The organism is Actinokineospora pegani (assembly GCF_009745975.1).
Classification (GTDB): Bacteria; Actinomycetota; Actinomycetes; order Mycobacteriales; family Pseudonocardiaceae; genus Actinokineospora; species Actinokineospora pegani.
In genome coordinates this window covers 2501-60171 of the sequence record NZ_WHOL01000045.1, presented here as the reverse complement: position 1 = coordinate 60171, position 57671 = coordinate 2501, and the positions used below count along the sequence as shown (strand labels likewise).

The window sequence follows — 57671 nt, the reverse complement described above, 5'->3', positions numbered from 1 at the left end:
GGCGGGCGGCCGGTGCGGCCGCCGGGGGTGGGGCAGCCGCCGCTGCCGCGCAGCGTCAACGTGCAGCTCAAGGTGGAGCGCGACGGCAGCCTGACCGTGCGCGAGCAGGTCATCGTCCAGGCCGACCGGACGATGACGCGGATAGCGCCGTTGCGCATCGGGGACCGCGTCTTCGCTGTGCGCGACCCGAGGGTGGAGGGCAACGGGTCCGTCGCCGTCGAGAACGACGCGCTGGTGATCAAGCTGTCCGAGGGTGCCTCGACCGTGGTGTACACGGTGGACGGCGCTGTCGAGGACATGGGCGACCACCAGCGGTTCCGCTGGCAGGTCGCGAGCGGGTGGGACACCAAGCTGGTGCTGCTGCGCGGCTCCCTGCTGACCCCGGAGCGCGGGTCCAACTTCGTCTGCCTCGCAGGCGCCGCGGGCACCGAGGACAGGTGCGAGTCGGCGCTGACCGACGGGGGCAGCGTCCTGCGCGTCGTCCAGTCCAACTTGGACGCCGGAGCCAGGGTCGACCTCGCCGCCGACCTGCCCCCGGGCACCGTTCCCGCCTCCGCGCGGTTCGAGCGGGGCGCCCCGCCGTCACCGTTCGCGATCGGCCTGTCCGGCGGGATCGCGCTGGGCGCGGCGCTGTTGTTCCTGCTCGCCGGGTTCGCCGTGCTGTGGCGGGCGCGGGCGCGCGACGCCGAGGCGCTGGCCGCCGAGCCGGAGCCGGTGCCGGTGCTGGACACCAGCGGCGGCCGCACCGCCTTCGCCTCGCCGGACGGGGTGCTCCCCGGGCAGGTGGGAACGGTCGTCGACGGCGCTGTGGACGCCCGCGACCTCAGCGCGACCGTGCTCGACCTCGCGGTGCGCAACTACGTCTGGATCACCGAGACCGACGGTGACTGGCAGCTCGTGCGCCGCAACCCCGCCGACGACGCCCTCAATGACTACGAGCGGGCTGTTTTAGAGCTCCTGCTTCCTCGGGACACCGACTTGGTGACCCTCTCCGCACTGCACGCGGAACCCCGGGGCGTGGGCAAGGCGCGAGACGCGGTCTACCGAGACATCGTGTCGCACAAGTGGTTCTCCCGACGCCCCAACGCTCTCGGCGCGCTCACAATCGTGGGCATCGCGTTGCTGCTACTCGGTCTCGGGCTGACTGTCGTGCTGGCGCTAGTCGGTGGAGCGGCTCTTATCGGCGTGGCGGTGGCCATCGCCGGACTGGGTCTGGCGATCGGTGGGCGATTGACGCCGTTGCGCAGCAAGCGGGGAAGTGCTCTCGCGCAGCAGGTGAATGGTGTGCGCGCGTTCCTCAACACCGTCAACCCCGAATCCATCCCGGTGGCGGACCGCGAGGTCGTCTTCTCGCGTTCGCTGCCCTATGCGGTCGCTCTAGGCGACGGGCAACAGTGGTTGGCCCGGTTCGCGGACCTGGACTCCTCAGCCGACGGCACTGCCGGGATGTACTGGTACGCCACTCAGGACGGCGCCGTGGCGGCTGACCACGCGCGGTTCACTGAGCAGTTCCAGGCCTTCGTCGCCAGGCTGGACAGGGTGTTCGAGAAGGCGTGAGTATCGCGCGAGATCTGGATGGCGTTACCCCTTGCGGGGAACGGAAATCGTTAGCCTCCTGAGCCTTTCGCCGGGACTGGGCACGCGGGTAGCTTTCCGCCCACCCGAGATCTCTGGAGGCCCGGTGCGCTCGTTGACCCGTCTCGCCCTCGTCGCGGCGGTTGCCCTCACCTCGTCCGCGGCGGCGGGGACGGCCGCGGCCGACGACTGGGACATCCCCGAGAGCGTTCCCGCGCCGAGCCTGGTCACCCAGGTCGTGAGCACCTGCGACGGCCCCAGATCAGGGGTCAGGGTCATCCTCGAGGGCGGCGAGCACCACATGGTGACCCTGGACGGCTCCGGGCTGCCCGCCACGCGGACCAGGACCGACAGGGACCACGACGTCGAGACGGTGACCTTCAGGTCGGTCCCCGTCGGCTCCTACACCGTGCTGGTCGAGGGCGCGGGCCTGCTGTCCGACGGCGTGCCCGTCACCGTCCGGCCGTGCGCCGAGCGGGACAAGGCGCTGGGCGAGCTCAGCGTCGACGTCTCCTGCGTCGGCGGCTGGGGCCAGGTGGGCTTCGAGGTGGCCAACCCGGCCACCAAGGGCAAACGCGTGTTCGACCTGGCCGTGCACGGCTCGCCCGCGTACCAGGCGATCGAGCTGGGCAAGGGGGTCTTCCAGCGGTTCGACGAGAACTACTGGGACGACGGCACCTACCTGGCGGTGCTGACCGGCGACGGCCTCACCGCGCCCCTCGTGCGCGAGTTCACCGTCTCCTGCTCCACCGGCAACCGCCCCGGTCTGGGCACCTACGCGCAGTGCGATGACAAGGACGACGTCAGCACCGACCCGCTGCTGTGGGTCGAGATCGACAACGTGAACCGCCAGGAGGTCGTCTACACCGTGACGACCGGGTCGGCCACCCACGCCGTGGCGATCCCCGGCGCGAGCCACGGGACCGCCGCGATGGGGGCCGTCGGCGGCGGCGACCACGACATCACCGTCACCGGCTCCGACGGCTCGGAGTGGGGAACCAGCGTCTCGGTCGACTTCTGCGCCGACGTCGTGGTGGACGACGACGGCCTGCAGGTGTCGACCCGCTGCGTCGACGGGACCTCTTCGGTGACCGCCCGGTTCTTCGCCGTGGGCCCGTACCCGAGCGAGCGGGAGTTCAGCGTGGACGGCACGGACGCGTTCACCGAGACCGTCCGGTTCGACGGCGAGGGCGTCTACCAGTGGACGCGGCACTCGGGGACCTTCGGGAACGGGACCTACACCGCGCGGCTGACCGGGGCCGGGCTCGACACGGTCGAGCGGTTCAGCGTCGGCTGCTGACCCCGGCCGCCGGGCCGGGCCACCAGCCCGGCCCGGCAGTTATCCACAGGGCGAACACGCTCCGCTGCCAAGGTTCGGCCCCCTCCCGTAGGCTCGCCCCCGTGACCGTTTCCGAGCTGCACAGGTACACCCTGGCCAACGGCCTGCGCGTGGTGCTCGCCCCGGACACGACCTCCCCGGTCGTCGGCGTGAGCGTCCACTACGACGTGGGCTTCCGCTCCGAGCCCGAGGGTCGGACCGGCTTCGCCCACCTCTTCGAGCACCTGATGTTCCAGGGCAGCGAGAGCCTGGAGAAGCTGGCGCACTTCCGGCACGTGCAGTCCTCCGGCGGGACGTTCAACGGGTCGACGCACCCGGACTACACCGACTACTTCGAGGTGCTGCCCTCGGCGGCGCTGGAGCGGGCGCTGTTCCTCGAGGCCGACCGGATGCGGGCGCCGAAGATCACCGAGGAGAACCTCAAGAACCAGATCGACGTGGTGAAGGAGGAGATCCGCCTCAACGTGCTCAACCGGCCCTACGGCGGGTTCCCCTGGATCACCCTGCCGCCGGTCCTCTACAAGACCTTCCCCAACGCCCACAACGGCTATGGCGGGTTCGAGGACCTGGAGCAGGCGTCGGTCGCCGACTGCGCGGCGTTCTTCGACACCTACTACTCCCCGGCCAACGCGGTGCTGACCGTCGCGGGCGACTTCACCGTCGACAGCGCGCGCGAGCTGGTGGACAAGCACTTCGGCGACGTCCCCGAGCGGCCCCGGCCGCAGCGGCCCTCGTTCGCCGAGCCCGCCCCGGACTCGGAGATCCGCGCCGACATCCAGGACAAGCTGGCCCCGGTGCCCGCGGTGGCGATCGGCTACCGCATCCCGGACCCGGTCGACGACATGGACGGCTACATCACCTTCCTGGTGCTGGCGGGCGTCCTCGCCGACGGTGACGGCTCACGGTTGCAGCAGCGCATGGTCTACCGCGACCAGCTCGTCACCGACGTCAGCGCCGGCTGCGGCATGTTCGGCCCGTTCGAGGCGCGCGACCCGGACACCTTCACCGTGACCGCGATGTACTCCCCCGAGGTCTCGGTCGACACCGTGCTCGCCACCCTCGACTCCGAGCTCGAGGTGCTGGCCGCGACCCCGCCCTCGGCGCAGGAGCTGGCGAAGGTGACCGCCCGCTGGGCCGCGAGCCTCCACAAGGAACACGACCGGCTGGTCAGCCGCACCCTGGCGCTCGGCTCGTTCGAGCTGCTGTTCGGCGACCCCGGCCTGGTCTACGAGCTGCCCGCCAGGATCTCCGCGGTCACCCCGGAGGCGGTCTCCGCCGCGGCCAAGGCGCTGCGCCCGGACTCGCGCGCCGTGCTGACCGTGACCCCCGCCGGGGGCGCCGAGTGAACCGCGACCGTAACGACGTTGGAGGACGCAAGTGAGCCGCACCGCCGAGGAGATCGGCCGCACCGAGCTGGGACCCCGGCCGCTGCCGCCGCTCGGGGAGCACCGGGCGGCCACCGACCTGTCCTACGTGGACACCGTGCTGGACAACGGCCTGCGCGTGGTCGTGGTCAAGCAGTCGACCGTGCCGATGGTCGAGGTGCGGCTGCGCGTCCCCTTCGCGGGCGACGCGCCGCTGCACGCCGCGACCGCCGAGGTGCTGGCGGCGACGGTGCTGACCGGAACCGCCAAGCGCGACCGGGTCGGCGTGGACACCGAGCTGGCCCTCGTCGGCGGTGAGCTGGCCGCCTCGGTCGACCCCGAGGTGCTGGCGGTCGGCGGCAACGCCCTGGCCAGCGGGCTGGACACGCTGCTGGAGGTGCTCGCCGACGCCCTGACCGGCGCGGTGCACAGCGACGACGAGGTGGCGGGCGAGCGCGCCCGGCTCATCGAGCGGATCACCATTGCCGAGTCGCAGCCCGCCATGATCGCCCGCAAGGCGCTGCAGAAGCACCGCTACGGCGACCACCCGATCACCCGTGAGATGCCCGAGGCCGAGGACGTGGCCCAGGTCCAGGCCGAGGACGTCCGGGCCCTGCACCGAGCGGCCGTGCTGCCGCGCGGCTCGGTGCTGGTGCTGGTCGGCGACGTCGAGCCCGCGACCGCGGTTGCCGCGGCAACCGCCGCGCTGGCCGGGTGGAGCTCGGACAAGGCCGCCGTCGCGCTGCCGCCGCTGCCGGACCTGACCCCGGGCGAGCTCAAGCTGGTCGACCGGCCGGGCGCGGTGCAGTCGCAGTTCCGGCTCTCGGCGCAGTCGATCGTGCGCACCGACCCGCGCTACCCGGCGCTGCAGCTCGCGAACCTGGCCTTCGGCGGCTTCTTCTCCTCCCGGCTGGTGGAGAACATCCGCGAGGACAAGGGCTACACCTACCACGCGCGCTCGTACTTCGAGTTCACCCCGGACGGCGCGACTCTGATGGTCGAGACCGACACCGCCTCCGACGTCACCGCAGGCGCGCTGCTGGAGATCCGCTACGAGCTGGGCAAGCTCGGGGTCACCCCGCCGACCGAGACCGAGGTCGAGACCGTGCGGGAGTACGCGATCGGCTCGCTGCTGATCGCCACCTCCTCGCAGGGCGGGCTGGCCTCGCAGATCGCGGCGCTGGCGATGCTGGGCCTGGGCGTGGACTACCTGCTCGGCCAGCCCGATCGGCTCAAGGCGGTCACGGCGGAGCAGGTGGCCGAGGTGGCGCGCGAGTTCTTCGCGCCCAGCCGGTTCACCGGCGTCATCGTGGGCGACGCCGCCACGCTCGGACCGGTGCGGGCGTTGGGCGGGGTCACCTTCCCGTGACCGGTTTCCAACTCCCGGCACTGCCCGCGCTGTCCCGGGCGACGGCGCTGCGGGACGAGGCGCTGCGCAAGGACGAGGGCAAGCTCGACGAGTCCTGGGCGACCGGGCAGGTCGTCCTGGTCGACGAACTCGGCCGCACGCCGGTGCGCGACGGGGCCAGCAAGCTCTCGCCGCGCCCGGCGTTGTCGGTGGCGCCGAGCCGGCCGGCCGACGCCCGGCTGCTCGGCGTCGTCCACGAGACCGCCTACTGGTCGGTGCTCGGCGAGGAGCCGATGCGTGCGGGCACGGTGGCGCCGCCCAACTCGTGGGGCCCGTGGACCGGCCAGGTGTCCGAGGCGGGCGAGCAGTGGCACGACCTGCGTGCCATCGGCGCGCTGCTCGACGACACCGAGGCCGGGTTGTTCACCACGGCCGTGGGCCTGGCGAACTGGCACGCCCGCTCGAGGTTCTGCGCCAAGTGCGGCAGCCCGGTCGCCCCGGTGGCGGCCGGGTGGGCCATGCACTGCACCGGGTGCGGTCGCGAGGAGTACCCGCGCACCGATCCCGCGGTGATCTGCCTGGTGCACGACGGCGTCGGCGAGAACGGGGAGAACGTGCTGCTGGCCAGGCAGCCGATCTGGCCGGAGGGCCGGTTCTCGGTGCTGGCCGGGTTCGTCGAGACCGGGGAGTCGCTGGAGGCCTGCGTCGAGCGGGAGATCGGCGAGGAGGTCGGGGTCCTCGTCAGCGACATCCGCTACCTGGGCAGTCAGCCGTGGCCGTTCCCCCGGTCGATCATGATCGGGTTCGTCGCCACGGCCGACCCGAGCGCGCCGCTGGTGCCCGCCGACGGCGAGATCGAGCAGGCCCGCTGGGTCCCGCGCTCGGTGGTCCGCGCGGCGCTGGAGGCGGGCGGCGCGGTGGACGGGCTGGTGCTGCCCGGGGCGACGTCCATCGCCCGGCAGATGATCAGCGGCTGGGCGGAGGCTGGGGCGTAGCGCCCAGCAGCTCGCCCGGTTCGGCCCCGACCTGGTCGACGATGGCCCGCATCGCCGTCTCGGCGCCGGGTCCATCGCCGTGCGCCACGCACGCGGCCACCCGCCAGTGCAGGTCGACCGCCGTCGCGTCGGGTCGGCTGGGCAGGGGGTTGTGGTGGGTGAGGACCTCGGCGACGGCGTCGGTGAGCTGGGCGAACATCTCGTTGCCCGACATCGCCAGCACCTGCTGGTGGAAGGCGATGTCGTGGCCGAGGAACACCCCAGGGTCGTGCGTCGACGCGCGCAGGCTGACCGCGAGCCGGGTCAGCTCGGCCGCCGAGTCCGGTGTCGCCGCGTGCGCCGCCAGTCGCGCGGCCATCGGCTCGACCGCCGCGCGCAGGGCGGTCAGCGACCGCAGTTGCTCGGCGCGGTGCGGCCCGGCCAGCCGCCACCGGATCACCAGCGGGTCGAGCAGGTTCCACGCGTCGCGGCCCAGCACAGTGATGCCCACCCGCCTGCGGCTGCTCACCAGGCCGATCGACTCCAGGACGCGCAGCGTCTCGCGGACGACCGTGCGGGAGACACCGTGCGCGCGTTCCACTTCTCCCGTGCGCAGGACCGCGCCGGGCGACAGGTCGCCGTTGACGATCGCCGTCCCGAGTGTGGCCAGGAGCTGCGCGGGTAGTCCGGAGGTCACGGGGCTCATTCTCCCACTGATATGACTAAAACCCGATGTCGGGTTGAATAAGTACTACTTTTGGGTTTCACTGGTTCGATGGCTGAACACACAGTGGTCGTCGTGATGGGCGTGTCGGGGTCGGGCAAGACGACCATCGCGGCGCAGGTGGCACAGCGCCTCGGCGTGCCGCTGGCTGAGGCGGACGAGTTCCACTCCCAGGCCAACATCGAGAAGATGACCTCCGGCATCCCGCTGACCGACACCGATCGCGCGCCCTGGCTCGACGCCATCGCCGAGTGGGTCGCCGAGCGCGTCGCGGACGGCGGCGGGGTGGTGACCTGCTCCGCCCTCAAGCGCCGCTACCGGGACCGGCTGCGCGGCGCCGCGCCGGACCGCGTCGTGTTCGTCCACCTCGACGGACCGGAGGCCGTCCTCGCCGAGCGGATCGGTCACCGCAGCGGCCACTTCATGCCCCCGGCGCTGCTCGCCTCGCAGCTCGCCGACCTCGAACCGCTGGCCGAGGACGAACGCGGCGTGCGGCTCGACATCACCGAGCCGCCCGACGTGCTCACCGGGCGGGTGGTCGAGGAATTGGCTCGGTGAGTGGCGCCGACTGGCGGCTGATCGGCTCGGCCCTGGCGGCGATCGCGCTCATCGTCCTGCTGATCACCAAGCTCAAGCTGCACCCGTTCCTCGGGCTCATCCTCGGCTCCGGGCTGCTCGGCCTGGCCGCGGGCATGCCGACGGGTCAGCTCATCGAGAGCTTCTCCGACGGTGTCGGCTCGACTGTCGCGGGTGTGGGCGTGCTGATCGCCCTCGGCGCGATGCTGGGCAAGCTGCTCGCCGACTCCGGCGGCGCCGACCAGGTCGTCGACACGATCATGGGCAGGTCCGGGGTCCGGCGGCTGCCGTGGGCGATGACGCTGGTGGCCGTCCTCATCGGATTGCCGATGTTCTTCGAGATCGGCCTGGTCATGCTGATCCCGGTGGTGCTGCTGGCCGCCCGCCGGGCGCGGGTGAACGTCATGCTGCTCGGCATCCCCGCCCTGGCCGGGCTGTCGGTGCTGCACGGCCTGGTCCCGCCGCACCCCGGCCCGCTGGTCGCGGTCGACGCGCTGCAGGCCGACCTCGGGCTGACCCTGGGGCTGGGCCTGCTGGTCGCCATCCCGACGGTGGTCGTCGCCGGTCCGCTGTTCGCCAAGGTCGCCGTCGGCTGGGTCGCGGTGGCGCGGCCGCCGGAGCCGCCCGCCCGCGAGCAGACGCCCGACCACCGGCCCAGTTTCACCGCGACCCTGGCCACGGTGCTGCTGCCGGTCGTGCTGATGATGGGCAAGGCGCTGGCAGGCATCGTGCTGGCCGAGGGCAACCCGGTGCGCGGCGCGCTGGACTTCGTCGGCGACCCGCTGATCGCCCTGTTGGCGGCGGTCCTGGTCGGCATGGTCACCCTCGGCCGCGGTGCGGGCCTGACCCGCGACCGCGTCGGCGAGACGCTGTCGTCGTCGCTGCCGCCGATCGCGGGCATCCTGCTGATCGTCGGCGCGGGCGGCGGGTTCAAGCAGACCCTCGTCGACGCCGGGGTCGGTGAGACGGTCACCCGCCTGGCCGACGGGGCCGCGCTCTCGCCGATCATCCTCGGCTGGCTGATCGCCGTGGCCATCCGCCTGGCGACCGGCTCGGCCACCGTCGCCACCATCTCCGCCGCGGGCATCATCGGCGACCTGGCCCTGGGCCTGCCGCCTGTCCAGGCGGCGCTGCTGGCCTTGGCGATCGGCGCGGGCTCGGTCTTCTTCTCGCACGTCAACGACGCCGGGTTCTGGCTGGTCAAGGAGTACTTCGGTCTCACCGTCGGGCAGACCATCCGCACCTGGTCGGTGATGGAGACGCTGATCTCCGTGGTCGCCATCGCCATCATCTACCCGCTCAGCCTGGTCCTCTAGCAGTTCGGTCCGCAGCATCATGGCCAGATCCGTGCGATAAGGGTCTTTCCTGCCACTGGTGGGCGCATCCCGCGCCCCGCGAGCATGGGGGCATGACCGCTTCTGACCAGCCGCGCCCGCCGCTTCCGCCGTTCGACGACGAGACCGCCCTCGCCAAGGTCCAGGCCGCTGAAGACGCCTGGAACAGCCGCGACCCCGAGCGCGTCGCCAGCGCCTACTCCGTCGACACCGAGTGGCGCAACCGCGGCCACCACGTCCGGGGGCGCGAGGAGGTCGTCGCCTTCCTCACCGACAAGTGGAACCGCGAGCTCGACTACCGCCTGCGCAAGAACCTGTGGTCCTTCACGGACAACCGGATCGGGGTGCGGTTCCAGTACGAGTGGCACGACGCCGACGGGCAGTGGTGGCGCTCCTACGGCAACGAGCTGTGGGAGTTCGACGCGCTCGGCCACATGCGCCGCCGCGAGGCCTCCATCAACGACGTCGCCATCGACGCGTCCGATCTGCGCGTCACCCCCGGCGAGGGCGACCTGCCCGTCTGGTGACGCGCACCGGCCAGACATCGGGCGGCCCGGGCCATCAAGATCATCCGGCCCTGGGGACCCCCGATTTCAACGCTACCGGGGGAGTCTGACGGTTTCGGGGCGCTGAGGTGGGTTGTCCACAGGGGGCCGGTCGTCCACAGGGGTCAGCGGCGGGTGAGCAGGGCGATGAGGGCGGCCACCGCGGCGGTCAGGATGCCCACGACGCGGGAGAGCTCGACCGCTCGGGTCACGTGGCCCGCGTCGGGCATGCGGCCGTTGCCCAGGACGGGGCGGTCCTCCACGCCGTGGGCGTAGACGGTGCGGCCGCCCAGGCGGACTTCCAGGGCGCCCGCGAAGGCGGCCTCGACCCGGCCCGCGTTCGGGCTGGGGTGGGCGGCGGCGTCGCGCTGCCAGGCCAGCCAGGCGTCGCGCCTGCTACCGCCGACGACCGGGGCGCCGAGGACGGTCAGGGCGGCGGCGAGGCGGGCGGGCAGCAGGTTGGCCAGGTCGTCGAGGCGGGCGGCGGCCCAGCCGAAGTTGCGGTAGCGGGCCGAGCGGTGCCCGACCATGGCGTCCATCGTGTTGACCGCGCGGTAGCCGAGCAGGCCGGGGACGCCCGCCACCGCGCCCCACACCAGCGGGGCCACGACCGCGTCCGAGGTGTTCTCGGCGACCGACTCCACCGTCGCCCTGGCCATGGCCGCGGCGTCCAGCGACGACGGGTCGCGGCCGCACAGGTGCGGCAGCCGGGCCCTGGCGGCCTCGACCTCGCCGGAGTCCAGGTGCTTGCCGATGAGCGCGCCCTCCGCGGCCAGCGACCTGCCGCCCAGCACGACCCAGGTCGCCGCCGCCGTGGTCAGCACCCGCACGGCCGGGCGGCCCCGCTCGGCGAGCACCCCGAGGCCGACCGCGCCCCCGGCGAGGACCGCGGTGTAGACGGCGCCGGGCGCGCGCGAGTCGCGGTGCAGGACGTGCTCCAGCCGCCCGGCGAGCCTGCCGAAGCCCGCGACCGGGTGGTAGCGGCGGGGATCGCCCAGGGCCGCGTCGGCGGCGAAGCCGAGCAGCAGGCCCACGGCGCGCGCCAGCGTCACGTCCCCTCCCAGCGTGTGAGTCCCCCGTGCAGGCGAAACCGTATCGCGACGACCCGCCCGGGATGCGCGGGCGTCGGTCCCGGCGGCTATCGTGGCCCGCCGTGGAGCCAGACCCATCGAGCCAGCTCGGCGCCGACGCCCAGCGCAGGCTCCAGCTCTACGCCTACCTGCAGCCGCGCGAGCACCACCGCACCTACCTGGCGATCATGCGGCTGTTCACCTCGACGCTGCTGGCCGACCTGTCCGCGGGCGAGGTGGCCTCCGCGCTGGCCGCGGTGGAGCGCGACGGCGAGCTCGAGATCGGCGAGTCGCACATCGACGTCGTCATCCCCCGGCTGCGCCAGCTCGTCGAGTGGGGCAACCTGGTGCACGGCCGCCGGGAGACGATCGCCTCGTCCATCGCGGAGTTCCAGCAGGGCTCGATGCGCTACCAGGTCGGCAAGCTGGCCGTGCGGGTGCAGCGCGACGTCGACGAGCTGCTGCGCGTCCCGGAGGGCGCCCGCGAGGTGTCCCGGGAGCTGCTGCCCGCCATCGAGCGCGGCCTCGGCGAGCTGGGCGCGACGGTGGCCACCGCGATCAGCCGCACCGGGCGCGACCCCGGGTCGCTGCCCGCCCGCCGGGCCCGCGAGCAGCTCGCCGAGCGGGTCACCACGCTGTTCCTGCAACACGCCGAGCTGGCCGCCACCGTCCGCGACTTCTACGCCTACCTCGGCCAGGTGCTCACCCGCCACCACCTCGCGCCGGAGGAGATCTCCGGGTTCCGCAACCTGCTCGTCGAGTACATCCAGCTCGTCGTCGAGGACGTCCTGCGGCACACCCCGAGCATCGCCGCCGCGCTGGCCGAGCTGGCCCCGACCCGCGCCGAGCTGGTCCGGCTGCTGCGCCCGGCCGAGCAGCTCGGCGCCGTGGTCGAGCGCACCAGGGGCCGCGCCGAGGCCGACTGGCAGGAGCTGACCGACTGGTTCGCCGACCGCCCCGGCAACCCCAGCCAGGTCACCGCCCTGCGCGACGCGACGACCCGCGCGATCGGCGCGCTGCTGGCCACCGTGCGCCGGGCGACCACCGGCGGCGGGCTGCTGCCGAGCAGGCGCACCGAGCTGGTCGCGCTGGCCGCCCGCTTCGACCGGGCCACCCCCGACGAGGCGCACTGCCTCTACGCGGGCGCGTTCGGGCTGCACTCCGCGCGCACCCTGCTGCCCGCCCCCGAGCACGACGGCGACGACGAGCACACCCCGTGGGCCGACGGGCCCGCGGTCGAGGTGTCGGTCAGCGTGCGCGGCCGCGGCGACCGGGGCGCGCGCGGGCGGACGTCGCGGATCATGGACGACCCGATCACCGAGCAGGGCCTGCTGGCCGCCGCCCGGGAGGCCGACGAGGAGCGCGAGGCCGCCTCCGCCGAGCTGGCCGAGGCGGCCGAGGACCTGGACAGCGCGGTCCTGTCCGCCACGGCCCTGTCGGCGCTGTGCGAGCTGCTCACCCTGGCCATGGCCCAGCGCGAGGGCGCGGACGACCCGGGCAGCGCCACCGACCAGGTGCGCGGCCTGACCCTGCGGCTGACCCCGTCGGCCGGGCGCACCACCAACATCCGGAGCAGGACGGGCACCCTGACCCTGCGCGACACCGTCGTCGACATCACGCGCGCCGAGACGAAGCGGGGCGCGGATGCGCGCTGACACCCGTTCCCGCCTGCCCACCGCGCTCGACGACCTGTCCGACATCGACGCGGCCAACGTCGCCCGCTGCGCCAAGGTGCTGCTGCGCCACCCGCTGCTGCGCGTCGGCGGGCCGGACGGCGACCTGCTGCCCCTGGTCTACCGGCACCGCGTGCCGCTGCAGGAGATGTTCGCGACCCTGCTCGGCTACCGGCTCGTCGTCGAGCGGCGCTTCGCCCGCCTGCACAAGGTCGGCCCGGACGACGACCCGACCCGCGGCGAGGCCGGGCTGACCCCGCGCGGGTACGCCTACCTGTGCCTGGCCGCGGCGGCGCTGACCGGCGCGGGCCGCCAGGTGCTGCTGTCGCGGCTGGTCGCCGACATCCGCTCCACCGCGGCCGAGGCGGGCATCGCCCTGGTCGACGACCTCGCCGAGCGCCGCTCGCTGACCGCCGCGCTGCGCCACCTCGTCGGCCTCGGCGTGATCACCGAGACCGACGGCGCCGTCAGCGAGGCCGAGGCGCTGATCACCGTGCACACCGACCTGCTGGCCCAGCTCCTGGGCCCGTCGGCCGGGGAGACCAGCTCCACCGTCGAGCACGAGGTGCGCAGGATGCTGGTGGAGAACCCGGTGACCCTGCACGCGGACCTGACGCCCGAGCAGGCCGACTGGCTGCGCCGGGGCCAGCGCCGCGAGTCGGTGCTGCTGGAGCGCTGCTTCGGCCTGGTCACCGAGATCCGGGCCGAGGGCGTGGCCGTCACCGACCCGGAGGAGTACCTGACCGACGTGGTCTTCCCCGGCCCCGGCACGGTCGCCCGCATGACCCTGCTCGCCCTGCCGGACCTGCTGGCGGTCGCGCAGGCCGAGCCCCGGTCCGACGGCCGGGTGCGGATCGGCTCCGGCGACATCCGCCGGACCTGCGAGCGGCTCATCGCCGACTACCCGGCGGCGTGGTCGCGGCAGGCCACCGAGAACATCCACGACCTGGTCGACGCCGTGATCGACCTGCTGCGCAGGCTCGCGCTCGCCGCCGAGGACCACGCGGGCCTGCTGCTCAGCCCCGCCGCGCACCGCTGGCTGCCCCAGCCCGACGACACCCCGGCCCGCGCCCCCGCGGGCCCCGCCCCCGTTGAAGAACCGGGCTGGTCCCTGTTCGACGGCCAGGAAGGAAGCCTGTGACCTCCGCAGATCCCGGATTCGGCCGCTGGCGGCTGCACCGAGGCGGTGTGGTCAACATCTGGCAGTACCGGGAGCAGACCTTCGACTTCTCCGGCGGCCGCGCGATCTTCCAGGGCACCAACGGGTCCGGGAAGTCGCGCACGCTGGAGCTGCTGCTGCCGCTGTGCCTCGACGGCGACCTGCGCCACCTGGGGTCCAAGGGCGCGGGCACGGTGTCGATCCGCCGCCTGATGCTCGACGACTACGACGGCGGCCCCAACCGCATCGGCTACGCCTGGATCGAGCTGCACCGCACCACCCCGACCGGCGGCGACGACTACCTGACCTGCGGCATCGGTGTGAAGGCCTCGGCCACCTCGCAGCAGATCAGCGACTCCTGGCGGTTCGTCACGCCCAGCCGCGTCGGCACGCACTTCACCCTCGCCACGGCCGACCGCGTCCCGCTCGGCCCGGCGGCCCTGCGGGACGTGCTCGGCGCGGACCGCGTGTACGACGAGCAGGCTTTCCGCGCGAAGGTGGCCGAGACCGTCTACGGCCTCCCGGCCCCGCGCTACGGCGACCTGCTGCACCTGCAGCGCACCCTGCGCAACCCCGACATCGGGCTCAAGGTGCAGGACGGGCAGCTCGAGCAGATCCTCACCGACGCGCTGCCGCCGCTGGACGTCACCGTCGTCGAGCAGTTGGCCACCTCGTTCGAGGACCTGGAGTCGATCCGGGAGAACATCGGCCGCCTCAGCAGCGCCGACACCGCGATGGGCGCCTTCCTGTCCGGGTACGCGGGCTACGCGCTGGGCGCCCTGCACGGCTGCGGCGCCAAGGCCGAGGTCGCGCGCAAGTCGTTGGACACCGCGCACACCGAGATCGACAAGCTGCGCACGAGGCTGGCCACCGAGTCCCGGGCGCGCGCCGCGGCCGAGGAGCTGGTGGCGGGCCTGGAGGAGCGCGACGCCGAGCTGGAGACCACCATCGACTCGCTCAAGTCGATGCCCGCCTACCAGGGCCTGCGCGACCTGCGGGACCGGGAGAAGCTCGTCGAGCGCACCCGGGAGTCCGCCGTCGCCGCGCTCGACCACGCCGGGGTGCAGCGCAACCACGCCGACCGCGCGGTGGAGACGGTGCTGTCGGTGCTGCGCCGCCTCGGCGGGGACGTCGAGGACGCCGCCGAGCTGGCCCGCACGACCACCGAGAGCCTCGTCGCCGCCGGGCTCGACGCCGCGCTGTGCCCGGGGGTGCCCGCCGCCCCGGACGCGGTGCCCGTCGTGGTGACCGACCGGGTCCGGGCCAAGCCCGACCCGGAGGCCGAGCCGTTGCAGGTGCAGCGGCGCACCCCGCCGGAGCTGGCCCCGGACGCGCTCGCGGGCGAGTTCGCCGCCGCCGCCGAGCGGGTCCAGGCGATCGGCGCCCAGGTCGGCGGCCGGGCCGCGCTGGCCATGGCGCTGCACGAGCGCGCGCTCAAGCTCGACCGCGAGCGCCAGGACCTCGACAAGCAGGCGGCCCAGGCCCGCGACGCCCAGATCGAGGCCACCGAGGCCGCGGGCAGGCGCAACGAGGCCAGGCAGCGCTTCGCCGACGCCGTCGAGGTCTGGGCGGACAAGGCCCGCCGCTGGGCCGCGTCCGGCCCGTTCGCCGACGAGCACACCCCGCGCCCGCCGCGCCCTGTCGCGGCCAAGGACGTCCTGACCCAGCCGGACGCGACCCGCTCGGCGCGGGCCGCCACCCGCGACTGGGCCGCCCCGCACCTGTCCGGCCTGCGCCAGCGGGTCGTCGCCGCGCGCCAGGTCGTCGACGAGCTGGTCGGCCGGATCAAGTCCGCCGAGGCGCGGCTGATCGAGCTGCGCAACGGCGTCGACGCCACCCCGCCCGCGCCGCCGTTCGGCGCCGCCGACCGCGACCCCGCAGCGGGCGCGCCGTTCTACCGGCTCGTCGACTTCGCGCCCGGGCTGGACGCGGGGGAGCGGGCCGGGCTCGAGGCCGCGTTGCAGGCCAGTGGGCTGCTGGCGGCGTGGGTGAGCGCTGACGGGAAGGTCGACGCGTCGGTGCCCGGCGTGCTCGCCGCCGCCGGGGAACCGGTCCCGTCGGCGCTGTCGGAGGTCCTGGTCCCCGCCGTCGACCCGGACAGCCCGGTGTCGGCGGACGTCGTCGCGGGCGTGTTGGCGTCGGTGTCGCACGGCGCCGAAGGGCCCGGGTTGAGCCTGTGGTCCGACGGGCGGTGGCAGGCCGGGGTGCTGCGCGGCGCGCTGTCCAAGGTGGAAGCCGAGTTCGTCGGGGCGGGCGCGCGGGCGGCGACCAGGCGGCGCACGGCCGAGGAGCTGTCCGCGTCCCTGGAGGCCCTGCACACCGAGCTGTCCGCCGCGGAGTCCGTGGTGGGCCAGCACTCCACGGCCGTGGAGACCTGGGACCGCCACCTCGACTCCTTCCCCGACGACCGCGACGTCATCGGCGCGCGCGCCACCGCCGACCAGGCAGCCGCCCAGGCGGACGACGCCGCGCGCAAGGCCGAGCGCCGCCGCGCCGAGCAGGCCGCCGCCACCGGCCGGGTCAGCGCCGCGGCGGGTGAGCTGGTCCGCGACGCCGGGGCCGCCGGGCTCACCGCCGACACCGAGGCGCTGCGGCACGCCCAGCGCGCGGCCACCACCGCCCGCGACGCCGCCGCGGCCCTGCGCGACGCGCTGGCCAAGCGGTGCGCCGGGACCGTGCGCGACCTCGTCGACGCCCTGCACGACCACAACGCCGCCACCGACGACCGCGCGGTCGCCGAGCGGGTCGCCGACGAGCGCTGCGCCGACTTCCAGCGCGAGGCCGCCGCGCTGAGCGAGCTGACCTCCGCGGTCGGCGGCGAGGCCGAGGAGGTGGCGCGGCAGCTCACCCAGGTCGAGCAGCGCCGCCGCGACGCCCGCGCGGAGCTGCCCCAGGCCCGCAAGGCCGCCGTGGACCTGTCGAACAAGGTCGTCAAGACCGAGACCCTGCTCGACACCCGCACCGGCGAGATCGACGGCAAGCGGGCCGCCGCCGAGGCCGCCGCGGCCGCGTTCGCCGAGGCGCTGGCCGCCCCCGGGGTGTGGAACGCGGCGGTGGACGAGCCCCGCCCGGACTCCGACCGCGACGCGTTCGCGCTGCTCGCGGCGGCCGTGGCGGAGAGCAAGCGCTTGCCGGGCGAGGAGAGCGCGCTGACCAGGTTGCAGGCCTTGCAGGCGTCGTTGGCAGGCACGCACAACGTGCTGCCGGAGCGGCACGCGGGCATCCTCACCGTCGTCGTCTCCGGCGAGGAGGGGCCCGCCCCGGTGGCCGACGCCGCGCGCCGGGTCGCCGAGCGGCTGGCCGAGCGGCGCGGGTTCCTGTCCGAGCAGTACCAGGAGATCTTCGCGCTGCACCTGGTGCGCGAGCTGGCCGAGCGGCTGTCCGCGCAGATCTCGGTCGCCGAGGACCTGACCCGGCGGATGAACGAGGTGCTCGACACCGCCCGGTCCAGCCAGGGCGTGCACGTCCAGCTCGACTGGCGGCCCGCGGCGTGGCTCGACGAGCCGACGCTGGAGGCGCTCAAGCTGCTGCGCGTGCCGTTCGCCGACCGCACCGAGGAGCAGGACGCCCGGTTGCAGCAGGTGTTCACCGAGCGGATCGAGGCCGAGCGCGACACCGCGACCGGCGGGTTCACCGAGATCCTGTCCCGCGCCCTGGACTACCGGTCCTGGTTCGCCTTCACCGTGCGCGTGCGCGACACGGGCCCGGACGCCAAGCCCCGCTCGCGGAGGCTGCGCCAGCTCTCCTCCGGCGAGACCCGGCTGATCTCGTACGTGACGCTGTTCGCCGCCGCCGCCGCGTTCTACGGCGCCATCTCCGCCGGGGTCGCCGCGTCGTCGCGGCTGTCGCCGCTGCGGCTGGTGCTGCTCGACGAGGCGTTCGAGCGGCTCGACGACCCGACCATCGCCCGGATGCTCGAGCTGCTGGTGGACCTCGACATGGACTGGGTGATCACCTGGCCCAGCGGGTGGGGCGTGTCCGACCGAATCCCCCGAATGCACATCTACGACGTCCTGCGGCCCAAGTCCGGGCACGGCGTGGCCTGCACGCACACCACGTGGGACGGCTCCGGCCTGGACCGGGACGACCCGTGAGCGCGCTGGCGGAGGCCTTCGGGCGGCCCGAGTACGTCGTGCTCTGGCGCAAGGCGCTGGCCGCGGTGCGGCGCGGACAGGCCCGCTTCGGCTACAAGGCCCCGGACCCGGCGGCGGCCGCGGCGGTCTCGGAGCTGCTCGGGGTGCCGGTCACGGCCGGGATCGGGATGACCTTCCCGGTCGAGGAGCTCGACGCGCTGCTGCGGGCGTCGTCGTTCCACTGTGGGCTGACGGACGTGCTTTCGGCGGTGCACGGCCAAGAGGTCGTTGCGGGAGACGCGTCCCCGTCGCGCGACGAGTGGGTTGATGAGCTGCTGCGGGACGCGTTGACCACCGCGGGGCTGTCGACGGCTCCGTGGGCCTCGGTGTGGGTGGACCAGGTGCGCCGGTACGCCAAGATCGCGCCGGAGCGGCTGGCCGGGCCCGCCGTGGAGGCCGCCGCTGTGCTGGCCAGGATCAACCTCGACCCGGGTGCCGTGCCGACGGTGTGGGTGCCGCGGGCGGAATTGGCCGGGGTCGGCCTGGACCGGGGGCGCAAGCTGGCCGCGTTGGTGCTGCGGGCGGCCGCGTTGGCGCACGGGGTGCCGTTGCCGCGCGGCGCTGAGGCGGAGCGGCGGCTGTGGGAGCGCTGCGGGGTGGCCGTGGACGGGTTGTCGTCGACGGTGGTGTGGCGCGGGAGCGTGGTGGCGCTGCGCGATGTCGCGACTGTGCCGGTGGTGCCGCCGGGCGCGGTGGTGTGGGTGTGCTCGAGCCCGCGGCTGGCCGAGGTCGCTGGACCGGTCGACCTGGTGTGCCTGGCGGGCAGGCTCGGGGTGGCGGCGCGGATGCTGCTGGCCCGGCTGGCGTCGTTGCGCGTCGACCTGCGGGTGCACGGGGACTTCGACGCGGCTGGGTTGCTGGTCGTGCGCGAGGTGCTGTCGTTGACCGGTGGGACGCCGTGGCGGATGGGCGCCGACGACTACCGCTCGGCGCTGGACCTGGCCCGGTCGGAGGGCATCGACCTGCCGCCGCTGGACGGCGAGGTGGGGCCGACGCCGTGGGACCCCCGTTTGGGTGATGCGCTGCGCGCAGGGTGGTCCGTGCCCGAAGAAATGCTGCTTGACCTGCTGATACCCGATCTGGTGTAGTTTTCCGACTTCCGTCGGTTATCGGTTGGTGACTGTCCGACTAGCGTTTTGCCCATGATGCGACGCCGATATCCCATCGCTGCCGCCGCGGCGATCGCGCTCGCCGCGGGCACCCTGCTGGCGGCGCCACCCGCGCAGTCCGCCCCGGCCCCCGACGCCTCGCAGGTCTACCGGGTGCCCGGTGGTCTGGAACGCTCTGACGAGCTGCTGGCCTCCGGCGTCGACCTGCTGGAACGCCGCTCCGGACACGACCTGTTCGTGCTCGGAGCGGACGCGGCGGAGCAGGTGCGGGCGATGGGCCTGAGCGCGGTTCCCTCGGGCAGTGCCGTGTCGCCGGTGACCGCGCGCTCGGCCGCCGCGAACACCTACTACGGCGGGTACCAGACGACCGCTGGGCAGTACGCGCACCTCGACGCCGTGGCCGCCGCCCACCCGGAGCTGGCCTCGGTGCTGACCTACGGGTCGTCGTGGCTCAAGGAGCAGGGCCGCGGCGGCAACGACCTGAAGGCGATCTGCCTGACGGCCAAGACGGGGTCGGACTGCACCCGCGCGGCGGGCGGCAAGCCGAAGTTCTTCCTGATCTCGCAGATCCACTCCCGTGAGATCAGCACCGGCGAGGTCTCCTACCGCTGGATCGACCACCTGGCCGACGGCTACGGCACCGACCCGGCGGTCACCGCGCTGATGGACTCGGTGGAGATGTGGGTGGTCCCGGTCGCCAACCCCGACGGCGTCGACATCGTCGCCTCCGGCGGCGACACCCCGGTGCTCCAGCGCAAGAACGCCAACGACTCCCACCAGGACTGCGGCGTCGGCTCCACCGGCGTCGACCTCAACCGCAACGCGGGCTCGCACTGGGGTGAGAGCGGCACCTCCGACGACCCGTGCAGCGAGATCTACCTCGGCCCGAGCCCGGACTCCGAGGTGGAGAACTCGGCGCTGGAGGGTTTGATCGCGGACCTCTATGAGGACAAGCGCGAGGATGGTGACGCCTCCGCTGCCCCGGCTGACACCGCGGGCATGTTCATCACCATGCACGCTGACGCTGCCCAGGTTCTTCACCCCTGGGGGCACGATGCCGCTGTGCAGACCGGTAATGACGCCGCCCTGCGGGCCTTCGGGCGGCGACTGGGCGACCAACTCGGTTATGACTCCGGTCAAGCGGGCGAGATTCTGTATGACGCGTCAGGGGGCACTGAGGACTGGGTTTACGACAAGTTGGGTGTTGCTGCTTATACGATTGAGGTTGGGGATAATAAGGGGCGGGGGTGTGATGGATTTCTGCCGCCGTTCGCGTGCCAGGATGAGTATTACTGGCCCGAGTTGCGGCCTGCGTTGATGTTGGCGGCGGAGAAGGCCAAGGCGCCGTACTCGTCTTGAGCTGGGCGTACTTCTTCGAGAACCGGGATCAGGTGCGGGTGTATTCCTCGTCCTGGGCCAGTTGCTCGGCCACTGAGAGCTTCTTCGGGCGGGACTGGGCCAGAGCGCCGCCGGGTTTGATCTCGCGCCAGGTGAAGTAGATCAGGCCCAGGATGCCCATTGTGCCGAAGGCGATCCATTGCAGGGCGTAGGAGAAGAAGGGGCCCGCCTCCCGCTGGGGGAGCGGCAGGGCCGACAGGACGCCGGGGGAGCCCTCTTCCAGTTGGAGGTAGCCGGGGGCGAGGGGGATGTTCGCCGCGTCGCCGACCACTCGGGAGTTGATGCCGTAGACCTGGCGGTGGCCGTCGGTTGTCGCGTCCTGGAAGGCGGGGCGGGTGTCGCGTTCGTCGACGCGGATCCGGGCTGTCAGGTCCACGGGGCCGGTGGGGGCGGCGGCGAAGGAGGGGACGCGGACGCCGCCGACCGGGCGGACGTAGCCGCGGTTGACCAGGACGTGGGTGCCGTCGTCCAGGCGGAAGGGGGTGAGGACCTCGAAGGCGGCGTTGCCCTGCACGGTGCGCAGGCGGGCGACGGCCCCGCCCGCGGGCTCGTAGGCGCCGCGCAGGGTGACTCGGCGCCACTCGGTGGAGTTGTCGGGGGTCTGGCCCGCGGCCAGCACCTCGCGCAGCGGGACCGGGGCCGAGTCGGTCGAGGACTCCAGGGCGGTGTTCGTCGCCTGGCGTTCGGAGTTGCGGCCGAACTGCCAGGGGGCGAGCAGGGTGAAGCACGTCACCGCGAAGAGGACGACGACGAGCGCCAGGAGCAGCCAACCCGGGCGGAGCAGGAGCTTCAACCTCACCCCACCACGGTAAGCCAAGGTCAGGCGGACAGTGCCCGCCGGGCCGCCGTCAGGGTCTGGGCGGCGTACCCGGGGCCGAACAGGACCACGTGCACCAGGAGCGGGAACAGTTGGTGCAACGGGGTCCTGTCCTGCCAGCCGGGGGCCAGCGGGCGGGTCTCGTCGTAGGCGGCCAGCACGCGGTCGAGGTGTGGGCAACCGAACAGCGCCAGCATGGCCAGGTCGGACTCGCGGTGCCCGCCGTGGGCCGCCGGGTCGATCAGCCAGGCCAGGTTCGCGCGGTCCCACAGGACGTTGCCGTTCCACAGGTCGCCGTGCAGCCGGGCGGGCGGCTCGGCGGGCCCGGCCAACTCGCCGATGCGCGCGCAGACCTCGCTGACCAGCCGCGACGCCGCCGGGTCCAGCAGATCCCGGTCCACGGCCTGGCGCAGGTAGGGCTCGATCCGGTGCGCCGCGAACCACTCCGGCCACGACTGGCCCGGCACGCACGCCATCGGCAGCCCGCCGATCCAGGACTCCGCGGGCCCCTCGCCGAACGCCGACGCCCCCGCCGCGTGCAGCCGGGCCAGCCCCCGCCCCAGCCCCTCGGCCGCGGTGGCCGACGCCTGCCCCGGCTCCACCTGGTCGATCACCAGCCAGTGCTCGTCGACGGCCCGGACCTGGGTCACCGCCACCGCGCCCGGCTCGGCGAGCCAGCCCAGGCCCCACGCCTCCACCCCAGCCTTGCCCGCGTCGGCGTGGAACTTGGCGACCACCAGGTCCCCGTCCGCCAGGTCCACCTCGAACACCGAGTCCTTGACCGCGTGCGTCCCCACGACCTCGACGCCCATCAGCTCGCTGACGGCGAGAGCGGGGTTCACCGTTGCCCCCGGGGCCAGGCCCGTACCCCGCCGCTGCCCCGTCCCACGGGGCTCACAGCCGGTCCCGCACCCAGGCCACCATGCCCGGCATCGCGGCCTCGACCATGGCCATGACCTCGGCGAACCCGGCGTCGTCGCCGTAGTACGGGTCCGGCACGTCGCGGTCGCGGCCCGCGTCCGGGTCGAAGTCGCGCAGCAGCACGACCCGCCCCGGGTCCGCCGCCAGCCGCCGCAGCGCCCGCTCGTGCCCGGTGTCCAGTGCCACCAGCAGGTCCGCGTCGAGGTGCTCCGCCGCCACCTGGGCCGCGGCGTGGTCGGCCGGGTAGCCGCCGTCGACCAGCACCCGGACCGTGCGCGGGTCCGCCCCGTCGCCCACGTGCCAGCCGCCGGTCCCCGCGCTGCTCACCCGCACCTCGTCGGCCAGGCCCGCCCGGCGGACGTGCTCGGCGAACACCAGGGCGGCCATGGGGGAGCGGCAGATGTTCCCCGTGCAGACGAAGCAGATGTGCAGCGGGTCTCCGGAGCGAGTCACCACCCCAGTGTCCACGAAACCTAGACTCCACCCCATGGACGACAGGCTGCGCCACCACGGCGACGTGGACGCCGAGCCGGGGCTGCGCGACTTCGCCGTCAACGTGCGCGGTGACGGGCCGCCGGACTGGTTGCGGGGTGTGCTGGTCGAGGCGCTGGACCGGCTGGGCCGCTATCCCTGCGCCGCGGACGACCTGCGGGCCCGGGCGGCGGTGGCCGATCGGCACGGCAGGCGGCCGGACGAGGTCGTGGTGCTCAACGGGTCCGCCGAGGGGTTCGCGCTGCTGCCCGGTCTGCGGCCGCGCAGGGCCGCGCTGGTGCACCCGTCCTTCACCGAGCCCGAGGTGGCGCTGCGCGCGGCCGGGGTGCCCGTCGAGCACGTCCTCCTCGACCCCGCCGACGGGTACGCGCTGCGCCCGGGCCTGGTGCCCGACGACGCGGACATGGTCGTCGTCGGCAACCCGACCAACCCGACCTCGGCCCTGCACCGCCGCGACGCCGTCCTCGGGCTGGCGCGGCCGGGGCGGGTGCTCGTCGTCGACGAGGCGTTCATGGACGCCGTCCCCGGCGAGCCGGAGACGCTCACCGGACTGCGCGCGCCCGGCCTGCTGGTCCTGCGCAGCCTCACCAAGACGTGGGCGCTGCCCGGCCTGCGCGCCGGGTACGCCCTGGGCGACCCGGGCCTGCTCGCGGCGCTCGCCCACAGTCGTCCACAGTGGCCAGTCGGCGCGCTGGCGCTGGCCGCGGTCGAGGCCTGCTGCGGCCCGGCCGCCGTCGCCGAGGCCCAGCGGGCGGCCGACGTCGCCGCCGTGCACCGGGCCGACCTGGCCGACCGGCTCGCCGAGATCCCCGGCGTGCGCGTGACCGGGCCCGCGGCCGCCCCGTTCCTGCTGCTGCGCGTGCCCGACGGGACCGCGCTGCGGGCCGCCCTGCGTGGCGCGGGGATCGCTGTGCGGCGGGGCGACACGTTCCCCGGGCTCGGCCCCGACCACGTGCGGGTCGCGGTGCGCGCGCCCCGCGAGTGCGACCCGCTGGTCGAGGCGGTTCGCCTGTTCCAGACCCAGGAGGTCCTGCTCTCATGACGACCGTCGGCGACGCCATCGCCGCCCTCGAGGCCGCCTACCCGGTCGAGCTCGCCGAGAGCTGGGACGCCGTCGGGCTCGTCTGCGGCGACCCGGCCGACCCGCTGACCCGCGCGCTGCTCTGCGTGGACCCAGTCGAGTCCATTGTGGACGAAGCGGTCGAGCGCGGCGCGCAGCTCATCGTCGCCCACCACCCGCTGCTGCTCAAGGGCGTGCACGGGGTCGGGACGGACACGCACAAGGGCAGGCTGGTGCACCGCATGGTCCGCGCGGGCATCGCCCTCTACTGCGCCCACACCAACGCCGACTCCGCCGACCCCGGGGTGTCCGACGCGCTCGCGGCGGCCCTCGGCGTCACCGTCACCGGGCCGCTGAGCCCCAACGCCGACGGCCGCACCGGGATCGGCCGGATCGGCGAGCTGGCCGAGCCGGAGCCGTTCGCCGTGTTCGTCGAGCGGGTGGCCGCCGCGCTGCCCGCCACCGAGGGCGGTGTGCGCGCCGCGGGCGACCCCGGCCGCGCCATCCGCCGCGTCGCCGTCTCCGGCGGGGCTGGCGACTCCTACCTCGGCGCGGCCACCGCCGCCGGGGTCGACGCCTTCGTCACCGCCGACCTGCGCCACCACCCCGCCGCCGAGCACGTGGCGGCCGGGGACGGGCCCGCGCTGGTCGACGTGGCGCACTGGGCCAGCGAGTGGCCGTGGTGCGAGCAGGCGGCAGGCGTCCTGCGCGCGGGGCTCGGCGGTACGGTCGACACATTCGTCTCCACGCGCCGCACCGATCCCTGGACAGCCCAGTCCCCCGGTGCGGCGTCCCGAACCGGGAGGTCCACCGGGTGAAAGCTGATCCCGCCGCTCAACGCAGACTGCTCGACCTCGCCGAGGTCGACGCCGAGCTCGGTCGGGTGCTGCACCGGCGCACGACCATGCCGGAGCTGGCCGAGGTCGCCGCGGCCGAGCAGGCCGTGCGCGGCGGCACCGACGCCCGCGTCGCCGTGCAGACCCAGCTCGACGACCTCGACCGCGAGGTGGCCAGGCAGGAGAAGGAGATCGACGCGGTGCGCTCCCGCGAGGAGCGCGACCGGTCGCTGATGGCGGGCGGCACCCTGGGCAGCAAGCAGCTCACCGACATCGAGCACGAGCTGGGCACCCTGCTGCGGCGCCGGTCGGTGCTCGAGGACGACCTGCTGGAGCTGATGGAGCGCCGCGAGGCCGTCGAGATGGACCTGCGGCACGCGGCCGTCGAGCTGGACAAGGCGACCGCGGCGCTGACCGCCGCGACCAGCCGCCGCGACGAGAACCTCGCCGACCTGGACACCACCCAGGCCCGCCGCGACGCCGAGCGGGTCAAGGTCGTCGCCGCGCTGCCCGAGCCGCTGCTGGCCCTCTACGAGCGCAAGCGCTCCCGCGGCGGGATCGGCGCCTCGCTGCTGCGCGCCCGGCGCTGCGGCGCCTGCCAGATCGAGATCGACCGGCGGGAGCTGGCCCAGATCAAGGCCGCGGGCGCGGACGAGGTCGTCGAGCACGAGGAGTGCGGCGCGATCCTGGTGCGCACGGCGGAATCGGGGCTCTGAGCACATGCGGGTCGCGGTCGAGGCGGATGGCGGGTCGCGGGGCAACCCCGGGCCCGCCGGGTACGGCGCGGTGGTCTTCGACGCGGCGGGCGGGGTGCTGGCCGAGCGGGCCGAGGCGATCGGCGTCGCGACCAACAACGTCGCCGAGTACCGGGGGCTGATCGCCGGGTTGCGCGCCGCCGCCGCGCTGGGCGCGACCGAGGTCGAGGTCCGGATGGACTCCAAGCTGGTCGTCGAGCAGATGGCCGGGCGCTGGCAGGTCAAGCACCCGTCGATGAAGCCGCTGGCAGCCGAGGCCAAGGAGCTGGCCACCGGGTTCGCCCGCGTCGACTACCGGTGGATCCCGCGCGCGGAGAACACCCACGCCGACCGCCTCGCCAACCGGGCGATGGACGGGGAGTCGATCGACCGCAACGGCTCCGACGGCTCTGACGCGCCGGAGCCCGCGCGGTCCGGCCCCGCCCGGTGGAGCGGCGCGTCCGGGACGCCCACGAGGCTGCTGCTGGTGCGCCACGGGCAGACGGCGATGTCGGTCGAGCGCCGCTACTCCGGCCGCGGCGACGTCCCGCTGACCGAGCTGGGCGGGTCCCAGGCCGCGGCCGCGGGCGCCCGGGTCGCCGCGCTCGACGGCGTCACCGCCGACACCCCGGTCCTCGCCTCGCCGCTGGCCCGCACCCGCCAGACCGCCGACGCGGTCGCCGCGGCCACCGGCGGCGCGGTGCGGACCTCGCCCGGCCTCATCGAGACCGACTTCGGCGACTGGGAGGGCATGACCTTCGGCGAGGCCGCCGAGTCGGACCCCGCCCTGCACCGCCGCTGGCTGTCGGACACCTCGGTGCCCCCGCCGGGCGGCGAGAGCTTCGACGTCGTCCACGCCCGCGTCCGCGCCGCACTCGACGAGGTGATCGAGGAGCACGCGGGCGCCACCGTCGTCCTGGTCACCCACGTCACGCCGATCAAGACCCTGCTGCGGCTGGCCCTCGACGTCGGCCCGTCGCTGCTCTACCGGCTGCACCTGGACCTGGCGTCGCTGTCGGTCGCCGAGTTCTACCCGGACGGCAACGCCTCGGTCCGCCTGGTCAACGACACCTCCCACCTACGACCTAGCCGCTGATCACCCGCATCTCCGAGACGCACCACGCGTCGTCGGTCGGCCGCGCGGTCGCCGTCACCCAGCGCTGGGGGTCGCCCTCGGCGTCCACGCGCTCGGACTCCACGAGGAAGGTCAGCGCGGAAGCGGCCGACATGACGCCGTTGGGGCGGTACGCGCCGCCGAACGCGAGCAGGTCGTCGGTCACGTCCTCGACGGGGCCACCGCAGGTGTGGGCGGTGAGCCAGGGCCGGTCGGCACGGGTGAGGGCGTCGGTGAACGCCGCGGCGAAGGCCTGGTCCGGCGCCGGCCCGGGGTCCTCGCCCGAGCCTGCCGCCCCGAAGACCAGACCGAAGCCGACAGCGCCGACGACGGCCGCGGCGACGGCGATGGGGATGGCTTTCCGATTGGCCATGGACCCAATCTAACGAGCCGCCTCCGGTCAGCCCGTCAGTGACGAGGCCTGGGCGGGGCGGGGGAGGGCCTCGCAGAAGGCCTCGACCACGTCGGTGAGCGCGGCCGCGGCCAGCGGCAGGATGGACTCGCCGGGGGCGCTGCCCGGCGCCTCCGGGGTGATCATCCGGTCCGGGACGAAGTGGCCGGGCAGCACCCTGGTGGCGCCCACGGCGAACAGCAGCGGCCGCAGCACGAACTCCAGCGCGACCAGGTGGCCCTGCGACCCGCCGGTGGCCAGCGGCAGCACCGCCTTGCCCGCGAGCGCGCCGCTGGGCAGCAGGTCGAGCAGGGATTTCACCAGGCCGCTGTGCGCGGCTCGGTAGACCGGGCTGACCACGACCAGGCCGTCGGCCTCCTCGACCGCGCGCAGGGCGTCGCGGATGGCCGGGTCGCCCCGGTCCTCGGCGAGCAGGGCGACGGCGGGCAGGTCCCGCACGCACAGCGTGGCGCAGGTGTGGCCCGCCCTCGCCAGCGCCGCCCGGGCGTGCGCCGCGACGGCGGCCGGGCGGGCGGTGGGCGACGGGCTGCCGGAGACGATCAGTGCTGTGGCCACGGGGGCTCCTCGACAGGGGGTCGGGTGGTCGCCGCTGGGGGCGTCAGCGCGGGCAGGCGCCACCGGTGGAGCGGACAAGCCGAGGTGTCCGCGCCGGGCGCGGAACCGGTCACCGAGCGTGACGGGGGTGGACCAGCGCGTGTGACGTGCCCCAACGCGGTCCACCCACTGGGAGGTGGCGACCGTTCGGTGGAAGCGTATCCTCGGTGATCGCGGACGAGCCGGCCGGGCGACCGCGGCGGGAGACCGTCGAGGAAAGTCCGGACTCCGCAGGGCAGGGTGGTTGTTAACGGCAACCCGGGGCGACCCGCGGGACAGTGCCACAGAGAACAGACCGCCCAGCCGCTCGGGGAGACCCGCGCTGCTGGGTAAGGGTGAAACGGTGGTGTAAGAGACCACCAGCGCCCCGGGTGACCGGGGCGGCTAGGTAAACCCCACCCGGAGCAAGGCCAAGAGGGGGCCGCGAGGCCCCTGCGCAGACGCTCGAGGGCTGCCCGCCCGAGTCTGCGGGTAGGCCGCACGAGCCCGTCGGCGACGGCGGGCCCAGATGGATGGTCGCCGCCGGGGCGCGAGCCCCGGGACAGAATCCGGCTTACAGGCCGACTCGTCCGCGCCCGGCGGGTTGCTCCGATCGGTAGTACACCGAACGGAGTAACCCCGCCCGGCAACGCCTGGAAACAGTCCTGTGACTTGTCGCACCCTCGGTGAGCGCACGGCGTGCAACCGGGTGATTCGCGCTGATCACATGATTTTTCCGGATCTGGGGGATGGCCACCGGCCCTCCTCGGATGATGATGGATGTGGTCAGATAGCACCGCGCACGCACCAGGAGGGTGGTTCGAGTCTACGGAACGCTGCGCAGCAGCTACCCGCCGTAATGACAATCATGCGCCTTTCATGCTGTACTCGTCGGGCACCGCACCCGATGACCCGCAGCACCGCCAGGCGCACCCCGTACCTGCCGCGCAGGAGCACACCCCGATGATGAACCGCTTCCGCGCTCTTGGGAGATCGAGATGAGCAGCCCCATCCTCACCGCATTCGTGGATCTCGCTCAACAGCAGGAGCCCACGTCCGTTGACACCGTCAACCTGCGGACGTGGATTCTCGACAACGTCGTCCCCCTGCTGCTGCTGGTGGTCGCCTTGCTGCTGCTGTACTTGGGCGGCGGCCGCGGCGACAACGCGGGCGTGATGCGCAGGCTCGGCGGCGTCGTCATCGCGCTGGCGGTCATCGGCCTCGCGGTGACCAACGCGGGCGAGGGCATCGGCCGGTGGCTGGCCGGCCTGTTCACCGGCTGAGCCGGGCCGGAGTGAACTGACGTGCGGATACGCACCGACGACGACGTGTACCGGGTCGACGCCGTCTGGCTGGGCCCGCCGAAGGCGACGTTCCCGTGGCGGGCGCGGTACGTGGCCTGGGGCGTGGGCTCCGCGGTGTTCCTGGTGGTCCTGACGATCCTGCGGAATCTGGGCATCGGCTTGTTCTGGTCGTTCGCCTGGGGGATGGTGGGCACCGTCGCGCTGACCATGGTGATCACCGCGAAGATCAGCCACGAGCGCCCGCTGGGCGCCGTGCTGGCCATGTGGGCGCGCGAGCTGAACGCCCCCCGGGAGAACACCGCCAGCGACGGCGGCGCGGTGAGCGCGGCATCGGTGCGGGTGCGGGCTGAGTACCCCAGACGCAGCGACCGCACGCGCCGCCGGGCCGAGGCGGCCAGGGAACGCAGCCGCGCGAAGCGGAGCAAGCAGGAGGCCGGCAGACAGCGGACGCCGAAGCGCAGGCCGCGCACGACGAGCGACAGGGAGGTCAGCGGTGTTCGGACGCCGTAAGGGAGAGCAGCAGGAGGCGCTCGCCCCCTACCCGGCGGGACACCCGCAGGACCGGTCCGCCCGCTACGAGCAAGCCCAGGCCCGCAAGCGCGGCAGGCGGCTGCCCGGTGAGCAGGCCGTGCCCAGCTACACCCCGCAGATCGCCACCCGCTCCATCGACGGGCATCTGCTGCGCACCGGCGCCGACGTGTTCGCCTGGTACCGGCTGGCCCCGCAGCGCTGGTCGTTCCGCTCGGACTCCCAGCGCCAGGACCTCATCGCCGCCATCGCCGGGCAGTACGCCGAGCTCTCCGGCCGCTGGATGCACCTGCGGGTGACCACCCGGCCCTACCCGATCCGCATGTGGGCCGAGGCGCACGTGCACAACGCGGTCAACCGGCTGCCCGACGTCCCCGGCGCGCTCAGCTTCGACGACTACCTCGTCGGCGAGCAGCAGCAGCTCCTCGGCCGCTCCATGGCCGAGAAGGAGGTCTACCTCGGCGTCCAGGTGCAGACCCGCAACGTGGTCGACCGGGCCGTCGAGCGGGCCGCCCCGCTGCTGCGCAAGGTCTTCCCGGACGCCGTCGACGCCGAGCTGATGGCGATCGAGTCCGAGGTCGAGCACCTCGACCAGGTCGTCGGCTCCGCGGGCCTGGAGGGCCGCCCGGCCACGGCCGAGGAGATGTCCTGGCTGATGCACCGCTCGTGCTCGCTGGGCCTGCCCGCGCCGCGCAACATGCCCGCGGTGCCCGGCGCGACCTGGGAGCCGGAGGACCTGGCCAGCTTCACCGACGCCGCCGACTTCCACCAGGAGCCCTACTCCCCGACGGTGACCGTGCGCGGCCGCACCGGCTCCAACGCCGGGGTCACCCGGCACGTCACCGTGCTGACCGTCGGCATGATGCACGGCCTGACCATCCCCGAGATCGACGACCCGTGGGTGCAGCGCTCCGACCGGCTGCCCGCCGCGGTGGAGTGGTCCGCCCGCATCTACGTGCGACGGCCGGAAGAGGTCCAGGGCGAGCTGCAGCGGCAGATGAACAAGGTCCGCTCGCAGGTCAAGCACTACACCGACGAGCACGAGCTCGAGCCGCCGCAGTCGCTGGCCCGCCAGGCCAGCCGGGTGCTGGAGATCGACGACGAGATGACCTCGGGCTTCACCGCCCTGGCCACCCGCGTGCGGTCCTGGTGGCGGCTGGCGGTGTCCGGCCCGACCGAGCGCGACGCGCTGCGCCTGGCCCAGCAGCTCCTCGACCTCTACAAGCCCAAGGTCGCCATCGAGCACCCCGAGGCGCAGTACGCCATGGCGCGGGAGTTCATCCCGGGCGAGCCGCTGGCCTCGGGCGCCTACCTGCGCCGCGGCTCGGTGATCTGGGCGGCCTCGGCCGTGCCCACCGCCACCGCCGAGGTCGGCGACCGGCGCGGCATCCTGCTCGGCGAGACCTGCACCGCCACCCGCCGCCCGGTGGCCTGGGACCCGTGGATGGCCCAGGAGATCCGCGACGCCTCCGGCCTGACCGCGATGGTCGCGGGCCTCGGCGGCGGCAAGTCGTTCCTCGGCGGCGGCATCGTCTACAAGACGCTGCGCGCGGGCGCGCACTGGACCGTGCTCGACCCGTCCGGCCCGCTGGCCAAGCTGTGCGACCTGCCCGAGCTGCGCCCCTACGCGCGGCCGATCAACCTGCTCAACGCGCAGGCGGGCATCCTCAACCCGTACCGGGTGGTCGCCGAGCCCAAGATCGACCACTTCCTCGACGAGGAGGACCCGGAGCGGGCCTGGCGCCGGGAGAAGGCGCTGGCCGCCGCGACGCGGCGCCGCCTGGTCCTCGACGTGCTCACCGGCCTGCTGCCCTACGAGATCGCCCGGCTGCCGCAGAGCCGCATCGTGCTGCTGCGCGCGGTCCGGACCGTGGGCGGGCGCGCCGACGCCGACCCGTCGCTGGTGTTCGACGCGCTGCGCCGCGACGCCTCCGAGCACCGCGAGCACGCCGTCGTCGTCGCCGACTTCCTCGACGAGATGAAGGAGCGCATGTCGCTGCTCATCCCCGAGCGCGGCGCCGACCCCTACGACGAGCAGCGCGACGACCGGCTCACCGTGCTCACCATGGCCGGGCTGACCCTGCCCAAGGACGGCGTGGGCCGCGAGCACTGGACCGACGCCGAGGCCCTGGGCGTGGAGATGCTCAACCTCGCCGCCTGGCTGACCCAGCGCTCGATCTACGAGAAGCCCAAGGACATGCGCAAGGGCGTCTGGATCGACGAGGCGTTCTTCCTCTCCGAGGTCCCCACCGGCCGCGTGCTGATGAACCGCTTCGCCCGCGACTCGCGCAAGTGGAACGTGCGCGTCCTGCTGTCCTCGCAGATCCCGGCCGACTTCCTCAAGATCCAGGGCTTCGTCGCCCTGCTCGACTCGGTGTTCATCGGCCGCCTCGACGACGACCAGGCCCAGGCCGACGCGCTGCGCCTGCTCAAGGTGCCCGTCGCCGCCGGGTACGAGCAGGTCGTGGCGGGCCTGGGCCGCCGCCCCGGCGGGCAGCGCGCCGCCGCGGTCGAGCGCGACCTGGCCCCCCGCCAGTTCATCTTCGGCGACGGCGCGGGCGGTGTGGAGCGCATCCGCATCGACCTGTCCGGCGACCACCTCGACCACCTGCGCGCGGTCATGGACACCACCCCGGACGCCCAGCGCGACCGGCTGCCCACGCCGGACAGCGAGCGGGCCACGGCGCCGGAGATCCCCGAGGCCCAGTACGACCTCATCGAGGCCGCGGGCAACGACGAGGAGTTCGAGCGGGCCGCGGAGTTCGAGCTCGGCCTGACCGAGGACGACTACCTCGACGCGGGCGCGCTCGAGGGCACCCTGGTCGCCGACGACGAGGGCGGCCCGGACGGCGACCGCAAGAAGGGCAAGAAGCGCGGCCGCGAGGACGCGGCGTGACCGAGCGTGAGGGTGACAAGCAACAGGGGGACAACCCTGTCCACGTCGAGCCCGCGTTGGCTAGATTGATCAAGATTGTGCCCGGTCACCCGAGGTTGGTGGACGTCTGATGATCACGGTCATGGTGCTGGTCGGCGTTGTCGCCCTGGTCAAGGCGCGGCGGTTCATCGCCTCCGGGCTCAAGCGCCGCGGCCGCGGCGCCGCGTTGGCGCTGGTCGCGGGGCTGGTCGCGATGCAGGCGCTGATCGGCACGCCCGCGATGGCGCAGGACAACACCTCCTGCGCGCCCAACCCCGAGCGCCCCGGCGCGGGCATGGTCGGCGCCATCGACCCCCCGCAGGGCAACGGCGAGCAGGGCAGCCCGTACATCACCTACGGCTACGCGGGCATGGTCTGGCACGTCTACGACGAGTCCTGCGGCGGCCTGGTCCCCGCGGGCGTGTCCGACCCCGGCGCCACCATCGACACCTGGCTGGGCAACGAGCTGTTCAGCGTCGCCAAGAACATCATCGGCGCCACGAACTCCCTGCACTACACGCTGCTCAACGGCGGCGTCCTCGGCGGGCTCAACGAGCAGATCGGCAAGGCCGCCGACGCGGTCTTCGACAACATCTACACCCAGCTCTTCAGCATCTTCATGCTGGTGCTGGCCATCCTGATGTTCCGCCAGATCTGGAAGGGCGACCTGGCCACGGTCAGCAAGCGCGCCCTGTTCGCGATCGCGGGCATCTGGCTGGCGGCGTCCTCCGCGGTGCTGGTGAGCAACTACGACCGGGTCGACGACCTGATCGTGCGCACCACCACCGGCATCCAGGCGGGCTTCGTCGACCCGGAGGAGGACCGGGTCGTGCGGCACATCCTGCCGACCGAGCTGCACAACAAGGTCGTCTACGAGAACTGGGCGCGCGGCGAGTTCGGCGCGCCGGACTCCCCGCAGGCCATCGAGTACGGCCCCAAGCTGCTCGCCGCGCAGGCCTGGACCCGCGACGACGTGGTCACCGGCCGCGACGCCGACAACGCCGCCGAGCAGGCCAAGAAGGCCGAGTACACCGCCATCGCGGGCCAGCTCGGCCCGGCGACCGGCTACTTCAAGGGCACCGACGGCTCCCGCACCGGCGCGGGCATCCTGTCGCTGTTCCAGTCGATCGTGTACTCGCTGTTCCAGCTCTTCGCGAAGCTGTCGGTGCTGCTGGCCCAGCTCCTGCTGCGCGTCCTCGCGCTGACCGCGCCGATCATCGGCCTGGTCGCGCTGATCCACCACGACATCCTGCGCAAGGTCGGCAGGGCCGTCGGCGCGGTGGTGCTCAACGTGCTGGTGCTGGCGATGCTGGCCGGGGTGCACTTCAAGTTCCTCGAGCTGATCTTCTCCCCGACCGCGCAGCTCAACCTGCTCACCCAGATGCTGCTGGCCGCCGCGGTGACCATGGTGTTCTTCCTGGTCGGCCGCCCGATGCGGCGGATGTGGCAGATGCTGGAGCTGTCGGTGGGCGCGGCCGGGGCGTCGATGCCCGAGGCCGGGTCCGGCCTGTTCAGCCGGTTCCGCCGCAACAAGCACCAGGGCCCCACCCCGCAGGACGAGTTCTGGGAGACCGTGCGCGACGGCGAGGCCGCCGAGCGCGGCGCCCTGGCCACCACCGACTCGGGCCGCCGCCCGCGCCCGGAGGCGGGCAACCCGGTCACCGTCACCGCCACGGCCGAGCGCGCCGACGGCCGCGGCCGCACCGCCGCGGGCGCCATCGGCGGCTCCCGGCCGCTCATCGAGTCCTCGCGCTCGGAGTCCGGGCAGCTCGTGGTCACCCCCGGCCGGGGGTCGCCGGGCAGCCGCGTCGTCGTCGACGGCGCCAGCCGGACCATCGACACCGCCCCGGTCGCCGACCGGGGCTGGGACCGCGGCGAGGACGCCGTGGTGGTGCCGTCGATGGTCGCGTCTCGCGGCGCCTCGTTCGACGCGCCCGTCGAGCGCGCCCCGCAGCAGCCCGCGCCGCGCGCCGCCGAGGTCGAGATGGTGCAGGGCAGGCCCGCCCACGTGGTCTACCGCCCGTCGCGCGGCCTCGAGGTCGCCCCGGACGCCCCGCCGAGGCGGATCTCGCTCAACGACGGCCCGCTCGAGACCGACTCGGCGGTGAGGTGAGCCCATGCCGATCCGCACCAACCGCGGCCGCGCCGCGGTGTACCGCAAGCTGTGGGGTTGGCCGCTGCGCTCCCCACGGCACCTCGCGGTCGCCGCGTTCGCGCTGGTGGTGCTGATCGCGGCCATCGGGTTCGTGGTCCCCGGCCTGGTCGGCGACCGCACGCCCCCGGCGTCGCAGAACCCGGTCGCGGGCGCGGCGTCGGCGATCCCGTCCGGGACCTCGGGCAGCACCAGGACCTCGACCCCGGCGCAGACCAGGCTCACCGGGCCCAGCGAGACCCCCAGTTCCGTGCCGCCCGCGCCGGGCGCGCTGGCGGTCGCGCGGCAGTGGACCGAGAAGTGGGTCAACCACCCGACCGGCATCACCTCGGCCGAGTGGGTCGAGGGGATGCGCCCGTTCACCACCGAGGAGTTCCTGCCGAGGATGGAGACGGTCGACCCGGAGAACGTGCGCGCCACGCGGGTCACCGGGGAGCCGGAGGCCGTCCGCTCCTACCCGAAGTCCGTGCAGGCCAGGGTGCCCACGGACGAGGGCGACCTGCTGCTGACCGTCATCGACACCGGCGCCGGGCAGTGGCGCGTCGCCGACTACGAGCAAGGGGACTGACATGCGGGGGACGGTGATCACCGGGGTGGCCGTGGCGGGTGTGCTCGCCGTCGTCGTCGGCACCGGCGTGGCCACGGTTGTCGGCCAGTCCGAGCAGCCCGCCAACCAGGTGCGGCTGGCCTCGTGCAACGCCAGCCTCGGACCCATCACCACCGGCCCGGCCGGGTCGGGCGCGGAGGCCGCTGCCAACCTCACCGGCGAGCAGCGCGGCACCGTCGCGGCCATCATCCAGATCGGCCAGCAGCGCGAGCTGCCCCCGCTGGCCTGGCAGGTCGCCATCCAGGCGGGCATGACCGAGTCGGGCCTGCGCAGCCTGTCCTACGGCGACCGGGACTCCCTGGGCATCTTCCAGATGCGCCCCTCGATGGGCTGGGGCACCCCGCAGCAGGTCACCGACCCCACCTACGCCATCAACAAGTTCTACGACGTCCTGCTCGACATCGACGGCTGGGAGGGGCAGCGCCCCGGCGACTCGGCCCAGGACGTCGAGCGCTCGGCCTTCCCGGACCGGTACCACCGCTGGGAGTCGATGGCCGCGCACCTCATCGGCGACGTCGGCCAGGTCGCCAACTTCACCGGCTGCGGCCAGGGCGTCGGCAACCTGCTGCCCGCCCCCACCGCCGCGGCGGGCTCCGCCATCCAATGGGCGCTCGGCCAGCAGGGCAAGCCCTACCAGTGGGGCGCCCTGGTCAACCAGCAGAACTCCTACGACTGCTCCAGCCTGATGCTGCAGTCCTACCGGTCCGCGGGCATCCAGCTCCCGCGGACCTCCCGCGAGCAGTACCGCGCGGGCGCCCTGCTGCCCTTGGAGCAGGCCCAGCCCGGTGACATGCTGTTCTGGGCCCGGGACACCTCGGACCCCAGCACCATCCACCACGTGGCCATGTACCTGGGCGACAACAAGATCGTCGAAGCCCAGCAGACCGGTGTGCCGGTGCACATCCGGCCGCTGAAGTTCACCGAGGGCGGGCTGATGGCCCAGGCCGTCCGACCCGGTGTGTAGCAAGGAGTCGCCGTGTACAACGACCCCAGGAAGCCGCTCCGCGAGTACCTCGAGTCGTCCCGCAAGCCCGGTGTGAGCCAGCAGTACGCGGTCGTCCCGCGTTCGCTGGCCGAGGGCATGCCGATCCCGTGGCAGCAGCAGATGGCCCAGCTCATGCACGAGTTCCACCAGGTCTACGCCCACCTGGACTGGCCCGAGTACCGGGTCGTGCCCTCGCGCCGCGAACGCCTCGTCGACCTCGACGAGGACCAGCTCGCCGAGGTCGGCTGCTTCGTCGAGATCGATGTCGACGGGGAGATGGTCTACCGCGAGCGCAACGGCAAGCGGATCGAGGACCCGGAGTCGCAGACCGTGCTGGTCTCGTGCCTGGACCCGATCCCCAGCCAGCACGAGAACGCCAACCAGGACACCCCGCCGCGGGGCATCCCCATGCAGCAGTCACCGGGCTGGAGTTAGCTGATGGCCATGTTCAACAGGAACAAGGACCCCAACCCCGACACCCGCTGGTGGTACAACACCAAGACCAACCAGGTCGAGCACGGTGACATCGGCAAGGCCATCGACCGCATGGGCCCCTACCCGGACCGCGAGTCGGCCGAGCGCGCCCTGCAGGCCGCCCGCGAGCGCACCGAGGCCGAGGACCGCAAGGACAAGGACTGGCAGGAGAAGGAGTAGCCCTCCGCGCCGCGGGCCTGGCCGGGACCGCGCCCTCCGGCGTTTCCGGCGGCGGGCGCGGGTGAGCCGATAGTGTGCGGTGGTGGACACCAGCGCGTTCCATCGGGTCAGGCAGGACTTCTCGCTCCCGGACGAGTACCCGCGGCCCGCCCTCGACGAGGCCGAGCACGCCGCGGCCACCGCCCCGGCGGGCAGCAGGCGCGACGCGACCGACGTCCCGCTGGTCACCATCGACCCGCCCGGGGCGCGCGACCTCGACCAGGCCATGGCGATCGAGCGGGTCGGCGACGGCTACCGGGTCCACTACGCGATCGCCGACGTCGGCGCGTTCGTCGTGCCCGAGGGCGAGCTCGACCAGGAGGCCCGCGGGCGCGGGCAGACCCTCTACCTGCCCGACGGCAAGGTGCCGCTGCACCCGCCGGTCCTGTCCGAGGCCGTGGCGAGCCTGCTGCCGGACCAGACGGCCCCCGCCGCGCTGTGGACCATCGACCTCGACCACCGCGGCGAGCTGGTCGACGCCCGGGTCGACCGCGCGCTGGTCCGGTCGCGGGCCCAGTTGGAGTACCGGACCGCGCTGGCCGAGGGGCACGAGTCGATCGCCCTGCTGCCCGAGGTGGGCAGGCTGCGCCGGGAGCGGGCCATCGAGCGCGGGGCCGTCGAGCTGCAACTGCCCGACCAGCGGGTCGAGCGCGACGGCGACGGGTGGCGGCTGGCGCTGCGGCTGCGCAACGACACCGACGCCTGGAACGCCGAGATCTCCCTGCTGACCGGGACCGCCGCGGCGAAGATCATGATTGACGCGCGGATCGGCGTCCTGCGCACCCTGCCCCCCGTCGACCCCGAGGCGGTGGAGTGGCTGCGGCGCTCGGCCGCGACGCTGGGCCTGGACTGGCCCGCCGCCGTGCCGGTCGCGCGGTTCCTCAGCGGGCTCGACGCCGCACGGCCCGGGGTGATGGCGCTGTACATGGACGCCACCCGGCTGCTGCGCGGCGCCGGGTACACGGTGTTCGACGGGGCCGAGCCCGAGCTCAGCGAGCACGCGGGCATCGCGGCGCCGTACGCGCACGTCACCGCCCCGCTGCGCAGGCTCGTCGACCGGTTCGCCACCGAGGTGTGCCTTGCGGTGTGCGCGGGGGAGCCGGTGCCGGAGTGGGTGCGCACGGCGCTGCCGACGCTGCCCGACCTGATGGCGGCCTCCGACGGGCTCGCCGCCAAGGTCGACCGGGCGTGCCTGGACCAGGTGGAGGCGTGGGTGCTCGCCGACCGGGTCGGCGAGGAGTTCGACGCGGTCGTGCTGCGGGCGGGCGCCGAGTCCGCCGAGGTGTTCATCGTCGAGCCGCCGGTGCTGGCCAGGTGCGCGGGCGCCGGACTGCCGGAGGGGGCGACGATCCGGGTCCGGCTGACCGAGGTCGACGTCGACCGCCGTCGGGTGTCGTTCGCCCCGGCGACTACCTTGGTGCCGGGGCGGGACGAGGGAACGGAAGGGACTGCGCGTGACTGACGTCAGCAAGCTCAAGGTCGGCGTCCTGGGCGGCACCGGGCCGCAGGGCAAGGGCCTGGCCCTGCGCTGGGCGGCCGCGGGCATCCCGGTCGTGCTCGGCTCCCGGGCCGCGGACCGGGCCGAGACCGCCGCCGCCGAGCTGCGCGGGCTGGCCGGGGTCGACCACATCACCGGCCTGGACAACGCGGGCTGCGCCGCCGACGCCGACGTGGTCCTGGTCGCCGTGCCCTGGGACGGCCACCGCGACCTGCTGGCGGCGCTGCGCGACGAGCTGACGGGCAAGATCGTCATCGACTGCGTCAACCCGCTCGGCTTCGACAAGCAGGGCCCGTTCGCGCTGCCGGTGCAGGAGGGCAGCGCCGCCCAGCAGGCCGAGCAGGTCCTGCCGGACTCCCGGGTCACCGCCGCGTTCCACCACGTCTCCGCGGTCTCGCTGGCCGACCTGTCGATCACCGACCTGGACATGGACGTCCTCGTCCTCGGCGACGACCGCGAGGCCACCGACCTCGTCCGCGCCCTCGCCGACGCCATCCCCGGCTTCCGCGGCGTCTACGGCGGCAGGCTGCGCAACGCCCACCAGGTCGAGGCGCTGACGGCGAACCTCATCGCCATCAACCGCCGGTACAAGGCCCACGCGGGCCTGCGGATCACCGACATCTAGGTGCCCACCGACGACCTGGGCGCCGAGGTCCCGCTGGCTGACCACCCGCGCCGGGTGGTCAGCCTGGTCCCGTCGCTGACCGACGCCATCGCACCGCTGACGACCCTGGTCGGGGCCACTGACTACTGCACCCACCCCGCCGACCTGGACGTCGTCCGGATCGGTGGCTCGAAGTACCCCTCGGTGGACAAGATCCTGGCCCTGTCACCCGATCTGGTGGTTGGCAACGCCGAGGAGAACCGTCCAGGCGATGTCAGCGACCTGAGAAGTGCAGGGGTCGCCGTCTGGGTCACCGAGGCCCCCGCGACGGTCCCGGCCGCTCTGGAGTCGGTCCGCCGTCTGGTCACGGAGGCCCTGGGGGCGCGGGTTCCCGACTGGCTGCTGGAGGCGGCCGAGCTCTGGGCCACACCACGACCGCACCGGGCGACGGCGATCGTCCCGGTCTGGCGCAAGCCGTGGATCGTCCTGGGCCGCGACACCTTCGCCGGGGACGTGCTGCTGCGGCTGGGCGTCTCGAACGCCTACGCCGAGCACCCCGAGCGCTACCCGCGGCCGCCGCTGTCGGAGCTGGTCGACACCGAGGCCGACCTGGTGGTGCTCCCGGACGAGCCCTACGAGTTCACGGCCGACGACGGGCCGGGCTTCTTCCCGGGCAAGCGCCCCGTGCTGGTCAACGGCCGCTACCTGACCTGGTACGGGCCGTCACTGCTCGACGCCTGGCACGCCCTCGACGCCGCTTTCTAGGCCGTGTACTCAGAAGCCGCTCCCGGCACACGGCCTAACGGAACTCGTCCGTCGCCTCGCGCAGCGCGTCGAGCACGCCGTGGTCGGAGGTGGCGTGGCCCGCGCCGGGCAGGATGTTCAGCCGGGAGTCCGGCCAGGCCTGGCGCAGCTCCCACGCGGTGACCGGTGGGCAGACCACGTCGTAGCGGCCCTGGACGATGCGCCCCGGGATGCCCGCCAGCGCTCCCGCCTCCTTGATCAACTGGTCGTCCTCGAGCCAGCCCCGGTGCGCGAAGTAGTGCAGCGCGACCCGGGCGAAGGCCACCGCGAACCGCGGCTCGGAGTACTGCGCGATCAGCGACGGGGCGGGCAGCAGCGAGACGGTCGCCCCCTCCCAGTTGCTCCACGCCGTCGCCGCGGCCACCCGCACGGTGGGATCGGGCCCGAAGACCATGCCCCGGTAGGCGTCCAGCGGATCGGCACCAGGTGGGACCAACGAGGAGAACTTCACCCAGGCCTCGGGGAACAGCGCGCTCGCCCCACCCCGGTAGAGCCAGTCCAGCTCCCGCGGCCGCAGCAGGAACACCCCGCGCAGGATGATCTCCGAGACCCGCTGGGGGAACCGCTGCGCGTAGGCCATCGCCAGCGTGCACCCCCACGACCCGCCGAAGAGCTGCCACCGGTCGATGCCCAGGTGCTCCCGCAGCGACTCCATGTCGCCCACCAGGTGCCACAGCGTGTTCGCCGACAGGTCGTCGTCCTCGGCGACGTGCGGCGTGCTGCGCCCGGACCCCCGCTGGTCGAACAGCACGATCCGGTACACCGCCGGGTCGAAGTGCCGCCGCTGCACGGGGTGCGTCCCGGACCCCGGCCCGCCGTGCAGCACGACGGCGGGCTTGCCGACCGGGTTGCCGCTGACCTCCCAGTACACCCGGTGTCCGTCGCCGACGTCGAGCATGCCGGTGGCGTGCGGGGAGATCGCGGGGTACAGGGACATGTCGGACATGCTGCCGGCACCGGACCGCCGCGGACCCGCACAGCCGCCTTTTCGCCCGTGCCTTCCGAGCCCCGAGCCGCCACGGCAGCCCGGGGCCGCCACGCCGCCCTAGTGGAAGGCGTGCTCCGGCGCGGGGAAGTCCCGACCGCGCACGTCGTCGGCGAACGCGCGGGCCGCCCCGAGCATCACCCCGGAGAGGTCGGCGTACCGCTTGACGAAACGCGGGCCCTTGCCCCGGCGCAGGCCCATCATGTCCTGCCAGACGAGCACCTGGCCGTCGCAGTCCGGCCCGGCGCCGATGCCCACGGTCGGGACGCGCAGCTCGTGGGTGACCCGCTTGGCCACCTCGGCCGGGACCATCTCCATGACGACCGCGAACGCCCCGGCCTCCTGCAGCGCCAGCGCGTCGGCCACGACCTCGTCGCCCGCCTCGCCGCGGCCCTGGACCCGGTAGCCGCCCAGGTTGTGCTCGCTCTGCGGCGTGAACCCGATGTGCCCCATGACCGGGATGCCCGCGGCCGTCAACGCCTTCACGTGCGGCGCGAAGTGCGCCCCGCCCTCCAGCTTGACCGCGTGCGCCCGCCCCTCCTTCATGAACCGCACCGCCGTGGCCACCGCCTGCTCCACCGACACCTGGTACGACCCGAACGGCAGGTCGGCCACCACCAGCGCCCGCTTGGCCGCCCGCGTCACCGACCGCACCAGCGGCAGCAACTCCTCGACGGTCACCGGCAACGACGTCTCATACCCGTAGACGTTGTTCGCCGCCGAATCGCCCACCAGCAGCACCGGGATGCCCGCCTCGTCGAAGATCTCGGCGGTGTACATGTCGTAGGCGGTCAACATCGGCCACGGCTCACCCTTGGCCTTGAGTTCCAGCAGGTGGTGGGTCCGCACCCGCTTCCCACTCGGCTTCGCAGTCGCCCCGCCGCCGTACGGAGCCGCGACCTCACCCTGAACGTTCTCGGACATCGCTGTTCGACCGTCCTTTCCTCGAGGCCCGCTCCACTGCGGGTCCCCGGGCACAACCGGATGGCTTACCCGCCCAGCGTGACACCCACCCGAACCCCGGACGACCCCCTGGGACGCACCTCACACCCGCCCCATCACCGTTTCCTGGAAGTGATCACCGAAAACGGTGACGTCGGGCAACTGCCGCCAGTCCACAGCGGGTGCGGCACCGTTGAACTGCCAATAGCCGGGGTAGTCGGCCAACCGCGGGTCAACCGCGATCTTCCGCGTTGCCGGGTCGACGGCGAGCAGGCCGCGGTCGAACAGTTGGTGTATGTCGGCCCGCAGTAGCACTCCCTCGTCGGGATCGTGCTTCTTGTGCTTCGCGAACGCCCGCAGGTGGGCGGCGTGCAGCGCTTCTTCAGGGCACGCGCCGGTCACGGCGCACACCAGCCCGTATTTGCCCAACAGTGCCTGCCGGAACGCGGGCTGGCCGGTGCGCACCTCGACCAGCCGTTTCTTGGTCCCCGCCGGGAGGGTCTTGCCAGTGATGGCCTTGGCAGGCGCCGTGAGGCGCACCGAGGACATCTCGAGCAGGTCGAGTACCTTGTCGCGGTCCAGCAGCCGGATCGCGTGTTGGTCGGCCCCACTGATGTAGGGCTTGAGTTGGGCGGTGTCCAGCGCCCCGCCCAGTGCTCGCCAGGTCTGCCCGTAGTAGGCGGTGTAGCGCGTGATGTCGATGACCTCGGTCGCCGGGTCGTCGAAGCCGGACTTGCACGCCGAGCACCAGTACTTCGGCGTCTTCGTTGTCCGCAGTTTGAAACTGGTGTCGGTGCAGTGCGGGCACCGGTTTCGCACCTTGGTCCGGTTCTTGTCCACAAAGACGTACTCGACGATGGCTGCTCCGAGGACCTGCTTCTTGTCGCGCAGCACGACGAGGTCACCCCGCTTCACCTTGCGGTGGTTGGCGACGGTGTCGTCCCAGATGTAGTGGCTCTCGAGCACGTCTTCGTAGCCGTCGTTGCCCTGGAAGTCCCGATTTTCGCCCAACGTCAGCAGCGACCACGCAGCAGTCACCGGCCTCACCCCCAAGATCGTGTTTCAGGGGGTGAGACTAGTGCGGGGCACTGACGGGGATCAGCCGGTGGCGGGGCGGCCCTCGCGCCAGGTGTTGGTGATGGGAAGGCGGCGGTCGCGGCCGAAGGCCTTGAAGCTGATCTTGGTGCCCGGGGGGTACTGGCGGCGCTTGTACTCGGCTCGGTCCACGAGTTGGAGGACCTTGTCGATGACGGGGGGCTCGAAGCCCGCGGCGACCAGGTCCTCGTAGCCGCTGTCGCCCTCGACGTAGTCCTCCAGGACGGCGTCGAGGAGGTCGTAGTCGGGGAGGGAGTCGCTGTCCTTCTGGTCGGGGCGCAGTTCGGCGGAGGGGGGCTTGGTGATCGAGCTCTCGGGGATGGGGGGGACCTCGCCGCGCTTGTCGGCCTCGGCGTTGCGCCAGCGGGCCAGGTCCCAGACCAGGGTCTTCGGGACGTCCTTGATCGGGGCGAAGCCGCCGACGGCGTCGCCGTAGATGGTGGAGTAGCCGACGGCGAGTTCGGTCTTGTTGCCGGTGGCCAGGACCAGGTGACCGTGCTGGTTGGACAGGCCCATCAGGGTCACGCCGCGGCAGCGGGCCTGCACGTTCTCCTCGGCCAGGCCGGTCAGGCCCAGTTGCTCGACGAAGGTCGCGACCATCGGCTTGATCTCCTGCACCTGGTAGTGCAGCCCGATCCGCTCGGCCAGGTCGGCGGCGTCCGACTTCGAGTGCTCCGACGAGTACACCGAGGGCATCGACACCCCGTGCACCGCGTCGGCGCCCAGGGCGTCGGCCGACAGCGCCGCGACGACGGCCGAGTCGATCCCGCCCGACAGGCCCAGCACGACCGACCGGAACCCGTTCTTGCGCGCGTAGTCGCGCAGCCCGGTGACCAGGGCGGACCACACCTCCGCCGCGTCCGGCAGCGGCTCGGCGATCCCGGGCGCGGGCAGCGGCTCGTAGGCGGGCACGGGCATGTCCGAGAGCACGACCCGCCGCACGGCGAAGTCGTCCACCGTGTCCCGGGCGACCCGCTCGGCGCCGCCCGGCAGGTCCAGGTCGAGCACGGTCAGGTGCTCGACGAACTGCGGCGCCCTGGTCAGCAGCGCCCCCCCGGTGTCGACGACCATCGAGTCGCCGTCGAACACCAGGTCGTCCTGCCCGCCGACCTGGTTGACGTACACCAGCGGCGCCCCCGCCTCGGCCGCCCGCCGCGCGACCAGCGGCAGCCGCTGGTCGTCCTTGGCCCGCTCGTAGGGCGAGGCGTTCGGCGAGACGACCAGGTCGACCCCGGCCTGGCCGAGCGCGGAGACCGGGCCGCCCTCCTGCCAGATGTCCTCGCAGATGACCATGCCGACCTCCAGCCCGCGCACCCGCACGATCTCCAGCGCGTGCCCGGCCTTGAAGATCCGCCGCTCGTCGAACACCCCGTAGTTGGGCAGGTGGTGCTTGAACTGCCGCGCGACGACCGCGCCGCCGTGCAGCACCGCGACCGCGTTGCGCGGACCCACCTCGTCGAGGTCCAGGTAGCCGACGAAGGTGGCGACCTCGCCCAGCCCGGCGGCGTCCAGGTCGCGCGCGAGCCCCTCGACGGCCTGCCGCGACGCGCCGCCGAAGGACTTGCGCAGGGCCAGGTCCTCCACCGGGTACCCGGTCAGCGCCATCTCGGGGAACACCACCAGGTGCGCCCCCTGCTCGGCGCCCTTCCTGGTCCACTCGACAACGGCGGCGCTGTTGCCCGCCAAGTCCCCGACAGTGGGGTTGACCTGCGCGAGGGCGATCCGGAGCTGCGACATGGCGCTATCCTTCAGCATGTTTTCGCCTCATAGGCGAAAATGTGACCGGCATCCGCCGCCGATGATGCCACGACCGGCGGGCGGGGACCGCGCAGGCTATTTGACCTTCTTCAGCGACGCCCGCACCCGCTGCAGGGCCTGCTCCGCCTCGTTGTCGAACGGGTTGTCATGGACCATGTAGGTCCAGGTGGAGGTCGGCCGGGTCAGGCCCGAGGCGGCCAGGTCGGCGCCCGCCTCCGTGATCGTGACCGTCTCCAGGCTCTCCGCGGCCAGCTCGCCGATGCCCTTGAGGATGCCCTTGAACTCGCCGACGGCGACGCGGTGGAACTCGTCGATGGGGGTCTCGCGGGCCAGCGCCCGCAGGTGGATCGTCTCGCGCACGTCCGACAGGAACGCCAGGTGCTCCGACCAGCGCTTGTCCAGGTGGTAGAGCACGATCTGGCGCGCGGCCAGCTCCATGGTCTCGGCGGTGTGCTCCTCGACCAGCGACTCCCACACCCGCGGCAGCCGCTCGGCGAGCTGCTTGGCGGCCAGGTCGGTGCGCAGCACGTCGTCGCGGTAGGCCAGCACGAGGGAGCGCTGGTGCTCGATCAGGCGGGTGTAGCGCCAGGTGTTGCGGTGGATGTCGATGTTGACGCCCTCGGCGACCTTCTGCGCGTGCTCGATGAACCGGGCCGAGGTCTGGTCGGTCAACCGCCCGTCGTCGGTGGGCTCGGAGCCCGCGCTGGCCTCCGGCGCGTACTGGGTGACCAGCTCGTCGGCCAGGCTGCAGAACACGATGGACCCGCCGGGGTCGCCCTGGCGGCCGGAGCGGCCGCGGAGCTGGGAGTCCAGGCGGCTGCTGGGGTAGTGGCCGCAGCCGATCACGTACAGCCCGCCCAGCTCGGCGACCTTGTCGTGGTCGTCGTCGGAGCCCTCGGCCCCGCCGAGCCGGATGTCGGTGCCGCGCCCGGCCATCTGCGTGGACACGGTCACCGCCGCGTGCGCGCCCGCGTCGGAGACGATGGCCGCCTCCTGCGCGTCGTTCTTGGCGTTGAGCACCACCGCCGACACCCCGGCCTCGGCCAGCAGGGACGCGATCCGCTCCGACTCGGCCACGTCCAGCGTGCCGACCAGCAGCGGGCGACCCGTCTTGTGCTCGGCGACGATCTCGTCGATGAGCGCGGCCTCCTTGGCCTCGACCGTGGCGAACACCCGGTCCGGGGCGTCCTCGCGCACGCAGGGCTTGTTCGGCGGGATGACCGAGACCTTGAGCTCGTAGAACTCGCGGAGCTGCTCGGCCACCGCCGTCGCCGTGCCGGTCATCCCGCAGACGCGCTTGTACCGGCCGAACAGGCCCTGGACCGAGATGGAGTCCAGCACCTCGCCGGACTCGGTCGGCTTGAGCCGCTCCTTGGCCTCGACCGCGGCCTGCAACCCGTCCGGCCAGCGCTGCAGCAGGGCGATCCGGCCGCGGGAGGTGTTGATCAGGTGGACCTTGCCGTCGCGGACGATGTAGTCGACGTCGCGGGTCAGCAGGGCCTGGGCGTGCAGGGCGGCGTTGACCGCGGCGAGCCGGTCGGAGTGGTCGCCGGAGTACAGGTCGATGCCGCCGAGGGCCTTCTCCACGAGCTTCGCGCCGCGGCTGGTCAGCCAGGCGTTGCGGTTGTCCTCGTCGCGCTCGTAGTGCTGGCCCGGGCGCAGCGTGCGCACGATGGCGGCGACCTCGGGGTCGGCCTGGGCGTCGTCGGTGGAGCCCGCCATCACCAGCGGGACCCTGGCCTCGTCGACCAGCACCGAGTCGGCCTCGTCGATCAGGGCGACGTCGGGCTCGCGGTGCACCAGCTCGTCCACCGACACGGCCAGCCGGTCGCGCAGGACGTCGAAGCCGATCTCGCTGACCGCCCCGTAGGTGACGTCGCAGGCGTAGGCCGCGCGCCGGGCGCCGGGCAGCGACTCCTGGTCGACCCAGCCCACGCTCACGCCCAGCAGCTCGTACACCGGGCGCATCCACTCGGCGTCGCGGCGGGCCAGGTAGTCGTTGACCGACAGGACGTGCACCGACCGGCCCTGCAGCGCGTACCCGGCGGCGGCCAGCGCGCCCGCGAGGGTCTTGCCCTCGCCGGTGCCCATCTCCACGACCCTGCCGTTGAGCAGCTCCATGGCGCCGACCAACTGCATGTCGTACGGGCGCTGCTCCAGCGCCCGCCGGGCGGCCTCGCGGCCCAGCGCGCCCAGCTCCACCAGCGCCTGGGAGTCCATCTTGCGGTCGCGCAGCGCCGTGGCGGCGGCGGTGAGCTCGGCGTCGGTCAGCTCGGCGACCTTCTCCTCGCGCCACTCGATCGAGGTCAGGACGTCCTTGTACTTCTTCAGGTCGACCGTCGACGGTCGCTCCAGCAGACGCTGGAACCCGCTCTTGACCCGTGTCAGAAACGCAGCCACGCTTCCGGCCACCCCTTCGCCTCGTCGATCAGTCACGCAATTCTCGACCCTGCCACCTAACGGTGGACCAGGGGCGGTGAGTTCCGCGTGCGGGTGGCAGGATCGGGCGTGTGCGCAGTGTGAGCAAGGCCGTGGTCCTGTCCGCCCTCCTGCTCGCCGCGTGCGGCACGACCCCGGACACCCCGGCCGAGGTGACCGAGACCCGCGGGCCCACCGGTGTGGTCCCGCAGGGCCTCGACGAATACTACGGACAGCCCCTGACCTGGGAGGGTTGCGGCGCCTACGGCACGACGCCGTTCGACCGCCAGGCCCTGGCCGCGCCCGGTCTGCAGTGCGCCCGGCTGACCGTCCCGCTCGACTACTCCGCGCCGGACGGTGACCGGATCACCCTCGGCCTGCTGCGCAAACCCGCCACCCGGTCGGGGGAACGGATCGGGTCGCTGGTGACCAACCCCGGCGGTCCCGGGGCGACGGGCCTGGCCAGCGCGGCGGTGCTGGACAGCGCCGCGCTCAACGAGCGGTTCGACTTCGTCGGCTTCGACCCGCGCGGCGTCGGCTCCAGCGAGCCGACCGTGCGCTGCCGCACCGACGCCGAGCGCGACGAGCAGCGCGCCGAGGACGACGGCAAGGACGCCGACCTCGCCGAGATCGAGGCCGAGCAGCGCGACTACGCCGCCAAGTGCGCCGAGCGCACCGGCAAGGGCGCGGCGATGCTGGCCAACGTGGGCACCCGCGACGTCGCCAGGGACATCGACGTGCTGCGCAGCGTCCTCGGCGACGAGAAGCTGACCTACCTCGGCCGCTCCTACGGCACCCGCATCGGCACCGTCTACGCCCAGACCTTCCCCGCGAACGTGCGCGCCCTGGTCCTCGACGGGGCCCTGGACCCCACCGAGGACGCGGTGGCCGAGGTGGTCAACCAGCGCCGCGGCTTCCAGAAGGCGTTCGAGGACTTCGTCGCCTGGTGCGTGCAGCGCCAGGACTGCGCGCTGGGCAACAACGCCCAGCAGGCCCAGGACGAGTTCAAGGCGCTGGTGATGCCACTGCGCGACCGGCCGGTGAGCCTCGCCGACGGCCGCGTGCTGTCCTTCGGCGACGCCGAGACCGCCGTGGTGCAGGCCCTCTACTCCGAGCAGGTCTGGCAGACGCTCAACTCCGGCCTGGCCGAGTTGCGCCGCAACAGCGGCAGGCTCCTCATGGCCCTGGCCGACTCCTACGAGGACCGCGGCGCCAACGGCCGCTACTCCACCCTGCACGACGCGTTCATCGCCGTCCGCTGCGTCGACGACGAGCGCGTCACCGACCCGGCCGTGCTCCTCGAGGTCGACCGCCAGTACAAGGAGGCCGCCCCGTTCCTCGACGACGGCGACCCGCCGGTCGCCGCCCCCGACACCTGCGCCTACTGGCCCGCCCCCGCCACCGGCACCCGCGAGGTCCCCAGCCCCGAGGCAGGCCTGCCCCCCGTCCTGGTCGTCTCGACCACCGGCGACCCCGCCACCCCCTACGACGCGGGCGTCAACCTGGCCAAGGCCCTGGGCGGCGCCCTGCTCACCTACGAGGCCACCCAGCACACAGCATTCCTCCAGGGCGTCAAGTGCGTCGACGACGTGGGCGTCGCCTACCTGATCGACCTCACCCTGCCCCCCGAGGGCACCCGCTGCTCCTAGCCCACCACACCACCCCACCCCACCCAAAGCCCCCAGTGCCCGGCCTAGGGAAAGGCTGGATCGGGTGGTTCTGTGTGGTTGGGGGAGGCGATCATGTGCAAGGCTCGGAAGGCGGTGAGGGTGCCCTTCCCCTCACTTTTGACCCTCACGCACATGATCGTCGCAGGGGCCCCGGCCACACAGGACCACCCGATCCAGCACCCCCACAAACCCCCCCACCAAACTCCCGCTCAGGAACGCACCTTCCCGGCACCAGCAACGCCAACACCGCCCCCACCGCGCACACCACACCCGTGATCAAAAAGATCTCCGTGTACTGCGTGAGCAACGCCGACTGAACCGCGTCCTGGTACTCCGCCAACTCACGCGCCGCCACCGCGGGCTCCTTCCCGAACGGCAACGGCAAGACCAACGCGGCCGTCAGGGAGTGGAACCGGTGCAGCCCCCACGCCGACAACGCCGCGAGCCCCACGAGCATCCCCGTCATCCTGGCCACCACCACAGACGCGGCGGCGATCCCATGCTGGCTCTCCGGCACCGCCCGCAACACCGCCGCCGACAACGGCGCGATCACCAGCCCCAAACCCAGTCCAGCGACGACCAGGTCGCTGTCCACATGCGACAACCCGGGGAACCACCCGCCCGCCAGCGGGTCCGCGGGCCAGAACGACATCAGCAGGTAGCCGACCGCGGCGACAGCCATCCCGACCACCGACACCAGCCGGTCGCCGACCCGCCCGGCCAGCCACCCGCCCGCCAGCGCACCCACCGGGAGCGCCACCAGGAAGCGCAGCAACAGCAAGACCCCGCCCCGGTCGTCGCGGCCCAGCAGGGTCTGCGCGAACAGGTCGACGTCGACGAGGGTCACCATCAGCGCCGCGCCCGCGGCGACCGAGACGCCCAGCGCGGCCAGGAACGGGCGCATCGCCACCCCGGCCGGGTCGATCAGCCGGGTCTTGGCCTTGCGCTCCCAGACCAGGAACAGCACCAGCGCCACCACCGCCGCGGCGAGGACCGGCGGCCCCCACGGCGGCAGCACGGCGTTGCGCGGGTCCGGGTTGTAGAGGCCGACGACGGCCAGCGCGAGGGCTGCGGCCAGCAGCGTCCCGCCCACCACGTCGACCTTGACCGGCTTGGTCTCCCGCTTCGGCACGGTCAGCGCCACCGCGACCATCGCCAGCACGGCCAGCGGCACGTTCACCCAGAACACGCCGCGCCAGCCGGTGATCCCGAAGACGTCGCCCCACAGCGGCAGCGCGGCCAGCGCCACCCCGTAGACCGGCCCGAGCACGCTGCCCAGCTCCTGCGCCCCGCCGACCGCGCCCAGCACGGTCGAGCGGTCGCGCTCGTTCCACAGGTCGGCGGCGAGCGCCATGGTCACCGGCAGCAGCGCGCCGGAGGCGACCCCCTGCACCACGCGCCCGACGACCAGCGTCGTCAGGTCCGGGGACAGGGCCGTGACCACCGACCCGACCAGGAACCCGGCCAGGCAGAGCTGCAGCAGCGGGCGCCTGCCGAACCGGTCGGAGGCCTGCCCGAGCAGGGGCATCGCGGCGATGTAGCCGAGCAGGTACCCGGTGACGATCGGGGTGACCTGCTCGAGCCGGTTCAGCGGGATCTGCAGGTCGTCGATGATCTGCCGCAGCACGCTGACGACGACGTAGGTGTCGAGGGCGCCGAGCAGCACGGCCAGGCCACCCGCCCCGATGGCGATCGACCGGGTCCGGCGGCGGAGCACGGGCGCGGCCGTGTCGGTGGTGGCCACGTCAGTTCGGCGGGGTGATCGTGACGTCCTTGCCGACCTCGGACAGCTTGAGCGTCACGGTGGCCTCCTGGTCGCCCTGCGGCACCGTGACCTGCGCCTGCGCGGGCTGCTTGTTGTCGGTCCTGATCCACACGCTGACCGGGACGTCCTGGGTCACGCCCGGGACGATCTCGAGCACCACGTCCTTGGCGACGGTCCCGGAGACCTTGTAGGTCTCGACCCCGTCGACCTCCTCCTCGCCCTCGGTGCGCGGCTGCCGCACCTTGGCCACCACGTTGGCCACGCCCCGGTCCGGGTCGAGGATCGCCGACGGGTCGTAGATGCTGGTTACGAGCCCCGCGGACAGCTTCTGGTACCCGCCGGTCGGCCCCTGGATGAACAGGTCGTCGGGGGTGAGCACGAACTTGCCCTCGATCACGCTGCCCATGAAGGTCAGCTTCACGGTCCCCTGGGCACCCCCGCCGTTCTTGCGGGTGATGTCGCCCTCGGCGTTCTGCACCGGGATCGCGTCGACCTGGCCGTCGACGTTGAGGCTGAAGTGCCCGCTCTCGATCATCCTGGTCGCCTCGGCGGACTCCTTGAGCAGGGCCGCCCCATCGGGCAGGTCACTGACCGGTTGCTGCTGCTCGCTCCCTCCCCCACCACTGGTGCATCCGGCCAGGGCGGCCGTGAGGGCCAGGGCGGCGAACAAGCGACGACGCGTGAACATGGGCGCGATGGTAGAGCGGGGCCGCTGAGAGTGGCAGCGCTCACCCAGGACTCCGTCCGGGGATGAGCACTTCCGGCCTGCTGATTCGGTCCCTGGGACACGTCACCCGGTCAGGACACGCGGAACGTCTTCCGGTAGGCCAGCGGCGACACGCCGATCGTCGCGCGCAGGTGCTGGCGCAGGGAGGCGGCGGTGCCCAGGCCGGACTCCGCCGCGACCTGGTCCACCGGCAGGTTCGTCGACTCCAGCAGGTGCTTGGCCCGGTGCAACCGCTGCTGCAACACCCACGCGCCCGGCGACAGCCCGGTCTCGGCGCGGAAGTGCCTGGAGAACGTCCGCACGCTCATCGCGGCGTGCGCGGCCAACGTCGCCAGCTCCAGCGGCCCCGCCAGGTTCCGCATCGCCCACTCGCGCGTCGGGGCGACGCTGCCCGCGTCCGCCGGTGGGGTCGGGCGGGAGATGTACTGCGACTGGCCGCCCTCGCGCCACGGCGGGACGACGCAGTGGCGGGCGGAGCGGTTGGCGGCCTCGCTGCCGAAGTCGCGGCGGATCACGTGCAGGCACAGGTCGACGCCCGCGCCGAGGCCCGCCGAGGTGAGGACGTCGCCCTCGTCGACCCACAGCACGTCCGGGTCGAGGTCGACGCGGGGGTACAGGGCGCGGAACTCGTCGGCGTAGCGCCAGTGGGTGGTGGCCCGGCGGCCGTCGAGCAGGCCTGCCGCGGCGAGGACGAACGCGCCCGTGCAGATCGACATGACGCGGGCCCCCGGGCGGATGCGGGCGAAGGCCTCGGCCAGGTGGTCGGGGAAGACGCCGTCGAAGCGGGGGCCCTGGACCATCGTGCCCGGCACGATCACCGAATCAGCCGTCTCCAGCGCCTCGGGGCCGTGGTCGAGGACCGCGGTGAAGCCGGTGTTCATCCGGACCGGTTTGTCGTCGACACCGCAGATCACCACGTCGTAGAGCCGCTCGCCGTCGGGGCCGGTGGCCGCGCGCAGGATCTGCGGGGGGATCGCCAGGTCGTATCCGACGGCGACGTCCAGGGCGAGGACCGCCACGCGATGGGTCATGGCCGAATTCTTACACATGTTGGCATTCAGGCCACTTTCTCCGGTCGCACCCAGCCTCCACGCTGTGCCCATGACGCAGACACAGACGCGGACCCGCCGGGTGCACTGGGCCTGGATCGTGGCCGGGGTCGCCTTCGTCGCGCTGGTCGGCGCGGCCGGGTTCCGCGCGGCGCCGAGCGTGCTGATCACGCCGCTGCACGACGAGTTCGGCTGGTCGACCGGCACGATCAGCGCGGCGGTGTCGATCAACCTGCTGCTCTACGGGCTGATGTCCCCGTTCGCCGCCGCCCTGATGGAGAAGCTGGGGATGCGCCGGGTCGTGGCAGGCGCGCTGCTGCTCGTCGCCGCGGGCAGCGGGCTCACCGTCTTCATGACCGAGAGCTGGCAGCTCCTGCTGCTCTGGGGCGTCTGCGTCGGCGTCGGGACCGGTTCGATGGCGCTGACCTTCGTCGCGACGGTCACCTCGCGCTGGTTCGTCAAGCACCAGGGCCTGGTCAGCGGCATCCTCACCGCCGCGGGGGCGGCCGGGCAGCTCGTCTTCCTGCCGGTCGTGGCCTGGCTGGCCGAGGACGGCGGGTGGCGGCAGGCGTCGCTGACGGTCTCCTTCGCCGCGCTCGCCGTCGTGCCGCTGGTCCTGCTGGCGCTGCGCGACCGGCCGGAGGACGTCGGGACCACCGCCTACGGCGCGACCGGGACCGACCAGGCCCCGCCACCCGCGGTCGACCCCTCCCGGGCCGCCACCCGCGCGGTCACCGTCCTGCGCCAAGCCGTCAAGAACCGCACGTTCTGGCTGCTCGCGGGCGGGTTCGCCATCTGCGGCGCCTCCACCAACGGGCTCATCGGCACCCACTTCGTCCCCGCCGCGCACGACCACGGCATGCCGGTCACCACCGCGGCCGGGCTGCTCGCCCTCGTCGGGCTCTTCGACGTCGCCGGGACCATCGCCTCGGGCTGGCTGACCGACAAGGTCGACCCCCGGTGGCTGCTCGGCGCCTACTACAGCCTGCGCGGGCTGTCGCTGATCGTGCTGCCCAGCCTGTTCGCCGCCACCACCGAACCGCCGATGTGGGCGTTCATCGTCTTCTACGGCCTCGACTGGGTGGCCACCGTCCCGCCGACCGTCGCGCTCACCCGCAAGCACTTCGGCGCCGACGGCCCGATCGTCTTCGGCTGGGTCTTCGCCTCCCACCAGGTGGGCGCCGCGCTGGCCGCCGTCGGCGCCGGGTTCATCCGCGACCACCACGGCGGGTACGACCCCGCCTGGCACATCGCGGGCGGCCTGTGCGCGGTGGCCGCGGTCATGTCACTGCGGATCGGGTCACAGCGGCGGGCCGCCCCGGCGACAGCGGCTCCATAACATCTACGCTGCGCACATGGATCGCCAGCAAGAGTTCGTCCTGCGCACGCTCGAGGAGCGCGACATCCGGTTCGTCCGGCTGTGGTTCACCGACGTGCTCGGCTTCCTCAAATCCGTCGCGGTCGCCCCGGCGGAGCTCGAGGGCGCCTTCGCCGAGGGCATCGGCTTCGACGGCTCGGCGATCGAGGGGTTCTCCCGGGTCTACGAGTCGGACATGATCGCCAAGCCCGACCCGGCAACCTTCCAGGTCCTGCCCTGGGAGACCCCGGAGGGCGAGCCGTACTCGGCGCGCATGTTCTGCGACATCGCCATGCCGGACGGCTCGCCGAGCTGGGCCGACCCCCGACACGTCCTGCGGCGCACGCTGAGCAAGGCCAGCGAGGCCGGGTTCACCTGCTACGTGCACCCGGAGATCGAGTTCTTCCTGCTCAAGAACCTGCCCAGCGACGGCAGCGAGCCCGAGCCCGCCGACAACGGCGGCTACTTCGACCAGGCCTCGCACGCCGACGCGGTGCACTTCCGCCGCCACGCCATCGAGACCCTCGAGGCGATGGGCATCTCGGTGGAGTTCAGCCACCACGAGAACGCCCCCGGCCAGCAGGAGATCGACCTGCGCTACGCCGACGCGCTGACCATGGCCGACAACGTCATGACCTTCCGCTACGTGGTCAAGGAGGTCGCCCTCACCCAGGGCGTGCACGCCTCCTTCATGCCCAAGCCGTTCTCCGACCAGCCCGGCTCCGGCATGCACACCCACGTCAGCCTGTTCGAGGGCGACCAGAACGCCTTCTACAACACCAACGACCCGTTCGAGCTGTCCGACACCGGCAAGGCGTTCGTCGCCGGGCTGCTGCGGCACGCCCGCGAGATCTCCGCGGTCACCAACCAGTGGGTCAACTCCTACAAGCGGCTGATCGTCGGCGGCGAGGCCCCCACGGCGGTCTGCTGGGGCCACGCCAACCGGTCCGCCCTGGTCCGGGTGCCCAACTACTCCCCGACGAAGTCCTCGTCGCGGCGGGTGGAGATCCGCTCGCTGGACTCGGCGTGCAACCCGTACCTGGCCTACTCGGTGATCCTCGCCGCCGGGCTCAAGGGCGTCTCCGAGGGCTACACCCTGCCCCCGGCCGCCGAGGACGACGTGTGGTCGCTGTCGGACCGCGAACGCCGCGCCGCCGGGTACGCGAACCTGCCGCAGAACCTCGGCGAGGCGCTGAGCGAGATGGAGAACTCCGAGCTGCTCGCGGAGACCCTCGGCGAGCACGTCTTCGACTACTTCCTCCGCAACAAGCGCACGGAGTGGGACGGCTACCGCCGCAGCGTCACCCCCTACGAGCTGCGCACACTCCTCCCCGTTCTGTGACTGGTCGTGCTCGGGGGTCCGTGTTCGCGATAGTCGCGCCGGGCGCGGCCCCCCGAAAAACACGACCTGCCCACCCATCCCGGTAGCAACCGTCGCGCTCGGGCGGGTGAACCGGTTAGGTTGGCCGGGTGGCAGACGTCGCCCAGGCCCCGGTCCTGACCGCGTGCACTGTCGTGGACTGCGCCGGCCTGCCCGCGGCGCGGATCACGGCCCGCACGTTCCGCGAACAGCACCCGGGGGCGTGGTTCACCACCCTGCTGGTCGACGGGGCCGACCCGGACGACCCCGACGTGCTCACCCCGGCCGACCTCGGGATCGACGAGACCGACCTGGCGGTGCTGGCCACCGGCCACTCCACCGCCGAGGCCTGCGCCGCGCTGCGGCCCCGCCTGCTCGAGCACCTGCTCGCCCGGGTCGAGGGCGCCGTGCTGCACCTCGGGCCCCGGGTCAGGGTGCTCGCCCCGCTCACCGGCGTCGTCGACGCGCTCGCCCAGGCCCCGGTCGTGCTGGTGCCCAAGGTGCTGCGCCCGCTGCCCGCCGACGGCCTGCGCCCCACCCCCGCCGACCTGCTCGCCGCGGGCGTCTACGACGAGGGCTTCCTCGCCGTAGCGCCGGGGGCGGAGCAGTTCCTGCAGGCCTGGGCCGAGGCCAGCCGCACCGACCCGGACCGCGCCGCCGTGTTCCTCGACGGCGCCCCCGCCCTGGTCGACCACCGCGTCCTGCGCGACCCCGGGCTCAACCTCTCCCGCTGGAACGCCGGACAACGCCCGCTCACCCGCGACGCCGACGGCGTCCACACCACCGCGGGCACCCCGCTGCGCACCATCGACCTCGCGGGCTTCGACCCGCGCAAACCGTGGCTGCTCACCGCCGACTACCGCGACAACCCCCGCGTCCTGCTGTCGGAGAACGTGCCCCTCAACCGGGTGTGCGCCGACTACGCGGCGGAACTGGCCGACACCGAGCCGCCCGAGCCCGCCCTGCGCTTCGCCGCGCGCACCGACGGCCCGCCCTTCCCCGCCCCGATGCGCCGCGCGTTCCGCGCCGAGCAGCCGCCCGCCGCCGGGGTCGACCCAGCAGGCTTCCTGCGCTGGGCGTGCGCCGCCCCGGCAGGCGCCCCCGACGCCACCAGGTGGGCGCAGTGGCTCTGGGAAGACGACCCCGACCTGCGCCAACGCTTCCCCGAACCGTTCGGGGCCGACGCGGCGGCCTACCGCGACTGGTGCGCGACCGACGCCGTGCTCAGCGGCAGGCTCCCGCAGCGCGCCGTCCCCGGGCAGACCGCCGACGTCGCCCTCGTCGACCAGATCGGCGTCTCGGTCCTGGGCGGCGGCCCGCTCGCCGACCGCCTCCGGATGGCCGCGGAGGCCTCCGGGCTCCCGGTCTCCACCGAGCCGGTGTACCCGGTCGTGCTCGCCTCGGACGGGCTGGGCGCCGTCCCACGGCAGCGGCACGTGATCGCCGTCCGCGACGAGCACGGACCGGTCCCCGCCCGCGCCGACGAGCGCTGGCTGGTCTGGCCCGCCGTCGCCCCAGCCCCGGACGGGGTGGCCACGCACACCGTCCCGCTGCCGATCGCCGACCCGGGAGCCCGCGACGAGGTGGCCGTCGACGACGCGCGGCGCGTGCTCGGCCTCGACCGCGGCCCCGTCCTCGTCGCGCTCGGTGACCGGGCCGACGACCTGCTCGCCGCCTTCCGCGCGGCCTTCCCCCAGCGCGACGACGTGCGGCTGGTCCTGCTCGTGCCCGACGAGCTGGCCAGGACCGAGGCCGCCGAGCGGCTGCGGCTGTCGGTGGCCCGCGAGCCCAGGGTCCGGCTGATCACCGAGCAGGCCTCGTTCCGGCACGCCACCGACGCCGCGACCTGGGCGCTGTCGCTGCACCACCCCGGCGAGCCCGGGGGAGCGGGCGTCAACCGGTGGCTGACCGACCTGTCGCTGCGCGGCGTCCCCCTGGTCACGATCGCCGGGGGCACCGTGGCCGAGCTGCTCGGCGGGGACAACTGCGTGGTCCTGCCGGTCGACGAGTTCGCCGCGGACACGATGGTGGCCGGGGCGATCCGCGACCTCGCCGACGACCAGGCCACCGCCGACAAGATCGGCTCCGCCGCGCGCACCCACCTGCTGGAGGCGCTGGCCCCCGCCGCGATGGGCGAGGTCGTGCGCAGGCGGGTCGAACTGGCCTACCGGAGCTGGCGGGCGGGCCGGGCACTGGCCTCGGCCACCGAGGACGACCCGCTGCGCGCGCTGCGGACCGCCCGGCACGCGCTGCTGCGCAGGCCCGACACCGACGTCGGGTACAAGATCCCGATGGCCCCGCAGATGCGCCGGGCCGTGCTGCGGGTGCTCGCGCACTACGACTCGCACCTGACCTCGGTGCTCAGCTCGCTCATCGACGGCATCGAGCGCACCGCCGTCGAGCTGGTCGAGCGGCAGGAGAAGCTGGCCGCCCCCGACGTCGACCTGCTGCGCGCCGACCTCGACCTGGTGGTGGAGCGGTCGGCCGCCATGGGCAGGCAGGTCACCGCGGCCAACGACGAGATCGCGCGGCTGCGCGGGGACGTCGTCAGCGGGTCGCGCGCGCTCAACGACGTGCGCTCCCGTCTCCGCGAGGCCACCGCCCCCGCTGTGCCTGCCGCGCCCCCGCCACCAGCGGACGAGGTGCGCCGGCTGACCGAGGCGCTGGAGGCGTCGACCGCGCGGATGGACGCGCTGGAGGCCAGGCTCGCGGAGCGCGACGCCAGGGCCGAGACCGGTTCGTGGAGCGCCGACCAGGCCTTGCGCGCGACCGACGCGCTGCGCAGAGTCGTTGTGCGCCAACAGGAACGCGTCAACCCGGTGCAGACCGCGAGCTCGCTGGTGCTCTGCGACGCCGGGCTGCTGCGGCTGCCCGCGCGGGACTCGATCATGTCGGCGGTGCTGTCGAGCAACGGGGCGTGGGAGCCCGACGTCGCCGAGCTGATCGACTCGCTCATCGAGCCGGACAGCGTCTTCCTCGACGTGGGCGCCTACGTCGGCTACCACTCGATCCGGGTGCTGAGCAGGCTCGGGACCAGTGGCACCGTGGTGGCCGTCGAACCAGACGCCGACGCCGTGGAGTTGTTGCGGCACAACGTGTCCGAGAACGTGTCCGAGTCGGTCGCGGCCCGCTTGGGCGTGCTGCCGGTGGCCGGGTGGGACAGCCCCGCGAAGCTG

The 57671-nt window shown here is 73.3% G+C and carries 47 protein-coding genes and 1 other RNA gene (2 of these 48 running past the window's edge); 33 read left to right on the top strand and 15 right to left on the bottom strand.

From position 1 onward, the window contains the following. From GCL84_RS03870 to nudC, 5 genes are all read left to right on the top strand, one after another. Window positions 1-1557, top strand: the 3' portion of a protein-coding gene (locus tag GCL84_RS03870; RefSeq protein ID WP_197523002.1) for a DUF2207 domain-containing protein. Its footprint begins 183 nt before the window's first position; the window shows 1557 of its 1740 coding nt (coding positions 184-1740); the start codon falls outside the window, past its left edge; it ends in the stop codon at window positions 1555-1557. Window positions 1558-1681: 124 nt separating this feature from the next. After that, window positions 1682-2875: a peptidase associated/transthyretin-like domain-containing protein gene (locus GCL84_RS03865; protein WP_156753938.1), complete on the top strand. Its 1194-nt coding sequence runs from the start codon at window positions 1682-1684 to the stop codon at window positions 2873-2875. Between the two features lie 101 nt (window positions 2876-2976). After that, window positions 2977-4260: a M16 family metallopeptidase gene (locus tag GCL84_RS03860; protein ID WP_156753937.1), complete on the top strand. Its 1284-nt coding sequence runs from the start codon at window positions 2977-2979 to the stop codon at window positions 4258-4260. A 31-nt stretch (window positions 4261-4291) separates the two neighbouring features. After that, entirely contained in the window at window positions 4292-5647 is a 1356-nt protein-coding gene (locus GCL84_RS03855) for a M16 family metallopeptidase (RefSeq protein ID WP_156753936.1), read from the top strand. Then, window positions 5644-6621, top strand: coding sequence for an NAD(+) diphosphatase (gene nudC, locus GCL84_RS03850; protein ID WP_156753935.1), 978 nt, complete (start codon window positions 5644-5646; stop codon window positions 6619-6621). Before GCL84_RS03855 ends, nudC begins: the two co-directional genes overlap by 4 nt. Here nudC and GCL84_RS03845 read toward each other — a convergent pair. After that, entirely contained in the window at window positions 6593-7306 is a 714-nt protein-coding gene (locus GCL84_RS03845) for a FadR/GntR family transcriptional regulator (protein WP_156753934.1), read from the bottom strand. The genes nudC and GCL84_RS03845 overlap by 29 nt on opposite strands. Before the next feature lie 69 nt (window positions 7307-7375). Here GCL84_RS03845 and GCL84_RS03840 point away from each other — a divergent pair, with 69 nt between their 5' ends. The 3 genes from GCL84_RS03840 to GCL84_RS03830 all read left to right on the top strand — a co-directional run bounded on the left by GCL84_RS03840 (window position 7376) and on the right by GCL84_RS03830 (window position 9761). Next, the gene (locus GCL84_RS03840) at window positions 7376-7882 is read left to right on the top strand and encodes a gluconokinase (RefSeq protein ID WP_156753933.1); all 507 of its coding nucleotides are present in this window, start codon (window positions 7376-7378) and stop codon (window positions 7880-7882) included. Continuing rightward, on the top strand, window positions 7870-9216 hold the full coding sequence (locus GCL84_RS03835) for a GntT/GntP/DsdX family permease (protein ID WP_156753954.1): 1347 nt from the start codon (window positions 7870-7872) through the stop codon (window positions 9214-9216). Before GCL84_RS03840 ends, GCL84_RS03835 begins: the two co-directional genes overlap by 13 nt. 92 nt (window positions 9217-9308) lie before the next feature. Next, window positions 9309-9761, top strand: coding sequence for a nuclear transport factor 2 family protein (locus GCL84_RS03830; RefSeq protein WP_156753932.1), 453 nt, complete (start codon window positions 9309-9311; stop codon window positions 9759-9761). A 143-nt stretch (window positions 9762-9904) separates the two neighbouring features. On the opposite strand, the gene GCL84_RS03825 is transcribed toward GCL84_RS03830, so the two are convergent. Beyond that, window positions 9905-10831, bottom strand: coding sequence for a cobalamin biosynthesis protein (locus tag GCL84_RS03825; RefSeq protein WP_156753931.1), 927 nt, complete (start codon window positions 10829-10831; stop codon window positions 9905-9907). 101 nt (window positions 10832-10932) lie between these two features. On the opposite strand from GCL84_RS03825, the gene GCL84_RS03820 reads away from it, so the two are divergent. From GCL84_RS03820 to GCL84_RS03800, 5 genes are read left to right on the top strand one after another with little or no spacing between them, the layout of a single operon-like run. Continuing rightward, a complete protein-coding gene (locus GCL84_RS03820) occupies window positions 10933-12504 on the top strand; it encodes a DUF2397 domain-containing protein (protein WP_235925974.1) in 1572 nt (523 codons plus the stop codon). Next, a complete protein-coding gene (locus GCL84_RS03815; RefSeq protein ID WP_156753929.1) occupies window positions 12494-13663 on the top strand; it encodes a TIGR02678 family protein in 1170 nt (389 codons plus the stop codon). The genes GCL84_RS03820 and GCL84_RS03815 overlap by 11 nt, the downstream gene beginning before the upstream one ends. After that, on the top strand, window positions 13660-17775 hold the full coding sequence (locus GCL84_RS03810) for a TIGR02680 family protein (RefSeq protein ID WP_156753928.1): 4116 nt from the start codon (window positions 13660-13662) through the stop codon (window positions 17773-17775). Before GCL84_RS03815 ends, GCL84_RS03810 begins: the two co-directional genes overlap by 4 nt. Beyond that, window positions 17772-18902, top strand: coding sequence for a TIGR02679 domain-containing protein (locus tag GCL84_RS03805; RefSeq protein ID WP_197523001.1), 1131 nt, complete (start codon window positions 17772-17774; stop codon window positions 18900-18902). Before GCL84_RS03810 ends, GCL84_RS03805 begins: the two co-directional genes overlap by 4 nt. A gap of 54 nt (window positions 18903-18956) precedes the next feature. Continuing rightward, window positions 18957-20282: a M14 family zinc carboxypeptidase gene (locus tag GCL84_RS03800; RefSeq protein WP_156753926.1), complete on the top strand. Its 1326-nt coding sequence runs from the start codon at window positions 18957-18959 to the stop codon at window positions 20280-20282. A 28-nt stretch (window positions 20283-20310) separates the two neighbouring features. On the opposite strand, the gene GCL84_RS03795 is transcribed toward GCL84_RS03800, so the two are convergent. The 3 genes from GCL84_RS03795 to GCL84_RS03785 form a co-directional block, all read right to left on the bottom strand. Then, on the bottom strand, window positions 20311-21120 hold the full coding sequence (locus tag GCL84_RS03795; RefSeq protein WP_156753925.1) for an SURF1 family cytochrome oxidase biogenesis protein: 810 nt from the start codon (window positions 21118-21120) through the stop codon (window positions 20311-20313). Window positions 21121-21140: 20 nt separating this feature from the next. Beyond that, complete coding sequence (locus tag GCL84_RS03790; protein ID WP_156753953.1) at window positions 21141-21950, bottom strand: fructosamine kinase family protein; 810 nt, start codon at window positions 21948-21950, stop codon at window positions 21141-21143. A gap of 82 nt (window positions 21951-22032) precedes the next feature. Further along, complete coding sequence (locus GCL84_RS03785) at window positions 22033-22548, bottom strand: low molecular weight protein-tyrosine-phosphatase (protein ID WP_197522999.1); 516 nt, start codon at window positions 22546-22548, stop codon at window positions 22033-22035. Here GCL84_RS03785 and cobC point away from each other — a divergent pair. The 4 genes from cobC to GCL84_RS03765 are packed head-to-tail and all read left to right on the top strand — an operon-like array spanning window position 22547 to window position 26277. After that, window positions 22547-23593 (top strand): Rv2231c family pyridoxal phosphate-dependent protein CobC, encoded by a 1047-nt coding sequence (gene cobC, locus GCL84_RS03780; RefSeq protein WP_197522998.1) that lies wholly within the window; start codon window positions 22547-22549, stop codon window positions 23591-23593. The genes GCL84_RS03785 and cobC overlap by 2 nt on opposite strands. Then, window positions 23590-24429 carry a Nif3-like dinuclear metal center hexameric protein gene (locus GCL84_RS03775; RefSeq protein ID WP_156753923.1) on the top strand — a complete coding sequence of 280 codons (840 nt, stop codon included), beginning with the start codon at window positions 23590-23592 and terminating at the stop codon, window positions 24427-24429. Before cobC ends, GCL84_RS03775 begins: the two co-directional genes overlap by 4 nt. After that, a complete protein-coding gene (locus GCL84_RS03770) occupies window positions 24426-25163 on the top strand; it encodes a zinc ribbon domain-containing protein (RefSeq protein ID WP_156753922.1) in 738 nt (245 codons plus the stop codon). The genes GCL84_RS03775 and GCL84_RS03770 overlap by 4 nt, the downstream gene beginning before the upstream one ends. A 4-nt stretch (window positions 25164-25167) precedes the next feature. Then, the gene (locus GCL84_RS03765) at window positions 25168-26277 is read left to right on the top strand and encodes a bifunctional RNase H/acid phosphatase (protein WP_156753921.1); all 1110 of its coding nucleotides are present in this window, start codon (window positions 25168-25170) and stop codon (window positions 26275-26277) included. On the opposite strand, the gene GCL84_RS03760 is transcribed toward GCL84_RS03765, so the two are convergent. Next, window positions 26267-26668, bottom strand: a complete 402-nt coding sequence (locus GCL84_RS03760; RefSeq protein WP_156753920.1) for a hypothetical protein — start codon at window positions 26666-26668, stop codon at window positions 26267-26269. The two genes, GCL84_RS03765 and GCL84_RS03760, sit on opposite strands and share 11 nt — an antisense overlap. A gap of 27 nt (window positions 26669-26695) precedes the next feature. Further along, a complete protein-coding gene (locus tag GCL84_RS03755) occupies window positions 26696-27262 on the bottom strand; it encodes an NAD(P)H-dependent oxidoreductase (protein WP_197522997.1) in 567 nt (188 codons plus the stop codon). A 217-nt stretch (window positions 27263-27479) separates the two neighbouring features. Here GCL84_RS03755 and rnpB point away from each other — a divergent pair. The 12 genes from rnpB to GCL84_RS03695 all read left to right on the top strand — a co-directional run bounded on the left by rnpB (window position 27480) and on the right by GCL84_RS03695 (window position 39330). Further along, an RNA gene (gene rnpB / locus GCL84_RS03750) (RNase P RNA component class A) lies at window positions 27480-27873 on the top strand. Window positions 27874-28278: 405 nt separating this feature from the next. Then, a complete protein-coding gene (locus tag GCL84_RS03745; RefSeq protein WP_235925972.1) occupies window positions 28279-28563 on the top strand; it encodes a hypothetical protein in 285 nt (94 codons plus the stop codon). A gap of 21 nt (window positions 28564-28584) precedes the next feature. Then, window positions 28585-29094 (top strand): hypothetical protein, encoded by a 510-nt coding sequence (locus GCL84_RS03740; protein WP_156753918.1) that lies wholly within the window; start codon window positions 28585-28587, stop codon window positions 29092-29094. Continuing rightward, the gene (locus GCL84_RS03735) at window positions 29078-32008 is read left to right on the top strand and encodes an ATP-binding protein (RefSeq protein WP_156753917.1); all 2931 of its coding nucleotides are present in this window, start codon (window positions 29078-29080) and stop codon (window positions 32006-32008) included. The genes GCL84_RS03740 and GCL84_RS03735 overlap by 17 nt, the downstream gene beginning before the upstream one ends. 109 nt (window positions 32009-32117) lie before the next feature. Continuing rightward, entirely contained in the window at window positions 32118-34139 is a 2022-nt protein-coding gene (locus tag GCL84_RS03730; protein WP_235925971.1) for a magnesium transporter, read from the top strand. A 4-nt stretch (window positions 34140-34143) separates the two neighbouring features. Then, a complete protein-coding gene (locus GCL84_RS03725; protein ID WP_156753916.1) occupies window positions 34144-34746 on the top strand; it encodes a hypothetical protein in 603 nt (200 codons plus the stop codon). Window position 34747: 1 nt separating this feature from the next. Continuing rightward, window positions 34748-35749, top strand: a complete 1002-nt coding sequence (locus GCL84_RS03720; protein WP_156753915.1) for a C40 family peptidase — start codon at window positions 34748-34750, stop codon at window positions 35747-35749. Between the two features lie 12 nt (window positions 35750-35761). After that, window positions 35762-36205 carry a hypothetical protein gene (locus GCL84_RS03715; RefSeq protein ID WP_156753914.1) on the top strand — a complete coding sequence of 148 codons (444 nt, stop codon included), beginning with the start codon at window positions 35762-35764 and terminating at the stop codon, window positions 36203-36205. A 3-nt stretch (window positions 36206-36208) separates the two neighbouring features. After that, window positions 36209-36424 carry a hypothetical protein gene (locus GCL84_RS03710; RefSeq protein WP_407924360.1) on the top strand — a complete coding sequence of 72 codons (216 nt, stop codon included), beginning with the start codon at window positions 36209-36211 and terminating at the stop codon, window positions 36422-36424. An 82-nt stretch (window positions 36425-36506) separates the two neighbouring features. After that, window positions 36507-37925 (top strand): RNB domain-containing ribonuclease, encoded by a 1419-nt coding sequence (locus GCL84_RS03705; protein ID WP_235925970.1) that lies wholly within the window; start codon window positions 36507-36509, stop codon window positions 37923-37925. Next, window positions 37918-38586, top strand: a complete 669-nt coding sequence (gene npdG / locus GCL84_RS03700) for an NADPH-dependent F420 reductase (RefSeq protein ID WP_156753912.1) — start codon at window positions 37918-37920, stop codon at window positions 38584-38586. Before GCL84_RS03705 ends, npdG begins: the two co-directional genes overlap by 8 nt. Then, window positions 38587-39330, top strand: a complete 744-nt coding sequence (locus GCL84_RS03695; RefSeq protein ID WP_156753911.1) for a helical backbone metal receptor — start codon at window positions 38587-38589, stop codon at window positions 39328-39330. It begins immediately after the preceding gene. 34 nt (window positions 39331-39364) lie between these two features. On the opposite strand, the gene pip is transcribed toward GCL84_RS03695, so the two are convergent. The 5 genes from pip to secA2 form a co-directional block, all read right to left on the bottom strand. Then, on the bottom strand, window positions 39365-40315 hold the full coding sequence (gene pip / locus GCL84_RS03690) for a prolyl aminopeptidase (RefSeq protein ID WP_156753910.1): 951 nt from the start codon (window positions 40313-40315) through the stop codon (window positions 39365-39367). A 99-nt stretch (window positions 40316-40414) separates the two neighbouring features. Next, window positions 40415-41278: a 3-methyl-2-oxobutanoate hydroxymethyltransferase gene (panB, locus tag GCL84_RS03685; protein ID WP_156753909.1), complete on the bottom strand. Its 864-nt coding sequence runs from the start codon at window positions 41276-41278 to the stop codon at window positions 40415-40417. A gap of 120 nt (window positions 41279-41398) precedes the next feature. Beyond that, the gene (locus GCL84_RS03680) at window positions 41399-42334 is read right to left on the bottom strand and encodes an HNH endonuclease (RefSeq protein ID WP_156753908.1); all 936 of its coding nucleotides are present in this window, start codon (window positions 42332-42334) and stop codon (window positions 41399-41401) included. Window positions 42335-42394: 60 nt separating this feature from the next. Next, window positions 42395-44128, bottom strand: coding sequence for an NAD+ synthase (locus GCL84_RS03675; RefSeq protein ID WP_156753907.1), 1734 nt, complete (start codon window positions 44126-44128; stop codon window positions 42395-42397). Window positions 44129-44224: 96 nt separating this feature from the next. Next, window positions 44225-46549: an accessory Sec system translocase SecA2 gene (gene secA2 / locus GCL84_RS03670; RefSeq protein ID WP_156753906.1), complete on the bottom strand. Its 2325-nt coding sequence runs from the start codon at window positions 46547-46549 to the stop codon at window positions 44225-44227. A 110-nt stretch (window positions 46550-46659) separates the two neighbouring features. Here secA2 and GCL84_RS03665 point away from each other — a divergent pair, with 110 nt between their 5' ends. Then, a complete protein-coding gene (locus GCL84_RS03665) occupies window positions 46660-48216 on the top strand; it encodes an alpha/beta hydrolase (RefSeq protein ID WP_197522996.1) in 1557 nt (518 codons plus the stop codon). A 145-nt stretch (window positions 48217-48361) separates the two neighbouring features. On the opposite strand, the gene GCL84_RS03660 is transcribed toward GCL84_RS03665, so the two are convergent. The 3 genes from GCL84_RS03660 to GCL84_RS03650 all read right to left on the bottom strand — a co-directional run bounded on the left by GCL84_RS03660 (window position 48362) and on the right by GCL84_RS03650 (window position 51760). Further along, window positions 48362-49981: an MFS transporter gene (locus GCL84_RS03660; protein WP_235925969.1), complete on the bottom strand. Its 1620-nt coding sequence runs from the start codon at window positions 49979-49981 to the stop codon at window positions 48362-48364. A gap of 1 nt (window position 49982) precedes the next feature. Next, window positions 49983-50690 (bottom strand): LppX_LprAFG lipoprotein, encoded by a 708-nt coding sequence (locus tag GCL84_RS03655; RefSeq protein ID WP_156753905.1) that lies wholly within the window; start codon window positions 50688-50690, stop codon window positions 49983-49985. A 110-nt stretch (window positions 50691-50800) separates the two neighbouring features. Beyond that, window positions 50801-51760 (bottom strand): GlxA family transcriptional regulator, encoded by a 960-nt coding sequence (locus GCL84_RS03650; RefSeq protein WP_156753904.1) that lies wholly within the window; start codon window positions 51758-51760, stop codon window positions 50801-50803. A 70-nt stretch (window positions 51761-51830) separates the two neighbouring features. Here GCL84_RS03650 and GCL84_RS03645 point away from each other — a divergent pair, with 70 nt between their 5' ends. The 3 genes from GCL84_RS03645 to GCL84_RS03635 form a co-directional block, all read left to right on the top strand. Next, window positions 51831-53117 carry an MFS transporter gene (locus GCL84_RS03645; RefSeq protein ID WP_156753903.1) on the top strand — a complete coding sequence of 429 codons (1287 nt, stop codon included), beginning with the start codon at window positions 51831-51833 and terminating at the stop codon, window positions 53115-53117. Between the two features lie 16 nt (window positions 53118-53133). Beyond that, window positions 53134-54477, top strand: a complete 1344-nt coding sequence (gene glnA, locus GCL84_RS03640; RefSeq protein WP_156753902.1) for a type I glutamate--ammonia ligase — start codon at window positions 53134-53136, stop codon at window positions 54475-54477. Between the two features lie 128 nt (window positions 54478-54605). Next, window positions 54606-57671, top strand: the 5' portion of a protein-coding gene (locus GCL84_RS03635; protein WP_156753901.1) for an FkbM family methyltransferase. Its footprint extends 432 nt past the window's final position; 3066 of the gene's 3498 nt are visible here — the first part of the coding sequence; it begins with the start codon at window positions 54606-54608; the stop codon falls past the right edge of the window.

What these genes read in the sequence shown, in the direction of transcription:
- GCL84_RS03845 (WP_156753934.1), bottom strand. Translation starts at nt 7,306, where the DNA reads ATGAGCCCCGTGACCTCCGGACTACCCGCGCAGCTCCTGGCCACACTC.
- GCL84_RS03840 (WP_156753933.1), top strand. Translation starts at nt 7,376, where the DNA reads ATGGCTGAACACACAGTGGTCGTCGTGATGGGCGTGTCGGGGTCGGGC.
- GCL84_RS03830 (WP_156753932.1), top strand. Translation starts at nt 9,309, where the DNA reads ATGACCGCTTCTGACCAGCCGCGCCCGCCGCTTCCGCCGTTCGACGAC.
- GCL84_RS03815 (WP_156753929.1), top strand. Translation starts at nt 12,494, where the DNA reads ATGCGCGCTGACACCCGTTCCCGCCTGCCCACCGCGCTCGACGACCTG.
- GCL84_RS03800 (WP_156753926.1), top strand. Translation starts at nt 18,957, where the DNA reads ATGATGCGACGCCGATATCCCATCGCTGCCGCCGCGGCGATCGCGCTC.
- GCL84_RS03790 (WP_156753953.1), bottom strand. Translation starts at nt 21,950, where the DNA reads ATGGGCGTCGAGGTCGTGGGGACGCACGCGGTCAAGGACTCGGTGTTC.
- cobC (WP_197522998.1), top strand. Translation starts at nt 22,547, where the DNA reads ATGGACGACAGGCTGCGCCACCACGGCGACGTGGACGCCGAGCCGGGG.
- GCL84_RS03785 (WP_197522999.1), bottom strand. Translation starts at nt 22,548, where the DNA reads ATGGGGTGGAGTCTAGGTTTCGTGGACACTGGGGTGGTGACTCGCTCC.
- GCL84_RS03775 (WP_156753923.1), top strand. Translation starts at nt 23,590, where the DNA reads ATGACGACCGTCGGCGACGCCATCGCCGCCCTCGAGGCCGCCTACCCG.
- GCL84_RS03765 (WP_156753921.1), top strand. Translation starts at nt 25,168, where the DNA reads ATGCGGGTCGCGGTCGAGGCGGATGGCGGGTCGCGGGGCAACCCCGGG.
- GCL84_RS03760 (WP_156753920.1), bottom strand. Translation starts at nt 26,668, where the DNA reads ATGGCCAATCGGAAAGCCATCCCCATCGCCGTCGCCGCGGCCGTCGTC.
- GCL84_RS03745 (WP_235925972.1), top strand. Translation starts at nt 28,279, where the DNA reads ATGAGCAGCCCCATCCTCACCGCATTCGTGGATCTCGCTCAACAGCAG.
- GCL84_RS03730 (WP_235925971.1), top strand. Translation starts at nt 32,118, where the DNA reads ATGATCACGGTCATGGTGCTGGTCGGCGTTGTCGCCCTGGTCAAGGCG.
- GCL84_RS03725 (WP_156753916.1), top strand. Translation starts at nt 34,144, where the DNA reads ATGCCGATCCGCACCAACCGCGGCCGCGCCGCGGTGTACCGCAAGCTG.
- GCL84_RS03720 (WP_156753915.1), top strand. Translation starts at nt 34,748, where the DNA reads ATGCGGGGGACGGTGATCACCGGGGTGGCCGTGGCGGGTGTGCTCGCC.
- GCL84_RS03710 (WP_407924360.1), top strand. Translation starts at nt 36,209, where the DNA reads ATGGCCATGTTCAACAGGAACAAGGACCCCAACCCCGACACCCGCTGG.
- pip (WP_156753910.1), bottom strand. Translation starts at nt 40,315, where the DNA reads ATGTCCGACATGTCCCTGTACCCCGCGATCTCCCCGCACGCCACCGGC.
- panB (WP_156753909.1), bottom strand. Translation starts at nt 41,278, where the DNA reads ATGTCCGAGAACGTTCAGGGTGAGGTCGCGGCTCCGTACGGCGGCGGG.
- GCL84_RS03675 (WP_156753907.1), bottom strand. Translation starts at nt 44,128, where the DNA reads ATGTCGCAGCTCCGGATCGCCCTCGCGCAGGTCAACCCCACTGTCGGG.
- GCL84_RS03655 (WP_156753905.1), bottom strand. Translation starts at nt 50,690, where the DNA reads ATGTTCACGCGTCGTCGCTTGTTCGCCGCCCTGGCCCTCACGGCCGCC.
- GCL84_RS03650 (WP_156753904.1), bottom strand. Translation starts at nt 51,760, where the DNA reads ATGACCCATCGCGTGGCGGTCCTCGCCCTGGACGTCGCCGTCGGATAC.
- GCL84_RS03645 (WP_156753903.1), top strand. Translation starts at nt 51,831, where the DNA reads ATGACGCAGACACAGACGCGGACCCGCCGGGTGCACTGGGCCTGGATC.
- glnA (WP_156753902.1), top strand. Translation starts at nt 53,134, where the DNA reads ATGGATCGCCAGCAAGAGTTCGTCCTGCGCACGCTCGAGGAGCGCGAC.